Raw genomic sequence first — 57,671 nt, forward strand, 5'->3', positions numbered from 1 at the left:
ACCCTTGCATACGGAATTTTTTTAGATTTTAAAAAAGAAGCAAGCTCAGCAAAATCACCAAAAGGAGGTGTTAGCACAATGCCATCTAATCGAGAAGTTTGTAGTAATTGCTCAATATTATTTATAAGTGCTTCACCACGAAACTCACAAGGGTGTATCAATAAATTATAGTTGTTTTCTTTACACGCTTCTAAGGCGCCCGTTTGCACTCGGGTAATATAACTTTTACTTGGGTTATCGTATAAACAGCCAATAATAAAGCTACGATTTTGAGCAAGACCTCGTGCAATTGGATTTGGGGTGTAATCAAGCTCTTTAAATACCGCAAGCACCTTTTCTCGGGTGGCGGCACTTACGTTAGGCTCATTATTTAAAACACGCGAAACGGTTTTTTTAGAAACCCCAGCATGGCTTGCTACACTATTTATGGTTACTTTTTTCATCTATCCATTATCCAAATACAACCTGTAAGACCAAAGCCCTATTTGCTATTGTGTAAACACGCAGCAGCGCCAATAAGCGGTATGTTATCTTGTGTTACGAGTGTTACAGGGATTTGCCCTGCGTACTGCGACATAATACCCTTTTGCGAAAATCGTTCAACAAAACGGCTCTCAAGAAGTCTTGCTTGCATACGAGGTAGTATTCCACCGCCGATAAATAATCCACCTAAGGCGCCATAAACAACGGCTAGATCGCCAGCAACACTGCCAATCCAATCACAAAACTGGTTTAAGGTTGCATCACACACGTCACATTCACCACTATTCGCTAGGCTGCTAATTTGTGCGGCATCTAAATTTTTAGCTGTTACACCCTTAACCGCAGACATTGCTTTGTATAAATGCGTTATGCCAGGACCTGAAAATACTGTTTCGATAGAAACATGGGGATGATCTTTACGTAACTCATTTAATAATAAAGTATCGAGTTCATTAACAGGTGCAAGTGATATATGCCCCCCTTCTGAACTCAACACTGCGGTAGATTGGGACGTTCTAACTAAGCACGCGGCACCAAAACCAGTACCTGGACCTATAACACCAATGTTTGCGTTATCATCAGCTTGACCTGATTTAACAATGACGTTTTGTTTAGGATCTAAGTAAGGTGCAGCGTAAGCAAAGGCAGCAAAATCATTAATGACTTCAAGTTGCTGTAAATCGAAATGAGTTTTAAATTCACTGACGCTAAAATGCCAACCTAGATTGGTTAAATGCACTTGCCCAGCTTTTATTGGCCCTGCAACGGCTAAACATGCGCGTTTAGGTGAAATATGCGGGACTGTTTGTAAGTATTGCTCAAGCGCACTTTCAAGAGAACCAAAATTGGCACTAGGAAAAATATTAATGTGCTCTATTATAAATTGGTTAGTATGTTCATTAAAAGCAGTTATTAAAGCAAAGCGGGCATTAGTGCCGCCGACATCAGCAACTAAGATGGGATCAAATTGGGCAGAAGCGTTTGGGCTCATAGTATTATCTCTTTTGTTAAGCGACTCATGCTTATTATTTTACAATGGTGTACCATTGTTATTTATACTTTGAGCTATCACCTCAAAGTAGCTATCACAGTAAAAAATGCTGCCTATAAAGATATAGACAGCGAATACGTTTTGACAACAAAATGATAAAACACTGACATTATGACACCGGTGTCAGGAATTTATCAATAAAAATATACGTTAATTCACAAAAAGCTTGAAATTATTCATCAATAAACGAAAATGACACAATTATTTATCAAATTAATTAAGTTGTAACAATGAAAGGTAAAGCCACCTCATTTGATATTGCCCACTATGCAGGGGTATCTCAATCAACTGTATCTCGCGCTTTACGTAACAGCCATCTTGTTAATGAAGAAACACGTAAGCGTGTTTTCGATATAGCCAAAAAGCTTAATTATAAAGTTGATAAAAATGCGAGTAACCTTCGCACCCAACAAAGCAGCACGCTTGCATTATTGTTGTTTGAAGATCCCACTTCTGACGAGTCCCAAATAAATCCTTTCTTTTTAGCCATGCTTGGCAGTATTACCCGTGCTTGCGCTAAAGAAGGTTACGATTTATTAGTTTCATTTCAATCGGCCAGTGCTGATTGGCAAGCAGACTACGAAGACAGCCACAGAGCTGATGGCATTATTTTACTCGGGTATGGCGATTACATTGATTACCAACCAAAATTTAACACCTTACTTGAACAAAACACTAAGTTTGTTTGCTGGGGTGCAACGGTAGATAACCGTCCCGATTTAACTGTTTGTTGTGATAACTACGGTGGCGGTAAGCTCGCCGCTGAGCACTTTATTGCGCATAGCAGAACTGATTGCGCTTTTATTGGTGATGCTTCTGATCACAGCCCCGAATTTTTTAGTCGTTTTCAGGGTTTTAAAGATGAGCTATTGGCTAACAACGTTAAAATAAATGAACGTAAAATGGCTAATGCTATATCTACTGAAGAATCAGGTTATCACGCCACACGCTCACTAATTGCTAATAATATTAAATTTAACGCCTTATTTGCTGCAAGTGACTTAATTGCTATAGGGGCTATACGCGCACTTAAAGAAGCAAATATTAACGTGCCGAAAGATGTTGCGGTAGTCGGCTTTGATAATATAGCCATTGCAAGTTATGTAAACCCACCACTAACTACAATAGAGCAAAACACCACTATTGCTGGGCAAATGTTAGTAGAGAACCTATTAAAACTGATACGTGGTGAAGAAGTTCAAAGCACCCTGTTGCCTCCTATTCTCATTCCTAGAAAGTCAAGCTGAGCCTTCTCTTTCCATGTATATGCCGACTACATCCATTCACATTCGTTTACAAATAAGAAAACCATTTAAAAACAGACAATTAAAAAAAATTAGCGAAAAAAAATCACTTTTAAGGCCCAAAACTGACTGTTTCAGCACCTATTGCGTAGTTACTCACCATTAACCGCATTTACTATTTAGTTTCAATAATGTAAATTTATTGTGATGCTATATTTCACTTTGTTTAATTTATGATTTATAGCTTAAATAACAATAATATCTCAGGGATTTACATATGTTTAAAACTAAAGCACTATCAAATGCAATAAGATATTCTTTATTGCTAGGATCTGTAGCCTTAGCGCCTAACGCGCTAGCCCAGGAAAATGACTTAAACTCAGACGTTGAACTAGAAGAAGAAGCGCCAGAGCGAATTGTTGTAACAGGTTCGCGTATAAGAAAAGCTGAATTTTCAAATGCATCGCCAATTCAAATTATCAACGGTGACTTATCTCGTGAAATGGGTTTATTCGATGCAGGTTCAATGCTCCAGTCAACCAGCCAAGCGGCTGGTGCTCAAATAGATAATACATTTGGTGGTTTTGTACTAGATAACGGTCCAGGTGCTGCAACAATCGGATTTCGTGGTTTAGGTGCTGAGCGTACTCTTGTACTTATCAACGGTCGAAGAATGGCTCCCGCAGGTGTAGGTGGTGCGCCAACTTCACCTGATTTGAACTTGATACCAGGTGTAATGATTGAGCGTGTAGAGAATTTATTTGATGGCGCATCAACCGTTTATGGTTCTGATGCGGTAGCGGGTGTAGCTAACGTAATATTAAAAAAAGATGTTGAAGGCTTTATTTTTGATGCATCTTACCGTCAACCTAAAGGTGAAGGCGGTGAAGAAACTGTACTTTCGGGTATGTGGGGCAAAACCATGGATAATGGTTTTATCACCGTTGGTGTTGAATATTCAGAACAGAAATCTCAATCTTTAGCTGGCAACCCTTTTGTTAAAGGGTGTGAAGAGCGTATTTGGGAAGCTGAAGATGGCAGTATCGTAACCCGAAACAGTGGCTATGGTCCTGTAGCAAGCGGTGAAGATTCATGTGACATTTTCCCTCTAACAAACCGTATTAGCGTACCATCTTTCTTTGGTAGTGTTTATTATACACCTGACTTTACAAACACTGGTATTCCAAACTTCAGTGAATCAACTGTACCATCAAGTCTTGAAGGATTTTTACCTTCATGGGTAGCGGGCGATTTTGATGGCGATGGTATCAACGATGGTGTATTTGTAGATGGTAACGGTGATGGTTTCCGTGACGTTGATTTCCAAGACCCTCTATACGCTTTCCAACAATCTGATTACTACAAAAGCGGTGATTACAGAAGTAAAAATGAACGTATTTCACTAATGCTTAATGGTGAATATAACTTCCAAGATGATAACGATACAACTTTCTACTACGAAGGTTTATACGCTAGTCGTAAATCACCAATTTTTAGCCCAGGTGCACAGATATTCCAACAAGTAGCGGCATCAAACCCATATAACCCTTGTGGAACAAACGGTATTGACTGTTTTGGCGTGTTAGGTGTGGGCCCTGGTGGACCAGAAGCCGTTCAGCCAATCATCAATATTCGTGGTGACCGTGATCAAACTGAGGTTGAAGTTTCACAATATCGTTTAGTTACTGGTGTTACTGGTAATCTTGGTATGTTTGAAAACATCGGTTTAGACAATTGGTACTACGACGCATCTGTATCGTACAGCGCATCAAAGGGTACTGACCACCGAGTTGGTATTGATGAAGAGCGCTTAATTAACTCATTAGAAACCGCTGTTCTTAATGATGATGGTACTGTTACCTGTGGTACCGGTTCTGATGGATGTGTTCCTGTTAATTTATTTGCAGATAGTATTTATCAAGAAGGTGGCGGTACGCTTTCACCTGAAGAAGCTGCTTATTTATTTATCGACCGCGACATCGAAACTAAAGTAAACCAGTTTGTTTTCAATGCATTCATGGGTGGTGATTTCTTCGCATTACCATGGAACAACGAAACTGTTGCAGGTATCGTTGGGGTTGAATATCGTCGTGATGAAATTGAATCAAATCCAAATGCTGCTGCATCTCAAGGCCTACTATGGGGTTACTTTGCTGACCAAGGCGCTGATGGCTCACGTAACTTAAAGGAAGTATTCACAGAAGTTGAATTCCCTTTACTTAAAGGTGTTAAAGGCGCTGAAGAACTTACATTTACAGCTTCTGGCCGTGTTTCTGAAGAATCTTTCTACGATGCAGAATCAACTTATAGTCTTAAAACAATTTACCGTCCTGTTGAGTGGTTTACTCTACGTGCAACAAAAGGTACTTCGTACAGAGCACCTAACCTACGCGAGCGTTTCTTAAACGGTACGTCTGGTTTTAATACAGTTGCCGATCCATGTGTTGTTCCAGAAGATGCTCGTAATATCGACCCATTGAACCCAGGTTCAGCAGCTACATATAATGCAGCTGAAGAAACACGTGATACAGCTGTACTAAACGCTTGTCAAGCATCAGGTATTGATCCAACTACTCTTGGTTTAGGTCAAAATGGAACTGACTCATACACTGCAGCTTACAGCGCTGAGATTGAAACTGGCGGTACAACTGAGCTTAGTCCTGAAACATCAGTGGCTAAAACATATGGTTTTATCTTTGAACAACCGTTCACTGATGCATTTGATTTAACAATGTCATTAACTCGTTTTGATATTGAAGTAACGAATAGTATTGCAGAACCAAGCGCTGGTTACAGTATTGGTCAGTGTTATTCTGCTGATGGTAATGATGCTTTCTGTAGCCGTATCGGGCGTGATGAAAATGGTCAAATTGATTTAGTTGATGCTAGCTTTATCAATATTGGTTTAATCTCATCTAAAGGTTTTGATTACAATATCTACTTTGAAACAGATACAGTAATTGCAGAAGAAAACCTAGGTATTACACTAGATCTTCAAGCTACTCGCATGACAGAGCAAGTTTTTGACGTGCTTGGTACTATTGATGACAATATGGGCGAGCCAGATTCTCCAGAATGGCGTGGTACCGCTCGCTTACAACTTAAATACTCTGATTTTAGATTTAACTGGGAAACGCGTTTCATCGGTAAAGGTCGTGAAGATGAGGATGATTTAGGTGAATTTGAAGAAGGCACTGCAGGTTGTCGTGGTTTAACTGACGCTAACGGTGAAGCACTTAAATGTCGCCCAGTTGGCTTCACCGATGACTACTTTGTACATAACATCGGTATGACTTGGTCTAACGATGCTTATAAAGTGAACTTTGGTGTTCGTAACGTGTTTAATGAAGCTCCTCCTAAAGTAGATCCAAGTGGTTCTTTTTCAAACACTAATATCCCTCTAGGTGTTGGTTATGACACTTCAGGTCGTAGCCCATACATCAGTTTTACAGCTTCTTTTTAATTAGAATTGGCTGAGTAAATATTCAATCCAGATGGCCTAAAATTTTAGGCCATTTTTTTTGAGGGAATAAAAATGAAATTTAAAAAAAGAATATTAGTAGGATTAACCCTACTAGGCCTATCTTCTTTTGCTAATAGCGAAACTGAAGATGCGGCACAAGTAAGCAGTATTGATGCTTTCTCAATGTCATCTGCTATACGCAGTGTTGTAGCATCACCTGATGGTAAGAAGCTTGCTATTTTAAGAGCGACTACTAAAAATGGTGACTATATAATTGAGATAAGAGATCCAAATAACCTAGATGCAGAGCCTGTAAGATTAGGCGCTGATAAAATGCTGATATCTTCAATCGTCTGGTTAAACGATGAAAAACTTGGCGTTATGTTTAGGCAAATATTAGAAGATGGAAGTCGCAAATACTGGGTTAATAAGTTTGCAATAACCGATGCAGATGGTAAAGGCGACTGGCTATTACCATTTAAGAAAAAACGAAATGTTCAATTTAATATAATAAATATACTTCCTGACAAAAAAGATGAAGTATTAGTAGAGGTTGATATTAATAATAACTACATTCCAGATGTAGTGCGCTTTAATATTAATACTGGACGAAGCGTTACTGTAATGCGCGGAAATGAAAAAGTATCGGGCTCATTCGTTTCTGACTACGACGGTGAAATAAGAATAGCCCAAGGTTGGAATAAGTCTGATAACGCAATCGATTATTATGCCCGAGATAAAGGTAATGATGATTGGAAAGTAATTAAGCAAGTTAGTCCTAAAAAGCGTGAAAACTTTGAGATTTTAGGGTTTGCGAAAGGTAACCCTAACGAAGTTTATGTTAATGCCAACTTAGGCGAAAATACGACTGGCATTTATATTTATAATATTAAAACAGGTCAGTATTCTGAACGTCAATTTGGTCTTAAGTCTGTAGATACCGATGGTGTAATACTTGATACCGACGGCACCTTACAAGGCTTTCGCTATACAACTAAGCAACCTAAGTTTTATTTCACAGATCCTAACCTACAAGCACTTAACGAATCTGTTGCGTCTTTATTTAAAGGTAAATTTGTACAAATCATCAGTAGCTCTGATAACGATAATGTATTAGTAGTGAGAGTATCTGCTGACGATAACCCTGGCAGCTATTACATTGTTACTAATAAACAGAAGTTAACTAAGATTGGTGATCGCCTTCCGTTTATTGATAAAAGCAAATTGGGATCCGTTAAATATATCTCCTATAAAGCAAGAGATGGACGTAAAATAAAAGCCTACGTAACTATTCCTGCAACTAAAGGTCCTTACCCCGCAATAGTACTCCCTCACGGTGGTCCTTGGGTTCGTGACTCTGTTGTATTTGATGACTGGGCACAGTTACTCGCCTATCATGGTTACGTAGTTATTCAACCAAACTACCGAGGTTCTACAGGTTACGGTTTGGAGCATTGGGTAGCCGGTGATAATAACTGGGGCTTGAAAAAACAAGATGATTTAGACGACGCCGCACAATATTTAATAGATAAAGGTTTAGCAACAAAAGATAAGCTTGCTTTATTTGGTTGGAGTTATGGTGGTTATGCTGCATTTGCTGCATCTATGCGTGAAAACAACATATATAAATGTGTTGTTGCCGGTGCGGGTGTAAGTGATTTGAGTCGTATCAATGCAACTCTTAACGAAAATCGCTTTTTAAGTATCTTACAACGCCCTACTATTACTGGTGTCTCTCCTGTAGAGCAAGTAAATAAAGTAAATATTCCTATACTGGTTGTACATGGCGATATCGACAGTCGTGTTCCAGTAAAACACAGTAGAGACTTTGTATCTGAGCTTGAAAAGTACAAAAAAGACTTTAAATATATTGAGCTAGAAGATGCTGATCACTTTTCTGATACGCTTTTCTACGATCATAAAAAAGAGTTTTATACAGAGTTGTTATCTTGGTTTGATAATAAATGTGGCCTCAAATAATGTAATAAAAGGGTGGCATTCATTTCATATGAAGAGCACCCTTCATATCAAATCGCCTAATTAGGTGATCTATTTTGAGGTAAGAAAATCGTACTGATAACAAGATAAAAATTTCGTTATCTAGTTATTACCAACAAATAATTAAGTATTATTGCTGATTCATGTTAGTTTAAATACAGAATAACTGAATAGTAAAAAAGGCTTCTAAATAAATTTAGAAGCCTTTTTAATAACTGCAGCTTGCTTTATATTAGTCTTTAAGTGACTCGCCAACCACTGGATAATAATCCCATACTTTTTTATCACTGAGTGAGCGTACAAGCTTAATGTATTCTGCATGTGTCCATGCAAGTGGCGTTGCTGAGTTTGTGCCCTCGCCTAACGCATAACCAGCTTTATTTACACCTACACCATCCCATACTTGCTCTGGTAGCATTAGCCCTTTATTGGCAAATTGCTCCAAACCTTTAACATAACTATTTTTAATTTGCGCTTGTTTAGCATCATCAAAGGCGTTGTTTGCGTTAGCTGCTGCTATTTCATAGTGGCCACGTTCACCTGTGAAAAATGGCCATACACGACCACGTTGGCCTGGTGTATTACTGCCACCCTCGGCATAGTTTGTGCCCGTTACTTCATCTTCGCCGTAGCCATCATTACCATAGCGGCGGTAGCCTGCAAATGTGCCGCTGCCGTCGTCAAAGCTAAAGCTGTATTTAACTTGTAGGTTATCTTCTAGTGTTTCGTCATCGTACTCAGGTAGTGTTTTAACGATGCTTTCATCATTTGCACCGCGTACGCCATAGCGTACTAGCTCTAAAAAACCGCCATCTAAAATTTGCTTTTTATTAAACCCTTCGCGGCCATTATTAGCGTTAATTTTAGTGTTTGAGTTTGCATCGGTATCTTGGCCTATACGAATAAAGTATTCGCCATCGCTATTCTCGCCTTTTAAGTTACCTTTAGTGGTAAACATTTGCGATTCAATATCGCTGCTGTATTTTTTAGCTGTATCTAAGTAGCGCTTTGCGTTTGTATCATCGCCACTTAGTGTTGCAATATTACTGGCTGTAATAAGGCCAGCTACTATTGCTGCAGTAGTCGAAGGCGAATAACCGCTTTGCTCTTCCCAACGCTCTTGTTGGGTTGCCGGTGGTGTAATTTGCGTGTCGTTCCATAAAATTTTAGCAAGGCCGCCATCAACCAAAAAATCAGCCGCGGGTTTTAACATTTTTCCGTACCAGCTTTTTAGCTCTTCATCACTAAGTACATTGGCTTTATGTAACTTCCAGGCAAGCATGATAGGCATAGCTGTTTGGTCAAGCTGTACGCCGACCCATTCAAGCTCACCATCGACGTGTGTTTTTTGTAAAAACCAGCCTGTATCGCCTTTATTACCTGGTGTTTTGCTGTTTACTTGCACTTTTTCAAGGTATTCAAACGCTGTTTTTGCTGTGGCTGTATCACCGAGCGCCATAAATGCCATGGCTACTTGATAAAAGTCGCGCACCCATACTGCTTTATAGCCAGTAGAGCCCTCTTTAGCCGAAACCGTTTCGCCCCATGGATTAGATAGAGAAGCAATTAATGCCCCTGCGTGTGTTTTATCTTCTTGTGCTTTTAAAACCATGGCGCTTGTGTATAAAAGCTTACCGTTATCGGCTGTTTGTTCAATCATTTTATTGAGCGGTTTGAGACTTTGTAGGTAATCTTCCCAGCCTAGCGCTTCACCTTTACCGTTATAGTGATCAAGCACCGCTTGGTACCCTTTTGCTAAGCTTTTTTCGCCTTGCTTTATACTTTGCTGCTGCGTTTTACCAAAACTAAGTGCTAAATCAAAGGTGGTATTCGCGCTTATATCGCCAAGCTCTGCAAGCATGCTTACATTACCGGCTGTATCGCCGGTATTTGTGTATTGTGTATTTATAGATTGCGTAGTTTTAAGTGCGTTAATACCATCGCTTTCACCGGTAAAGCCCACTGTTTTATCTTTAAATGAGGTCGCTGATTGAAGTGATAAATAGTTATCGTCTTCCCATGCGACAAGGCCTTGCTCAGTCGTTTTAGCGAAGTCACCTAGCCCGTTATTATTAATATACGGATTAACAGACACATATGCTTTTAGCCCTTCAAGCTCAGTGTTAAATACACTGCGTACAAATAATGTTTGCCCATCTGGGTCAGTAAAAATGTGTTTTTCTAGGCTAAAGCGCCCTTGTTTATCAGTGCTAGTTACTTTGTAGGCAAGCGATAACGGGCGACCTTGTGCATCTTTATGTAAGTAATCAATGGTGACATCTAAATCATCAGCTTCACTAACGGTAAAGTCTTTACCTGTTACTATAAATTGCATGTCTTTTATTTGAGCTTGGTGAATAAGCCCAAACATGGTTTCGGTGATCATACCTTTAGCAATTGAAAACCACACCTTAGATACATCGCCCGTTGCAGCTGAATCACTGTATTGGCCGTTTTGGTATTGCTCGTATGACGTGCCAATACCTGTTTTACCCGCATAAGCCCAAAAAGGCTCTGTGCCTGGGGCGCCTGGTGCTGATGTAACCTGTGCTGTGGTACTTTCGTTAGTTGTGCTTGTGTTTTGAGCGCCGCAAGCGGTTAAACCTAACGTTAAAAGTGAGGCGGTTATAAGGTTATATTTTTTCATTGTGTGTCCTTAATGTGAATTTTTAACGCGCATTACCGCAACGGCAGCGACAACGAACGAGGCTGCACCAATTAACAATGCGTAAATAGGCTGATTAGAAAATACGTGGCGTAAAATGAGCCCTAAAATGCTGGCGGCAAGTAACTGAGGTATAACTATAAAAAAATTAAAAATACCCATGTAAACGCCCATTTTATTACTTGGCAGTGCGTTACTTAGCATGGCGTAAGGCAGCGATAAAATAGACGCCCACGCAAACCCCACCCCAATCATAGGTATAAGTAACATCTTAGGGTCTTGAATAAACATAAAGCTGCCAAGGCCTAATGCGCCCAGCAATAAATTAAAACAATGCGCGCCTTTTAAGCCCATTTTTTTAACTAAAAATGGAATACACATAGCGGCAATAGCTGCAAAGCCATTGTAGGCGGCAAATAAAATACCCACCCAGTCTGCACCATCGTTAAATGCTTTAGAGGTTGCATCGCTACTACCATAATGAAAGCTTGTTACTGCTGCGGTGGTATAAATCCACATGGCAAATAAAGTAAACCAGCTAAAAAACTGCACCCATGCAAGCTGCTTCATGGCTTCTGGCATTGTAAATACATCTTGTACTACTAGGTAAAAACCACCTTGAGTTTTGTTAGCACTTTTAAGCGCTGCTGCAATCCACTGCACAATACCAAACGCTAATAAACCACCAGCTAATAGGTATAATTCTTTTTCAAGCGATAAGCCCATGACTAATGCAAGGGTTGCTAAACCCAGCACTACAAAAATAATGGCGCCTTTATTAAAGTTAATATCAACCAGTTTGCTTGTAGTAGGTTGAGCGCTTTGCTTTTCAAAAGCCGCTAATTGCTCTGGGCTGTACTCTTTTGTACGTGCAACGGTCCAAAGCACAGCAACAAGTAGCACCACCCCACCCCAATAAAATGAGTATTTAACAGACTCTGGAATTTGCCCAGGCCCTGCGGTATTGCTTACATCAAACCAATTGGTCATCATCCATGGTAGTGCTGAGGCTAGTACCGCACCAATACCAATAAAAAAGCTTTGTAACCCGTAACCTGTAGCGCGTTGTTTTTCTGGCAAGTTATCGCCAACAAGTGCTCTAAACGGTTCCATGGTTACATTGATTGACGCATCCATTATCCATAACATACCAGCGGCAATCCAAAGCGTAGGAGAATGCGGCATAATAAATAATGAAAGCGTTGTTAACACTGCGCCTATAAAAAAGAACGGACGGCGGCGACCAAAGCGCCCCCACGTTTTATCGCTCCAGTAACCAATAATAGGCTGTACGATTAAGCCAGTAAGAGGGGCTGCAACCCATAGAATGGGAATATCATCAACTTGTGCGCCTAGAGTTTGAAAAATACGGCTCACATTGCCGTTTTGTAGTGCAAAGCCAAATTGAATACCTAAAAAACCAAAGCACATATTCCATATTTGCCAAAAACTCAGGTTTGGTTTGTTGCTGTCATAATTATTATTTTGATTATTCATGATTAGCCTTATTAGTTAAAACTGCGCTGCTAAATGCATCGAGTGTGAGTGTGAAGCTTGCGCCTTGAGACCCTGATGTGATCTCGGTGCTGTGCTGCTCAAGTAAGTCATGCAATTGAGTGTGTTCGCTAAGTACCGCTAATTGCACTTTTGATAAATTAACCGTAATTGTTTGAGGTTGTTCACTAAAGTTACTTAATACGTACAGCGCTTGTTGGCCAAGTTTGCGCGTAAAACCTACAACTCGCTCACTTCCTGTAACGCTAAGCTCAGTCATTTCACCGCCTACTACAGCAGGTAAACTATTAAGTGACATAACCGCTTTGTAGTAATCACGAAGTGCTACTTGCTCTGAGGTTAAATTAGCACCGTCAAACTTGCCATTATTCATCCACGCTTGGTGCGCTGGCACGCCAATGTAATCAAAAATACTGGTGCGTGTAGCTGTGCCAAATCCTGCGTTTTCTGAGCCATCTTCCCCCACATCTTGGCCAAAATATAATAACGTGGGTGCGCGACTAATTAGATTAGAAACTACTAAAGCAGGTTTACCCCACTGGGCATTACCTGCAAAGTCTGGACTTGCGATACGTTGTTCATCATGATTTTCTAAAAAGTGCAGCATGTGTGCTTCAATATCAGTAACTTGGCTTTGGGCTGCAAAAATAGTATTAGCAGCTACTTTACCCTGCATAATGGCTTTTAATGTGTCGTAAAAACCGACTTTGTCATACAAGTAATCCATTTTCCCTTGGTGAATATACGCACGGTACATTAGCGGGTTATACACTTCGGCTAATAAAAAGGCGTCGCTTTTTTGCATTTTTATCGACGAATTTAAAAAACTCCAAAATTCTACAGGCACCATTTCGGCCATGTCGTATCTAAAGCCATCAACGCCTTTATCTAACCAAAATAGCGCTATGTCTCTAAATTTGTACCAGCTATTAGGGAGCTCTTTATCTTGCCAAAACTCGTAGTGAGCACGGTAATCCTTGTCTTTATAGTCGTTTGGCAGCTGAGCAAAATCGTAGCTGCCATCAGGCTTTACACCGTAATTCACTTTTACAGTTTCGTACCAATCGTTAATGTCGGGTTTTGGTGCACGGGCACCGTTACCTGTCCATTTAGCAGGTGTTTCATCAAAAAAGCCATCAGCAAGTGGGTGAGCTTTTCCACCTAATACGTTATAGGTTGTAGAAGTAGGCACTTGAAATGACTGCCCAGGCACATAATAAAAGTTGTTATTTTTATCGTACGTTTTACTAGTGTCGTCTTGTTCGCCAAAGTCTTTAACGCCTTTAGGCTTTCCAAGTGATTGATAATTGCGGGCAACATGGTTAGGCACTATATCAATAATGACTTTCATACCGTGGTTATGTGTACGTTCAATAAGCTGGCTAAACTCTCCCATGCGGTTCGTCACATTAACGGCTAAGTCGGGGTTAACATCGTAGTAATCCTTAATTGCGTACGGTGAACCTGCACGGCCCTTTACTACATCGGGGTCATCTTGCGAAATGCCGTAGTCGGTATAATCGCCTACTAACGCATGGTGTAACACACCGGTATACCAAACGTGCGTGGTACCTAGCTCTTTAATGCCTTTTAGGGCTGCATCGTTAAAGTCGGCAAATTTACCTACACCATTTTGCTCTTTAGTGCCCCATGGCACATTGGCAGTTTCGGTATTACCAAACAAACGGGTAAATACTTGATATACAACCGGCTTGGTAAGCTCATTTTGTGTGTGTGCGGGTGTTTGCTGTTGTTCAGGTTTGTTATTTTCTGAACACCCTGTAGCAATAAGTGCACTACAAAGTACTGCGGGTACATAAACTGATTTTTTCATTGTGTGTCTTTTTTGTCAGTATTGTTATTAACTTTATACTAAAGATTACTGCAGCAACCATACAGTTGCTGCATACGTATTCAGGTAAACTATTGAGAGGTATTTATAATTAATACCGTTGCACTCATTGCCGGTAAAGCAACTGTATTACCCAACACCTGTGTTTTGTGGGTGAATAAGTTAAGTGCTTTGGTATTTTTTGGTATTACTTCCTGCATATACTCAATATTCTTAGTTAGCTCTTTTGTGTTTTTATTCATAAATACCAACACAGTTTGCTCGTCGCTAATACGCGCGTAACTATACACGCCTTGTTGAGGCGTAAAGTGCACAAGTTTTCCTTTATCAAGTGCTGGGCTGCTTTTTCTAAAATTAAGCAAGGTACTAATTGTTTTGTGCATGTCTTTTTGCTGTTTTGTTAGCCCCTCGCCCGTAAAGGCGTTCCGAGTTTGGCCTTTAAATCCACCCGGGAAGTCTATTCTAATATCGCCATGATCTTTACTTGGGGTGTTATCTAATAGCACTTCCGTACCGTAATACATTTGCGCTATACCACGTGTGGTTAAAAATAACGTCATCGCCATTTTTGTTTTGGCTACATCTTGGCCAAGCTCGGTGTATACACGGCTCATATCATGATTATCTGCAAATACCATAATGTTATTAGTATCAGGGTATAAAAAGTCATTAGCTAACGATTCATATACTTTAACCCAGCCCGTGTTCCAGCTTTCTTCTTCATTTAGCGCTTGAATTACCGACTCTTGCAAAGAAAAGTCCATCACGCTTGGTAGGCTTGATGTATATCCATCTTGATTATTTTTTCCACGTTGCCAATAAGAGGCAATAGCAGGGTTAGAGGTCCACTCTTCTCCTACAATATTAAAGTCTGGGTATTCTTGCATAATGGCTTTTGTCCAATCACTCAAAAATGCTTTATCTGAGTAAGAGTAGGTATCAACACGAATACCGCTTAAATCAGCGTACTCAATCCACCAAATAGCGTTTTGAATTAAATACTCGCTTAACAGTGGTTGGCGCTGATTTAAATCAGGCATGGTTTCTACAAACCAACCATCGTTAAACTGGCGTTTGTCGTACTCACTCGCGTGTGGGTCTTGTATAGTTTGGCGAGCATGGCTTGTAGCGTTTTTACCTTTTTTAAACTCACCATTAAAGTTAATCCAATCTTTGGTAGGTTTTTCTTTAACCCATGTATGCTCTGAGCCAAAATGGTTTAGTACCATATCCATTACAAGGCCTATGCCTTGCTCTTTTGCTTTTACCGAGAGCGTTTTATATAACTGATTTGAGCCCATACGTGGGTCAACTTTATAAAAGTCAGTAATTGCATAACCATGATAAGAGTAATCTGGCATGTTGTTTTCAAGTACTGGGGTTAGCCAAAGCTGTGTTACGCCTAAATCGTTTAAATATGGAAGTGCGTTTATAACACCTTGTATATCACCACCGTGGCGCCCACCATTAGTACTAGGATCAGCGGCTTCTAACATGCTAGGAACGCTATCGTTTTGTTTATCACCATTAGCAAAGCGATCGGGGTTAATTAAATAAAGAGTATCGGATGATGTAAACCCTTGGCGCTTTGCGCTGTTTTTATCACGTGCAAGTAGTGGAAATTCGAAACTTTTGCTCGCTTCGCTGCTATTAAATTCAAGCGTTCCTGCTTTAGCGGTATCAGTAATAGTAATATTTAAAAATACATAATTTGGGTTATCTGTACGGGTTACTTTATTTAACTTAACACCATTGTATTTAGCTAATTTAATTTGCTCGTTTGCAATATTTTGCTCATGCACCATGATGGTTATGGTGTTTTTGTTCATGCCAACCCACCAATTAGCAGGCTCAACGTTAAGTGCGTAGCTAATGGTTGGTAAAGTACAGGCACTTACAAGTAAAAGTGTGTTTAAAAATCGCATCATTAGGCCTTTTTAATTTTTGCTAAAAAATCTTTATGAGTGGGTAATTGATCTACTGTTGAGGTAATAAGCGTTTTTAATGTAGAAAATAAGTCGTTTAGTTGTTCACTGCTTAATGAGTCAACAATACTGTTGTAATCATCGGGGATGAGGCCTTGGCCAATAAATACCTGTTGCCAAGCAACTTCGGCAAATAGTTCATCGTTTTCGCGCACTACTTTGCCAGTTTCCTTAAATAATTTGAGCTTGTGGGCCAATGAGTGAGGAATGTCCATTTGCTTGCATTGTCGCCAAAAAGCAGAATCTTCTCGCGCTGTCAGTTTGTAATGCAAAATAATAAAATCGCGTATGTGCTCTATTTCTATCACGCTTTGCTTATTAAATTCAGTAACTAAAGTTTCGCTTATGCCATGATGTGGAAACAGCTTTATTAAACGGGTTACGGCACTTTGTATTAAATGAATACTGGTTGACTCTAACGGCTCTAAAAAGCCACTAGCAAGACCAACCGACACCACATTTTTATGCCACTGCTTTAAGCGCCGTCCTGTTTTAAATTTTATAACACGTGGCGCCGTAATGGGCTCAGCGGGTAAATTATTTAATAATAACTGCGTTGCTGCATCGTCAGGTAAGTAACGGCTACAGTACACCAAGCCATTACCTATTCGGCTTTGCAGCGGTATTTGCCACTGCCAGCCTGCGCTGTGCGCAATTGAACGCGTATAAGGTTTTAGCGAATCAGTACCTTGAGATTGCACCGCAACGGCGCTGTCGCATGGTAAATAATGAGACCAATCTACAAAACCTGTGTTAAGGGTTTGCTCTATAAGTAAGGCGCGCTGCCCTGTAGCGTCAATAAAAAGATCGCCATTTATCTGCTGTGTGTTATCAAGGGTTAATGATTTTATATTCCCTGATAGAGGGCATTGTTCAACCTGCTCTATTTTGGCATCAATATGCTCAACACCGCGTGATGTTGCGAGCTTTTTTAAAAACTCAGCATATAGCGTTGCGTCAAAGTGGTACGCATAACTTACGCCAGGTAATTGCGTGTTAGGTATAGTATTTAATGGTGCAAATTTATGCTGTTTAGCTGCTTGGTAATTTAATGAAAAATCCCATAGGCTATCTTCACAACCTGTAATTTTTCCTTTTACCCAAAAATTGTAAAAATCGCAAAAAGGGAAGTCTTTTCCAAATGAGCCAAAAGCATGCATGTAGCTATGAGAGGTGGTTTTCCAATTTTCGAACTCAATTCCTAGTTTTATAGATGCATTAGTAGCGTTTATAAACTCTTGCTCGTTTATACCCAGCGCGTTGTTAAGTTGAATAATAGGCGGAATTGTTGCTTCACCCACGCCTATAGTGCCAATAGTACTTGACTCAATAAGGGTTATTTTGATTACTTTACCTAACACTTTATTAAGCAAGGCGGCTGTTACCCACCCTGCTGTGCCCCCGCCTGCGATTACGACGTGTTTTATTGGTTTCATATTATTGTCCACGTTTACAGTTTAAAGCTTTGTTAAGTTTGATAAAGTAGCTATAAAAAAGCCCTTGTAAAACAAATTACAAGGGCTCCTACACACAACCTTTATTATAGCTGGTAGCTAAAGCCTAACAAGTAAGTGCGACCGTAATCTTGGTAGTCGCGAACTTGTAGCGCGTTATCGCCAGAAAGCGATGTGAACGGCTCTTCTGTTAAGTTTTGAACTTGGAACTGAATTGATAAACCTTCAAGGCTCTCAACCCCAGCTTCAGAGAAGTCATAACCTGCCTGAATATCCCAAATTGTTTCGCCGATAATATTCACTTGCTCTGTATTAAAGCCTAATCCGTAAACATCACCTTTGAAGTCACTACGCTTACGCATGCTGGTTCGTAATTGCATGCCATTCATCTCGTAGTAAACCGTTAAGCTTTGAATTTTATCTGATAGACCCGGTAGTTCGTACTCATTGCCATTTCCATCTTCAATATCAGATTCAATACCTGTATGGCTTGCAATTAAGCCAAAACCTTCAAGAGACGGGTGGAAAATTTTAAATGGTAACGCTAGAGATAGCTCGTAACCGTATAGGTCACCGCCGCCGCCATTTACTTTACCACTGCCAGTACCTTCTGACGTAGCTGGGACTTCACCTGTTGATGGGTCCGCAACACCCGACATATCAATCGCGTAAGTACCGTCAAAAATCCACTGAGTTAAGTCTTTATAGAAAAATGCAGCAGAGAAGTAACCTTCATCACTAAAGTAGTTTTCATAAGATAAATCGTAGCCTGTTGCTTCTTTAGGTTCTAGATTAGGGTTACCACCCGATACAGACCAAAAGTTACCGTTTTCATCCGGTGTATCATTATATGATGCATTAACAGAGGCGTTCATTTCATCTATACGCGCACGTGAGATTGTTTTAGCTGCGCCAAAACGTATTGTTTGCTGCTCATCAATCGCAAGTGATAAATTTAAGCTTGGTAAAACGTGAGAATAATCGTGACCAATATCTGTAGGTGAAGTAATGACTAGACCAGTATTCCCATCTACACCAAAAGCATTACCTTGAGAGGATTGATCTGTATGAACATAGCGCACCCCAACATTACCAGTTAATGGAAGACCACTTACTTCTGCATTAATATTAGCTTGTGCAAATGCTGAGGTGATTTCTTCTTTTACTGTCCACGACTTAGTTGCATGAGTTGAGCTAGTTAAACTTTCGTCAAGGGTTTCATAGTAACCATCATTAACTAAACCATTTACATCGTAGGCTATCATGTCGCCTAGACCAATGAAGTCAAGGCCAACACTGCCTAAACGGTATTGCTCAGGTACACTAAGCATTCCTGGGTTTTCAAGAGAAAAATCAGTTAAAGTCAAGAAGTAACCTTGCGAAGATTTAGACTTTTCACGCTCTTTATAACCTAAGCCAAATTCAATTGAACTAATGTATTCGTTTTCTAGTACTTTAGACGCTGCAAGTTTTAATGTAACTAATTCATCTTCAATAGTTGGAGCATTAATAAAACCGTCTTGAGCTTGGTTTTCATACTCTGTGCCAGTTAATCCATATGCATCATTTAGTGCAGAGCTTGCACCCCACGAAAGCGGCCCACCTAATTGAATTAGATCATAATCGCTGTAATCTAAGTCATGTGAAAAAGTAGCGCCAGTATTGCCACCATTAAAAGCATAACCTAAGTTATCTGCAACACCGCGAGAATCACCACGCCCTGTACCTGAGTAGCTTTCTATACTCCAAATTTTACGGTCAACTTGCGAGTAGCTTGCGTCAAATTCTACTGACCATGAATCATCAATATCGTATTTAGTGTTAAAGCCAAATGCAGTTAGTTCAGCATCACGCTCTTGGTAATCGTTACGCACAACAACACGTTGGCCTTGTGTTACAGCACTTGTTATAAATCCACTTTCTGCATCTACAGTAGCACTACTTGCATCAATACTACCTTGACCCCAAGCAAAAGGAACTTCAATGCCGCGTAAAATTTGCTCATCTGTAAAGTCTACATACAACGCATCAAACGTCATATTTAGTTTATCTGTAGGCGCTGCTTCTAGAACAAGCATTGCTGAATCACGTTCAAGTGTTGATGAACGAACATATGGTTTAGCACCGCCTAAAATTGAATACGAGTTACCATCTTCAGCAGTAAATTCAGGGTAGCCCCATGAATTCCAACGTTTTTCTTGGTTTGGCGAGCTCATGGTGTTTAGTGCAAATGCAATACCAATGGTGTCATCAGCAAACTGGTCGATGTATGAGAAAGTGCCACGGTAACCGTCGTCGTTGCCGTCAGGGTTTAATTTATCAAAGCTTGTTTGCTCATACTGTCCATTTACTTGAACAACACGTTCACCTTTACTTAGTGGGCGAACTGTTTGCATGTTAATTATGCCCGCAATACCTTCTGCATCTAAATTTGCACTAGGTGTTTTATAAACAGTTACACCGCTCATAATTTCTGATGGGTAAAGGTCAAATTCTACGCCGCGGTTATCACTAATAGATACTTGCTCGCGGCCATTAAATGTGGTGCCACTTTCGTTTTCACCAAAGCCACGAATTGATACTCTACTTGCGCGACCATCTAGGCGTTGCGCCGTTAAACCTGGTAAGCGTGCAATAGACTCAGCAATAGATGAATCAGGTAGCTTACCTATATCTTCTGCTGAAATTGACTCAACGACTTGAGTAGAAAAACGCTTTGTGTTGATTGATTCTACAACACTGCCACGAAAGCCTTTTACTTCGATAACCTCAACGTCATCATTTTTTACTGTATCTTCTTGTGCTGCTACAGAGGCAAAGCTTGCTAATCCTGCAGTAGCCATTGCCAACGTAAATATACTTGGTTTGAACATAGACATGATGTTTTCCCGTTACCCATATTGTGATACTCGCTTCTTTATTTGAGTGATAGTCAAACAGGCGAGCTAATTTTGTTGTCAGGATGAATATTAACGCCAGCTTTATTTTATTAACAACTTTATGCATACGTATTCAACAGTTATAGCACGACTTCAGATTAATAAAAACCTTGCCAAGAAAACATTAAACAATTGATTTTGCTATAAATAAAATCATTTAAAATGACGCAATCAACATTACATGTAAAATCTACTGTATCAAAAACTAAAAGTTAACAGTTAACAGTTAACAGTGCGCAATGTAAACAAAGTGAAACTAATTAGTATCGCTATTCAAAATAAGAAATATTAGACACAATTCAAATGTTTAATTGGTCAGACCATTAAATTGAAAACATAAAATATATTTTCTCTTGTATGACAAACCGTTATGTTTAATAAAAGTCAGAAAGTAAGTGAGCACCATAATTGGTAAAAACCCAACACATAAATAAAACACCTTTAAACTAGCTATAAGTACTTATTTTTAATAATTTAATTGCGTTAATTTTAGTGCATACGTATGCAGGCTTTTTACAGTGTACAAGGCTTCACGTATGCTTTTTGCAAATAACGTGATTAATCGTAATCACAAATAAAAATAGTCTAAATACTGTGTGGAATGACGGAGAAAAGCATGACCCAAAAGCAGTGGTATAAAGGTGCGGTTATTTATCAAGTTTATCCGCGTAGCTTTCAAGATAGCAACAACGATGGCATTGGTGATTTAAGAGGGATTATTAATCGTATTGATTACATTAAAAGCTTAGGCGTTGATGCTATTTGGATTTCACCTTTTTTCAAATCGCCAATGAAAGACTTTGGCTATGATATTAGCGACTATCGTGACATTGACCCGCTTTTTGGTGACCTAAATGATTTTGATGAGCTAATAAGCGAAGCCCACACTCGTAATATTAAAATAATTATTGATCAGGTGTTAAGCCATACATCAGATCAACACCAATGGTTTACTGATAGCCGTGAAAATCAAAATAACAGTAAAGCCGACTGGTATGTTTGGGCTGACGCAAAAGATGATGGGACAGCCCCAAACAACTGGCTATCTATTTTTGGTGGTGGTGCTTGGCAGTGGGAGCCTCGTCGCGGGCAATACTACCTACATAATTTTTTAACCGAACAACCGGATCTTAACTTTCATAACCCAGATGTTCGAAAAGCTGTGCTTGATAATGTTGAGTTTTGGCTTAAAAAAGGCGTTGACGGTTTTAGGCTTGATGCAATTAATTTTTGCTATCACGACGCGCAATTACGTGATAATCCGGCTAAACCAAAAGATAAGCGCCAGGGGCGTGGTTTTAGTGAAGATAATCCGTATGCATTTCAGTATCATTACTACAATAATACTCAGCCTGAAAATATTGAGTTTATGCAAGATATTCGCACATTACTTAATGAATACCCAGGTACTGTATCGCTTGGCGAAATCTCATCAGAAGATTCATTAGCTACAATGGCGCAGTACACCCAAGGTGGCGACAAACTGCACATGGGTTATAGCTTTGAACTATTAACAAATGATTACTCAAGTGAATATATTAGAACTACGGTTGAAACTCTAGAACAACGTATGACTGAAGGCTGGCCATGCTGGGCATTTAGTAATCATGATGTAGAGCGCGTAGCGAGCCGCTGGAGCGAAAATGGCGAAGTAAACCCTCAACAATGTAAAATGCTAACCGCCCTATTAGCTTCTCTTCGTGGCAGCGTGTGTATGTATCAAGGTGAAGAGCTAGGTCTGGGTGAAGCAAGTGTGGCATTTGAAGATTTACAAGACCCATACGGCATTACATTTTGGCCTAATTTTAAAGGGCGTGATGGCTGTAGAACACCAATGCCTTGGGATCTAGCTGATTCATCTCATGCAGGTTTTAGTGAAGTAAAACCTTGGCTACCCGTTGATGATGCACATAAGCAGCAATCAGTAGCTATACAAACAGATGATAACAACTCAGTTTTAAATGCCTACCGTGAGTTTATGGCATGGCGAAAAGGTCAAACAGTTTTACTTGAGGGTGATATTGAATTTATTGAAACGCCAGAGCCTGTGCTTGCTTTTTATAGAACGCTTGGAAAGCAAAGAATGCTTTGTATGTTCAATCTCAGCGCTAAGCAAACAAGTATTGATATGCCAACATCAATCGTTAAAGAATACACCGAGCTTAGCCACCACAGCGCAAAGTTAGACCAAGGCACCACAACGCTTGAGCCTTACGCATGTTTTTACGCTCAGTGTTAATGAGTCAAAAGTTGCGCTTAATGTTTACCTAAGTGCGTTACACACGAAAAGCCCAAGCTATTCACTTGGGCTTTTTTGTATTTAACGCATTCTAGTGACTTTTAGTTTCACCATTTAGACATTCAGTTAAAGCAAATAATACGGCTGATATTACAAACTTAAAATATCCTCATAGTAGAAATAAACAATGACGCTTATGCATTTCATTTTTGAACCTAAGAAATCAATTTTCCCTAAAACAATCTAAATGTTATTAATATAAAGCGTAGAATCAGGTTTTCGTAGCTACTAAATATATTACTCCAGCTAATAATGCTGTACTTACTAAAGTTAAAAAACTGACAAGTAAATTACTCATCCTCACGATAAAAAAATTTCGTTATCTTTTATTTCAATTTCGATTAAAAATCAGTATACCAACAGAGTTGTTCTGGATTGGGCACTACTGATTTATACCTAACTTTAAACTGGATAAATCAGTCATCACACCATTTTTTTAGGAATAAACGAATGAAAAAAGCATTGCTAGCATTAATCGTAGCACCACTATTTGCAGTATCTGCGACTTACGCGGTTGCAGACGATGCGCCAACAGCTTCAGCCGAAATGATAAAAGAATACACAGAAATGTGTGTTAACTGGGCTAAAGATGATGACGTAAGCAATGAAGAGCTAAATGCCTACGTATTAAAATGCGTAAATGATGAGCTTGAATCTGAAGGCTATAAAAAAGTATCTTCTGTTAAGATTTAATTATACCAATTACATTTAATTAGTGATCAATTATAGCGCTAAGAATATAGCTCAATAGCTAAGCGAAAAAGCATGACATATATTTGTTCTCGGCAGCTGCTCCCTGCAATGCCTACTTTCTGCATCTACGCAGTCATATATGAATAGCTTTTAACGCAGTAACTGAGTTATTTAATACGCTAAAATGACCAGGTTTTTAATCAAATTGGTAACACGCTTAGGTGAATGTACTGCTAATAAAGCCGTTGCGAAAGCATTCAACTAGGCACAAAAAAACCGGAATAGACACAAGCTGTGCATTCCGGTTTTTTTATGATTTTTTAAATCTACAAAAACTATGAATAAGCAATAACGTGCTTATTCATCTTCTTTTTTAGCTTTCGCTTTAGGCTTAGCTTTAGCTGGTGCCTTTTTTGCAACTGCTTTCTTTTTAGGCGCTGCTTTTTTCTTCGCTTCTTCTGTCCATTTACCTGCTTCATAATGAGCAGTCCAGCCAGTAGCTTTACCGTCAACTTCAGTCATAACATACTGAGATTTATTTTTACGGCTATAGCGTACAACAGCAAGATTACCATCAGGATCTTTAGCTGGTGCATCTGCTAAATAATAAAACTTAGGCGAAATGCGGTCTCTAAAGCGTTTTAGTTCTTCGACCTTAGGTGCACGTGTTTCACGTGACTTAGGAAAAGTATTTGCGGCTAAAAATATACCCGCAGCGCCATCACGTAAAACAAAATACGCATCTGACTTTTCACACTCTAATTCAGTAATGTGAACAGGATCTTCTTTTGGTGGAGCAGCCTCGCCATTTTTAAGTAACTTACGTGTGTTCTTACACTCTTCGTTGTTACAGCCAAAGTACTTACCAAAGCGACCCGATTTAAGCTCCATGTCTGAACCGCATTTATCACATTCGATAATTGGTCCGTCGTAGCCTTTAATTTTAAAGGTACCTTCTTCAACTATATGCCCTTTACATGCTGGGTTATTACCACACACATGTAGTTTACGGGTTTCGTCAATTAGGTATGAGTCCATTGCAGTTTCACAAATAGGACAACGCTTCATCTGCATTAATTTTTCGGTTTCTACGTCTTCGACATCAGCAGCAACCGCTTCATCGCCCGACACTAAGTTCATTGTTGTTGTACAACGCTCTTTTGGCGGAAGGCTGTAACCAGTACACCCTAAGAAAACACCGGTTGAAGCCGTACGTATGCCCATTTTGCGGCTACATGTAGGACATTCTATATCGGTTTCAACCATCTCATTAAGACGCATGCCGCCATTCTCTGGCTCGTCTTTAGCGACATTTAATTGCGTTGAAAAATCAGCATAAAACTTATCTAAAACTTGAGTCCATACACGCTCGCCTTCAGCAATGTCATCTAAACGACCTTCCATTTTGGCTGTAAAATCAAAGTTCATTAAATCAGTGAAGTTTTCAACTAAGCGGTCAGTGACAATTTCACCCATTTTTTCAGCAAAGAAACGGCGATTTTCTACACGTACATAACCACGATCTTGAATTGTTGATATAATCGACGCATAAGTAGATGGACGACCAATACCACGCTTTTCAAGCTCTTTTACTAAACTAGCTTCACTAAAGCGAGCTGGCGGCTTAGTAAAATGCTGCTTAGGATCAAGTTCTATTAAAGTAAGTATTTCACCTTCTTTAACAGCTGGCAGTGATTGATCTTCTTCGTTCTTTTTACGCACCGCAGGTTGTACTTTTGTCCAACCATCAAAGCGAAGCACGCGGCCTTTTGCTTTGAGCTGGAAATCGTTAGCTGCAACAGTCAGTGTTGTTAAGTCGTATTCAGCAGGTACCATTTGACACGCTACAAACTGACGCCAAATTAGCTCATACAGCTTTTTAGCATCGGCATCTACGCCTTCGATATGACCAGACAACACTGTAACGCTTGAAGGACGAATTGCCTCATGCGCTTCTTGTGCATTGCCTTTAGAGCTATAGTTAATTGGATCTTTTGGTAAATATTTAGCACCAAACTCGTTCGTTACATACTCACGACACATTTCAACCGCATCTTTTGAAAGATTGGTTGAATCGGTACGCATATAAGTAATATAACCGCCTTCATACAAACGCTGAGCGAGCATCATAGTCTTTTTAACGCCATAACCTAGGCGTGTACTTGCCGCTTGTTGCATGGTTGAAGTAATTAATGGCGCACTTGGGCGACTTTTACTTGGCTTTTCTTCAACGCTAATTACTTTATATTCTGCATTCTCAAGGCTTTTAACAGCTGCGCTAGCCTGAGCTTCATTTACAGGCTTAAATGCCTTTCCTGCTTGTTTGGTTACTTCTAAACGTAACTCAGACTCAGTATTCTTAACATCAGCGTGAATATCCCAAAACTCTTCAGGGATAAATGCCTTAATTTCACGTTCACGCTCAACTAATAAGCGTACCGCCACAGACTGAACTCGTCCTGCAGATAGACCACGTGCCACTTTAGCCCACAACAACGGTGACACCATAAAGCCTACAACACGGTCTAAAAAGCGTCGTGTTTGCTGAGCGTAAACCATGTCTGTATTAAGCTCACCTGGCGTTTCGAAGGCTTGTTGTATTGCGTTTTTGGTAATCTCGTTAAAAACTACGCGCTTATACTTTTCAGGTTCACCGCCAATGATTTCTTGAAGGTGCCAAGCAATTGCTTCCCCTTCTCTATCCAAATCCGTTGCGAGGTATATTTGATCTGCATTTTCAGCCAGCTTTTGTAATTCTTGAACAACTTTCTCTTTACCTGGCAGGATTTCATAATGCGGCTCCCAACCTTGCTCAGGATCAATACCCATACGCGCGACCAGGTTAGTATAATCTCGTTGCTTTTTATACGCTGCTTTCTCTTCAGGTTCCATTTTGCGAACTTCTGCTGGCGTTTTAGTTGCCGGCACTTTAGCTTTGCTCGAACCTGAAGTAGGTAAATCACGTACATGCCCAATACTGGACTTTACGATGAAGTCATTACCTAAATATTTATTAATTGTTTTAGCCTTAGCAGGTGACTCTACAATTACTAGCGATTTGCCCATAGTTGCCTATTTCTAACCAAATATTAAAAATGTGTTTTGCCGACATAAGCGGCGCGAATATTTATAGGTATATCTACAAACACTAGTTGTTACAAGCTTTTAATACAAACTTTTCAGTATTTACTGAATAAACGAACAATTTTTGTCGTTAAATTAAACAAACAGGTGTTTTTAGATTAATTGATGTGGAATATATAGAACAGAAACAAAAATGCCAACCTAAAGGTTGGCATTTTTAAATAAAGCCTTATTTACTATCGTAAATTTCGATTCCTTTGGAGACTGTTTTAGTCCCACCAGCCTGAGTAGTAAACTCAAATGTTATTGAAAGTACCCCATCAAATTTATCATTACCATCCGCTTCACGAGAAATACGAACATCTGAATACATTGGTTTATCCGTATTCGTACTTGGAATGATAGCGTTATTTTCGATAATAGATAAGTCGCCATTTGTAGATGATATTGACACTGTTGTACCTGCAGGTAACGGATTGCCAAACTCATCTGTATAGTGAATACGAATAGTAATACCAGCTAAACCAACTTCTAATTGTTCAGGATCAGTTTCATCAGGGTCAGTTTCATCATACGCAGGATTATCAGCAAGCACATTTGATAGATCAACTGCTGATATATCACAACGTTCAGATACATCGGATGGCTCAAGTACTGCTACAACTGAAACAGAGCAATCTGCAGGAACATAAACAGGGTACGGCGCATCAAGAATATCCGTTGTTTTCAGCACAGAAAAACGAACATATGGATTATCTCCAGACATAACCAATTCAATTTGTTTACGCACTTCAATTAACTCACGAGAACACTCACCTGCATTTTCAGCGGCTTCGCTACATAATAAACCATTATATTTACCATCAGCAAAGTCATAAATACCGTCATTATCTAGGTCTCGCCATGTTTCATTATGACCACCTCGTGAAATTAACTCAGAACATTCATCCGTAGACGGGTCATAATTTGAAGCATCTGCATCACTACAGTTTGCTTTATCAAAGGCAGCATTTTCATTGTGATCTATAAATGCTTCAGGTAAATCGTAACTAGTATAATATTCACCAATATCAAACAAGCCATTGGTACGTTTAACATCATCAGTGGTTTGCTCATCTACAAAGTTTTCTTGCCCTTTAGTGACAGCGAGAATACTTACACGCCCTCCCATAACAACACCATCAGCACTATTTTTAGCGCGTGTGATACCATTTATACAAGGAGCTGCAATACCAAAATATGGGTCACAATTTATAATACCTGTTTTTGGATTAATACCTTCAGTAGTTGTTACGTCCCCATCAATATCGCCAATTCGGTTACCCCATTTGTAATCATAAAATGGACGGTCTCCCTGAGAGCGCCAGGTTACAACACAGGTAGCATCGTCAGTTTTACACGTAACTTCATTGCTAGATGAGCCAATGACACCCGCTTCAGCTAAAATAGTTGCTTCTACACCGTCACCGTTATAATTATTAAATTGGTCACCAAAATATACCGTAATATCATTTAAAACACCGTTATAATTAAGTGAGTTAGTATTAAACGTATTTGGGCTTGCATCAAAACTGTTTTGGTCTGTTACGCCCGAAGCCAGTGTTAATTGAGCCGATACAGAACTTATCTGCTCGCTCAATGGTACTAAAGTAAGTGTTCCGTCTGGACAAATTTCATTGTTAGGTTCTGATGCACACAGTTCTACATCATCAACCCAACATGTTAAGTCATCACCTTCAGGTAAGTTATTAACATCTTCTTTAGAAATAAAACACGCTTTTACAACTAATGGACCAGGCACTATGCCAGATTCAACCGTTGTTTGAACAAAGCCTTCATTATTTGTATCACTTGTTCTAAGTGACAGTTTAGCTGCGCCCACTGAATCTGTTAACTTAAAATCTATACGTTGTTGCGTGGATGCAAGGCCATCTGCATCTATTAGCTTAAATCTAACGATCGATTGAGTCGGGGCGCCGCCTTCACCTGGTGGTAATGCAATAAATGTCTCACTCACATCAACAAACTGTATTGATTGTACCGCTGATGTTTCCACAGGAATAATCGAAGTAGCAGTAAAGTTTTTACCACCTGTCTCAACCGTGATATTAATGTCATCGTCAATACTACAACCTGTAGCTCGGTATGTTGATGTTGCGATACCACTTGATGATTTTACTGATGCATCAATTACTGAGTCGCCACTAATTACACAAGTTGAGCTGAATTCAACATCTGTTGGAGTTAAGTATAAATTACCGTCTTCATCTAAAAGTGTTACTTCAATAACGGTACTACCACCTGCTTTTAAAGGAATAACATTTCCTGAAGTACCTTTATTAAGCCCGTTATCAACCTCTAGGGTTAAATCAGCAATACCTACAGCAAAATTAGTTGAATTAGTTTCACCTACAGACGTTACAGTCACAGTACCTGCGCCACCAGTATTTCCAGGCTGTAATTTTAGTAAAGCAATACCAAAGTTATCGGTAAGAGCTGTCCCAGATGAAGGAAGAACAGAACCTAAATTTGTTGAAATATTAACAAGCGAATTTTTACTACCTTCACCACTTTGCTCATCAATGACTTCAACAAATAATTCACCTAGTTCTGATGAAGAGATAGTATTAGCTACCGTACAACCCGATGATGCTTGTGTAGGGTCAAGTTTTACACTTGAACGATTATCGTCCCAGCCTGCATTACAACCGGTTAAAAGCTTTACTGATATAGAGAATTGTGCCAAATCAACTGGTGCAGAATCACCTGATGAATAAAATACAGCCGTATTACTCACTTCTGTTGAGTTCGTAGGATTATAAGTTGCAACCACTTGACCTGCGCCTTTGAAACTACCACTAGAGAGGGTTACTTTTGCCTCACCCGCTGAGTTTGTAATTGCAGTTCCTAAGTCTGGCGTTATTTTACCTGTGAAGTTTGTAGTAAAAGTAACAAGCTGCTCGCTAAGTGCAACTCCATCATTTTTTAAAATTGCTGTTACCGTGCCTAAATTGTCAGTTGTAACCGGGTTTGTATCTGAATACTTAGCACCATTTTCATCTACAATATTTACTGTTAGAGTTGTTGACCCACTAACACCAGTATCATCACCCTGCCCACCGCTTGACTGAAAAGCAAAAGTACTTGTATAAGATTCACCATCGACCGTATAAGTAGCGGTTACTTCTCCAGCACCGGCTTGAGCACCTGCTGTAAGCTCAACAGTTGCAATGCCATCGTTCTGGGTTAATGCACTCGATGGAGACAGTTCACCAATATCGTCTTCTAATGTAAACGTGATGCGCTTACCAGCAACAATTTCGCCATCTTGAGTAAGAATTGCGCGTAAATCTAAAGAGGAGGTAGCTGTGACAGAATTTGACTCTGTTGCGTCTGTTTGAGAATACCCCTTTAATGAAACCGAGTATGTAGCAGCCTCTGTAGTGGAATCACCATCACTAATAGAGCCGTCTTTTTCAAGTGACCCACCGCCACCACAGGCTGTGAGTAAAAAACTTAGCAATGAAATGCCGAGCAGTCGCATTAAAGGCATGAACCTCTCCCTAGCGTTGTTATTATAATCAAAATTAATTTTCACTTAATATTAACCTATAACTTAGTCTAAAATCTCAGTTTTTTATTACTTTTTTGCGCAAAATAATTTTAAATAAATACCAATTTTTTCTGTAGTAAATATTTCCTTGCTGGTAGTCTATGGCAAATTTATAAAATGTAGATCAGGGAATATGTCAAAAATCCGTTCAATGAGTTTAACCACTCGCATCATGATTGGTATGGCGCTTGGGGTTGCAGTAGGTTTTATATTTCAGGCTATATTAGCTGGTGAAGACGATTATCTAATACCACTTGGGTTATTCTCTTTGCCAATTAAAGCCTTTTTTGTTGATGGTATTTTCCATGTTGGTGGCCAAATATTTATTGCCAGCTTAAAAATGTTAGTTGTGCCTCTTGTTTTTGTATCGCTCGTTTGTGGTACCTGTAGCTTAAGCGACCCTAAAAAACTAGGCCGCCTAGGTGGTAAATCTATTGGTTTATATTTATTAACTACAGCTATTGCTATAACAGTGGCGATTACACTTGCCTTATTATTTAGCCCTGGTGAAGGCATCAGCCTACCATCTAATGCAACTTATGATGCTAAAGAAGCGCCTACCCTTGCACGTGTAATTATAGATATGTTTCCTACTAACCCATTTGAAGCAATGGCCAAGGGTAATATGCTTCAGGTTATAGTGTTTGCACTATTATTTGGTGTAGCAATGGCATTAAGTGGTAAAACAGGCAAACGCGTAGCAAGTGTTTTTGAAGATTTAAACACAGTAATCTTAAAACTAGTTACGCTGTTAATGAACATTGCACCTTATGGCGTGTTCTTTTTAATGGCAAAACTATTTACAACAATTGAGCTTAACTTAATTGTTAGCCTAGCCAAATACTTTGGCGTTGTAGTGCTTGCACTGTTATTACATGCTTTCGTAAACTACACATTGCTTTTAAAAATATTAACGGGCTTAAACCCGCTTATTTTCTTAGCAAAAATGAAGCACACATGCTTATTTGCATTTAGTACCTCGAGCTCAAGCGCAACTATGCCGATTACACTTGAAACTGCTACTAAAAAACTAGGTGCTAATAACTCGGTTGCCTCATTTACTATCCCACTGGGTGCTACCATTAACATGGATGGCACTGCTATCATGCAAGGTGTGGCTACCGTATTCATTGCACAAGTGTTTAGTGTCGATTTGACAATTTCTGATTACCTAATGGTTATATTAACAGCAACACTTGCCTCTGTAGGTACAGCAGGCGTACCTGGTGTTGGTTTAATAATGTTGGCCATGGTACTTAACCAAGTTGGCTTACCTGTAGAAGGGATTGCAATTATTATCGGTGTAGATAGATTACTTGATATGACACGTACAGCAGTTAATGTTACCGGCGATTGTATGGTTACCTGTGTTGTTGCCAAGTCTGAAGGTGAACTAGATGAGAGCATCTTTAACGACCCTAATGCAGCTAAAGACTTAGAAGATTATCATAAATCTATTGATTCATAATCTAAGGTTATTGAGTTATAAAAAACCTTGATGTTTTGCATCAAGGTTTTTTTTCGAGTAAAAATAATTAAACTGAATCCTGAAAAAGATTCTAATCTAAGGATTTAACGACTTAAACTTAGAAAGTAAGTTTATTCCCACTTTATTTACACCACTACTCAAGCCAAGAGCTAGCTTATCGCTCAACCCTTTTTTTACTTTGTATTTAATCTTATAAATTTGGCGCTCATGTTGCTGCTCTAGCAATGCATCATCACTTGTCTTTATAACATCTACCAAACCTTTATCAATCGCTTGAGTTGCAAACCAATGCTCGCCTGTCGCAACTAAGTTTATATCTAAGCTTGGACGTTGAGTGCTTACAAACGTTTTAAATAAATCATGTGTTTGTTCAATTTCTTCACGAAATTTTTCACGGGCCTTATCTGTGTTTTCACCAAATAAAGTAAGCGTACGTTTAAACTCACCTGCAGTTATTTGCTCAAATTCAACATCATTTTTCTTTAATATTTTATTAAAGTTTGGTATTTGAGCTATCACACCAATAGATCCAACTATGGCAAAAGGGGCTGCCAGTATCTCATCGGCTACACACGCCATCATGTAACCACCGCTCGCTGCTACTTTATCGATTGCAACACTCAAAGGAATACCGGCATTTTTAATACGCTGTAGCTGAGATGCAGCAAGTCCGTAGCCATGCACTACTCCGCCGCCACTTTCTAAACGAATAAGTACTTTGTCTTTACTTGGGTTAGCAATAGAGATAATGGCTGTTATTTCTTCTCGTAAGCTTTCTACTTCGTGAGCGTCCATACTACCTACAAAGTCAATTACATATAAACGAGGTTTAGGCTCATCTTTATCTGCTTTTTTACTTTGCGATTTAAGCTGTTTTTGGTGCGCTTTAAACTCTTTTTTACCCAGCGTATTTTGTAGAAAACTTTCTTTAAGATCGACTAATTGCTCTGATATGTCGTCAATTTGTATTTCACCTTTTTTGGCTTTAGGCTTAACTGCAGCGCCAACTATTAGCATTAGAATAACTGCTATAGCGATAACAAAAGTAATTGTTTTAGCAAAAAACAAACCGTATTCGTATAAAAATTCCAACTGGTTTCTCCATTTATAAATTTCAGCTAATTTAGCATGCTTTAAAGCAAAAAAAAGCCACTTTTCAGTGGCTTTTAAAGGTTAATTATTTTACTGGTTATTAATTAGTCACAACCTCAGGGTTGGAAACTAATAACATTCGACCGCGAGCAGCTAAGTAAGTAGCTACTTGCAACTGCATTTCTGTATTAGCGGCAGCACTGCCTTCAACAGTTGCGGCCTGTGCAGCATCTTGAGCTGGCGTTAATATAGAACCATGATGCCCTTTAGTAAATTTAACTAAGTAGCTTGTTGGTGTTTCACTCAATGCTTGTGAAGTACTTACTGTTTCAAGACCCATCAAGTTAGCTAATGGAATTGTGCCAGAAATAGGATTATTAGCTGCCATTGGTGGTATCACTTGGTCAGGCTTGTTATCAACACCATCGCCCACAACAACATTAGTATAAACAGGAGTGCCTAATGCTTTCACAGTGGCTGCGTAATTAGTTGGATCGCCACTATCAAGTGCTGTTTGCGCCGCAAATGCAAATTGAGTAAACACTCCTTGAATATTAGTTAGCTTACTTGTTTCACCAGCTGTAGTTAACGAAGCTACATACTCGTTATAACCACAGGTTAAATATGCTTCCATATCTGGCAATACTGCACCACAGTTAGACACTGCATCAACTTGTAAATACGCGTTGAACTCATCAGCTTCTGTTGTACCTGCTTGTGAAAGTACTGAACCTTGAATAAATGGACCAAATGCAGCTGATTCTAGTAAGAAGCTAGCTATACCGCCGCCGCCACTTGCAAGTGCTACTGTGTTTACATTAAATAATGGGTCGACAGTTGGCGCTAATGGGTTATTAGCTTGTGCAATAAATGCAGGGGCTACAATAGAGCCTAATGAATGACCAATGTAAGTTACATCTTGCGCATTAATCGTTGCATCATTAATAAAGTTTAGACCTAAACGTAAACCTAATAAATCAGCCGCTGATTGACGTAAGCTATCACGCGCAACAAGTAATGAACTTAAATTCATGTAACTAAGCACAGAACCCGTTGTTGCATTAAAGTCGTCTGTTCCATCACCATCAACATCTATTCCACGCTCACCATGTCTTGGATGGTCAATAGCAACTGTTGCAAAGCCTTGAATAGAAAGCTGCGCCGTTAAAGCAAGCATACTTTCTTTTTGTGTTGTAATACCGTGTTGCATAATAACAACTGGCCATCCGCTATCAGGCATTGCGATAGGATCTAATTGTAACTGCGCACGTACACCATTAATTATTGGTAAAATAGGCTTAGTAACTTGCACTGGCACATTTGCCATGCTTTGTACTTTTGGAATGGAGTTATATTTTGTTAAATGACGTGTGCTATCTAGTCCTAAGTCACGTAATTGCCCGTCACTTAATGCAGAACATAAACCATCATTTTCACTAATAGGATCTGTCGGAAATGCATCACCAGCAACGGCCTTGTAACCGATTATTGCCACCGCGTTATCACACATACCTTGCCAATATGTATCACTTAAATCACTAATATCAGTACCCGTTGGTGTACCTAAATACATCGGTAGCATAATGCTACCTTTTTGATATTGCACACCAGAGAAAGCAGCAGACACTTCTACACCCTGAGAAGCAAATACCTGTTGTACATTTACCATCGGTTGTTCAGGAACTTGAAGCGCAGGCGTTGGCATCGCAGGCTGTTGCAAACTTGCAGCTAGCAATTTTTTAATTGTCCCAAGTACTGGCCCCGCAGACTGAATAGTCATTGCGCTAGAAAAAATAATATCTTCTTTTGTTATATTTCCTGAACTTACAACTACATTTTCGTAACTGTTAACAGCGCCCTGCAAACCAAGTTGGGCTTCTGTAATTAATGGCGCTTCTTGCTTAACCAGTCCATAAGTAGAAGAAGGCTCGATAGAGCGTCCTAATGAATCTTTAAGACCAGTAGTTAGTACATTGATGTATGAGCTACCTGCCGTAAATGGTTTTAAAGGAATAATTGCAACGGCATCACCAGAAGCTTGAGTAACAAAATCAACCCCAAAAGTAAGCTCACCGACCAATTTACAAGCTGTACCTGCAGCTACAACTGAACATTCTGCGTCAGTTAAACTTGCACCCATTACTACTTCAAAAATACGGACTGTACCTGGTGTCCCAGCAGACGTTTCATCTAAGCTAACATTTGGCGGAAATGTTAAATCGATTTTATAAGGAACCTGAGAAGACCAACCGTCAAGTGCGCCTAGAGCAAGCTGAGGGTCAGCATAAGCTGCACGAGAAATAGACACATTGTCGTCATCTAATTCTCCAGGAATATTAAGTGTACCGTCTTGGGTTCCACTCATTAATAAATCATTAGGTACCGATAAGATACCTGCAGCAGGGTCAAATGTAACCGTTGCTGTTGGAATAACGGTTGCTGTGTCGTTTTTAACATCTTCTAACGTTTCTCCGCCGCCACAACCTGCCAAAGCAGCTGTAACAGAGAGTGAAAGTAGCATTTTTTTCATATTGTTGGCTCCGCACATATTTTATTTTTATAGTGTGTTTAATCAGTGTATTAAGTTAAAACAATGTAATCAGGTTATTAATGAGACATTAGACCAGTTAAACTTAACGTAAAGTTTCTATTTTCGCCACCTAATTTTACAATAAATTCGATTACTTCACGTTTCGCTATGTTAAAATCAAAAAAAATAGATGGATGGGTACTTTTATGCACACATATCAAGCGGCTGAAAACGCACTTAAAGATAAAATTATTTTAATAACAGGCGCCGGTGATGGTATTGGCCGAGTAGCAGCAATTACGTATGCAAAATACGGCGCTACAGTTATCTTATTAGGAAAAACAACTAATAAACTTGAATGTGTTTACGATGAAATTGTTAATGCAGGTTACCCTAAACCTGCAATTGTGCCCATGGACTTAAAAGGTGCAACTAAACAAAACTATCGTGACCTTGCTGCAACAATAGAATATCAATTTGGCCGCCTTGATGGCTTGCTCAATAATGCCGGTATTTTAGGGTCACTTGGTCCACTTGAACATTTTTGCTCATCTACGTTCGAAAACATAATGAAAGTAAACGTGACCGCGCAAGCGATGATCACTAAAGCGCTTTTTCCTGTTCTTCGTAAGTCTGATAATGCATCGATAGTATTTACGTCATCAGGTGTAGGCCGTAAAGGCCGTGAGTTTTGGGGGCCATACGCCATCTCAAAATTTGCAGTAGAAGGCATGATGCAAACATGGGCATGTGAAGTAGGCAAAACGAATATTCGTATAAACTGTATTAATCCAGGCGCTACTCGCACTTCTATGCGCGCTGCTGCATACCCAGGAGAAGATAGAGAAGCGCTTGCTACACCAGAAGATTTAATGCCAACCTACTTATACTTGATGAGCGATGATTCTAGTAAAGTGAATGGCGAATCGTTAGATGCTCAAGTAAAAAAGTAATTTAGAGTTTAAAAAATTTAAACAACACATTAAAAAAGCCGCAATTAGCGGCTTTTTTGTGTGCAATAAATAACTAATTTATTATTTACGTTTGGTAAGCTTAACACGTTGATTGTGTTTTTTAACTGCTTTGCGGATCTGGTTGATTTTAGCGCGTTTATCTTTGCGTTTTTCAGGCATAACAGAAAGCTTAGTTTGTGTCTCGCGCCCTAATTTAACGGTTTTGCGTAAGTAGTTTACTGTTTCTAAATCATACTCCATCCAACCACCTTGTGGCACGCGCTTATCAAGCTCTAGTTTACCATAACGAATACGAATAAGACGAGATACTTCCGCATCTTGAGACTGCCATAAACGACGTACTTCACGGTTACGTCCTTCATTTAACGTTACGTTAAACCAGCGGTTAACGCCTTCGCCACCCATAGGGGTTACAGTCGTGAATTTGGCTGGACCATCTTCAAGCTCAACACCACGTAGTAAGTTTTTAACCGTTTCATTGGTTACTTCACCAAATACACGCGCAGAGTATTCACGCTCTACTTCATAGCTCGGGTGCATCAAGCGGTTAGCTAATTCACCATCATTAGTAAAGAGCATCAAACCCGAAGTATTAACGTCTAATCGGCCAACCGCAATCCAACGCTCACCATCAATACGAGGAAGTCGGTCAAATACTGTACGACGCCCTTCTGGATCTTTACGTGTGCTTAACTCACCTTCGGGTTTGTTATACATAATCACACGACAGATTCTATCTGCTTTTTCTTCAATCTTTACAGTGTGCCCGTCAACACGAATCAAATCGGTTTCTTCAACACGGTCACCTAACTTTGCCACTTTACCGTTTACACTAACGCGGTTAGCATCAATGTATTTTTCCATTTCACGGCGTGAGCCTACGCCTGCACGGGCTAAGACTTTTTGTAACTTTTCACCTTGTATACTCATTCGGATGGTTCTCTCACAGAAGGATCGCTCAATAACTGGTTAATTTTACTTTGCTGCTCTGTTGGCAGCGCAGGTAAGTTTTCAAGCCCAGTTAACGAAAAATAATCTAAAAATTGTTTAGTAGTTGCATATAAAGCCGGCTTACCCGGAACCTCTTTATGCCCTACCACTTTAACCCACTCTCTTTCCAGTAGGGTTTTAATAATATTCGAACCCGTAGTAACACCTCTTACTTGCTCAATTTCGCCGCGTGTAATAGGCTGCCTGTATGCAATAAGTGATAATGTTTCCAGTAAAGCACGCGAGTATTTTGGTGCGCGTTCTTGCCATAAATTATTTAACCAAGGGCTTAAACTACTGCATGCCTGAAACCGATACCCACTACCCACTTCAACTAAGCGAATACCACGAGTTTGAAAATGTTCTTGTATTGTATCTATTGCGTCGTTTATTCGCGCCATAGAAATAGCTAAATCTATTAATACAGTGTCTTTAAGGTGGCGTTTACTAACAGGCTTATCTGCAACAAAAATAGCTGCTTCAATGATCTCAACTAGTTGTTCATCACTAATTCGCCGACCCGCCATACACACTCTTAACAAATAAAAATACACAGCCATCTATTATGACAGAACAACGCCAAACTAGGAAAATATATCTACTAAATAACTAAATTTTAAACGCGAAAAAGCCAGTGATTATCACTGGCTTTTAATTTACTCTTTAAAACAACAAATATTAGCTGTGTTTAATGGCTTCTAGTGCATCATCTTCAGCTACTGCGTTACCGTATTTTTTAATGTAACCCATAAACTCGCTTTTGCTAATGCGCTTATCTTGGTTTTTATCCATGTAACCAAAGTGATTTGAAATATCATCATCGTTACCTTCAACTACCGAGATATATCCATTACTGTCGTTATCTAAGCTTGAAAAGCTGCTTTCAATTTTATCAAATTTAGCGATTTCAGCTTTAAATGCCGACTCACTTACTTCAGAATCAGTGGCTACTTTACCATTGTTTAACTTCATGTAAGTGTTGAATTCTTTGCGGCTAATTTCATTATCCATATTGGTATCAATATTTGAAAAATGGCCCCAAATGCTATCGTCATCAGCTTCAACTTTTGAGATGTAGCCATCGCTGTCATTATCTAAACTTGCAAAGTCACTGTCTATTCTTTCAAGACCTTGATTAGATGAACAAGCCGCTAGGCTTAATGATGCTAAAATAGTGGCTGCTAATGTTAACTTTTTCATAAGACGTATCCTTCGTAATTAATTAAATGTCACTTTAACTAATACAAATCCAATGCCAATAATAGTTAACTTATAAGAATCAACAACTTAATCTTGATTAGTGCATTTATTGAACAGTTTCAATAAGTTAAGCTTGCAAGCTTTGCAAACAACCTTGTAATTTTTGCAAAAAAATACCCGGTAAAAAACCAGGTATCTCAATTTTAGTTATATAGTTCAGCTAATAATTAGATTGCTGCGTTTTGGTAGCGTTTAACAAACTCAGTAACGTTTTGACCATTACATTTTAATGAGTTTAAGTTACCAATTTTTTGACGAACAGGTGCTAAACCTTGTTTTAAAGCCGTCATACATAATTGAGTTTCTTGTTGAGCATCTTTTGCAAATACTTCTACTTTCTCAACTGATGCGTTGCTTAATGTCGTTTTTTTAGCAATATCGCGAATATCTTCACCATTACATAAAATGCTTTTAGAAAAACGAGATAAGTAAACACCGTGCTGAGCAGCTTCTTTACGAGCAACACTAAAGCCTTCGTTTGCGCTTAGTACACATAACTTAGACTCAATTTTATTATCTTGACTGAAGTAAGTATTGCTTTGTGCTGAAGCAGTTGCAGATGCTAATAAAGCAGTAGCTAAAAGTAGTTGTGTTTTCATGAGAGATCCTATTTGAACGAGCTAAATAAGTGAATTTCGCGCATTATATATTCAATAAAGTTAAGTTCAATTGAATTTTTTATTTATTTAAAAAATTAATACTGCATTTACAATGTTTAAACTTTACCCACCAATTGATCAACATTTGTGCAGCTATTTTCTCATTTCAGTCATGTTATGTACGCGTATTTACTGATACAATTTAATTCATTAAATAGATCCAATTTTAAGGTAAATTTTATGAAAGTGATTTCTTTCAATATCAATGGTCTGCGTGCTCGTCTTCATCAATTACAAGCTATTATCGACAAACATCAACCAGACGTTATTGGCTTGCAAGAGATTAAAGTTCACGACGAAGCATTCCCACTAGAAGATGTACAAAAAATGGGATATCACGTCTACTTTCATGGCCAAAAAGCCCATTATGGCGTAGCTATGTTATGCAAAAAAGAGCCTAAATCGGTCTTAAAAGGCTTTGCTACCGATACAGAGGAATCGCAAAAACGCATGATAAGCGTCACTGTTGAACAAGATAACGGTCGCGACCTTACAGTCATGAATGGCTATTTCCCACAAGGTGATAATATTAATCACGAAACTAAATTCCCTTATAAACGACAATTTTATAAAGATTTAATGACACACCTTGAAACCAACCACACCCCTGATCAAGACGTCATTGTTATGGGCGATATCAACATATCACCCACCGATTTAGATATTGGTATTGGCGAAGTTAATGCAAAGCGTTGGTTAAAAACGGGTAAATGTTCTTTCCAACCGGTAGAGCGTGAATGGCTTGCAACATTACTTAATTGGGGCTTTAAAGACACCTTTAGAGAACAAAACCCAGAAACAGACGATCAATATTCGTGGTTTGACTATCGCTCTAAAGGGTTTGTAGATAACCGAGGGCTTCGAATAGATGTAGTACTTGCAACTAATGAGCTTGCAGCACGCTGTATAGATACTGGTATTGACTACGAACTGCGCGGTATTGAAAAACCCTCAGATCATGCCCCTATATGGTCAACCTTTAAGTAATTACTATGCTCAGCATAACAATACAAGGGCTACTTTGGGCCCTTGTAATTATTATTGCCCTACTAAGCTTTGATAAAAAAACATATAAAACATTGCTTAATACGCCAGCCCGTCAAACTGGAGTTCTTGCATGTGCGTTAGTGTTTGCAGTGCTTTGGCGAATAAAGGCTGGCATTTTAACTGGCCTTGATTTACACATCCTAGGTGTTACGGCTGCTACATTAATTTTAGGCTGGCGATTGACTATTTTAAGTAGCCTACTTGCCACAGCGCTACTCGCTGCCTTTGGTCAAATTGAACTTGAGCTGTTACCAGTACAACTGTTTATTGGTGCGTTTATTCCTATTTTATTGAGCTATCTTGGCTTTATAATTAGTTACCAATATTTACCTCGTCATTTTTTTGTTTATATATTTGTTTGTGCGTTTATAACCGCAGGATTTATAGCCTGTATAAAAATAGGCCTAGGTGCTTTATTTTACTTAGCTATAGGGCAATACAATTGGCAAGAACTTGCAGATAACTACGTTTATTTAAGTGCCATAATTTGGTTTCCTGAAGCAATGCTCAACGGCATGGCTATAACAATTATGATCACCTATCGCCCGCATTGGGTAAAAACTTTTTACGATAAGGACTACCTAGACTCATGAGTCTACAATATCAATGCCCGCTATGTAACCTCGCACTTTTGAAAGCTGATTCAACACTTCGTTGTGCTAATAACCACAGCTTTGATTTTGCCAAAGAAGGGTATGTTAATTTACTGCCAGTACAACAAAAAAATTCAAAACAACCGGGTGACTCCCTTGAAATGGTACAAGCTAGACGCGCATTTTTAGAGCGTGGATACTACCGCTTTTTACAACAAAATCTTAGCGATTTAGTCGGTCGAATAAGTGCGAATACGGTTATAGATTTAGGATGCGGTGAAGGGTTTTATACCCAAGCAATAGCAAGTAAAACAGACGCAGTTGTATACGGTGTCGATATTTCAAAATCTGCCGTGAAATATGCGGCAAAGCGCTACCCTAATTGCCATTTTAGTGTTGCATCAATTAGCCAAGCGCCTTTTAAAAGTCAATTTGCTGATGTACTTATTAGCGTATTTGCACCTTTGTTTGAGGAAGAGATTGAACGTCTTGCTAATAAAAACGCAACATTAGTGGTAGCAAGCCCAGGCCCTTATCATTTAAAAGAGCTAAAATCGTATATATATTCAGTAGTAAACGAACATACTGAAATAGCCACGCCAAAAGGGTTTCAAAAATCAGAACAGGCTCTTTTAACAGAGCATGTAGCGCTTAGCTTTACTGATATTAAAAACTTAATAATGATGACGCCATTTGCATGGAAATTTAGACCCGAGCACTGGACAGCACTCGAAGAAAAAGGTGAACACAATGTCACCTTATCATTTTATATTACTCAGTTTACCAAAATAGATGATGGTATAACCCGCTAAAACTGCTCTTTAGTAAATGCTCTATCCATTTTTTCAAACATATCTTTAAGTAAGTTAGCAAGCTCCATATAACGGGGCTTGTTCTCACTTAACTGCGTTTGATATCCATTAGCCGCCATTTTAGTGTACAGCTCGTTGTACCATTTTTGCATCGCAGGATCTAAAGGCGTTTGCGCTCGTTTGCCTAACCAAAATAAACCTTGTAAAGGTAACGATATAAAAAACAATGCACTCGCAATAGCTTGAGGTAAAAAATCAGATCCTAAGTAATTAAGCTGAAAAAACAACGTTAGCATAGCCAAGATTGGCATTACTGTAATGGCAAGTTCTGTCGCTCTAATCACTCTAAACTCTAAAAACAAAGGCGCAAGCTCTTTACGCATTGGCCATCTTTTACCATACAAACGGCCTGTTTGTAGTTGTGACATCACACTTTTTTGCATCATGACTCCTCACAGATACTGCTTTTAAATACAATAGAAAACGAGCTATACCCAAAGTGTAACACAAAATGAGGGAGTTACACTTTCTCAGTAAAAGAGCTTAAATTTCCCCTTTAATGGCGAACAATCCTAACTTAAACATCATAAATAAGGTAAAATATTTAACATTTAGTTAACCACTTTGCAGTTGAACATTTAATTGTTTTAGCTTTATTTAATACCGTAAGTGTAACTATCACGTATTAACGTTCACTTACTAAATTTGTTTATGGAAATTGAATCTATGCCAACAACCTCCCCTGAATCCCAACATGTTTTAGTTTTAAACTGTGGTAGCTCTAGTTTAAAGTTTGCCATTATTGATGCAAACGACGGTCACGAAATTATATCAGGCCTTGCTGAACGCTTGGGCGCCAAAGCCCCCTCCATTAAATACAAATTTAATGGAACTAAGACGGTTATCGACTTAGCGGCTAATCAAGCACATGCTGAGGCTATAAATACGCTTGTAAGCTTAATAAAGGATCATAACCTTGATGAGCACCTTATTGCTGTTGGGCACCGTGTTGTTCATGGCGGAGAGCATTTCACAAAGTCAGTCTTAATTGATGAAGATGTAATTAACGGTATTACTAAAGCCTCTTCTTTAGCGCCGCTACATGGTCATGCGAACTTGTTAGGTATTTCATCTGCACAAGCTTCATTTATAGGTTTACCGCAAGTAGCAGTATTTGACACAGCATTTCATCAAACTATGGATGAAGTTGCCTACCTTTACGCCCTACCCTATAAGCTTTATACAGACTACGGTGTAAGACGCTATGGTATGCATGGCACAAGTCATTACTATGTAGCAGGACAAACTGCTAAATTATTAAATCAGCCTATAGAGAAGAGTAATTTCATTAGTGCTCATTTAGGTAATGGCTGCTCTGTTACTGCAATAAAAAATGGTAAAAGTGTTGATACTAGTATGGGTTTAACGCCATTGGCAGGTATTGTTATGGGTACTCGCAGTGGAGATATTGACCCCGGTTTATTTAATTTTTTAACCACACAGCTTAGTTACAACGCTCAGCAAATAGATAATTTATTAAACCAAGAAAGCGGCCTACTAGGTATTAGCGAACTCTCTAACGATTGCCGAACGATTGAAGAAGCCGCTGTTGCCGGACATAAACAAGCACGTTTAGCGCTGGATATTTTTTGCTACCGACTAGCCAAACAAATTGCAGCTTACATGGTACCATTACAACGTTTAGATGCACTTATATTTACTGGCGGCATTGGCGAAAACTCCGATATCATACGTGAAAATGTCATTAATCAATTAGCTTTCCTAGGATTCAGTTGTGACCAGAAGAGCAATCTTGATGCACGTTTTGGTAATCAAGGTATTATTAGTTCAGCCAATACTTCACCCAAAGTGGTAGTAATGCCGACCAACGAAGAGTGGGTTATTGCACTTGATGCCGCTAACATCGTAAAGGAGCTTTAATATGGCACGTCGTATTATGTTAATTCCTGTGTCTACCGGTGTGGGTTTAACGTCGGTATCAGTTGGTTTAGTTCGCGCTCTTGAGCAAAAAACAGTTAAAGTTAACTTTTTTAAACCCATCGCTCAGCCTCGTTCAGGCGAAACAGGTCCTGAAAAATCAACACAAATAGTCACTCAAGGTTCACCTATTAACCCACCCACCCCTTTTGCTCTTGATTATGCTGAGCAAATGATTGGTGACGGTAAAGGTGATGATCTACTAGAGGAAATTGTTGAACGCTTTGAAAGTAAAATAAACGACGATGAAGTAGCTATTATTGAAGGTATGGTGCCTACTCGTCGCCAACCTTATGCTGGGCGTGTAAACCGCGAAATTGCGCAAACACTCGGCGCTGAAATTGTATTTGTACTTACCCCTGGTAATTACACCATTACTCAAATAGAAGACCGCCTAGAAATTGCAGCAGGTAATTACGGTGGAATCGATCATCCTCGTGTACTGGGCTGTATTTTTAATAAAGTAAATGCGCCACTTGATGAAGAAGGCCGTGCACGCGCCGATTTAGTCGACGCTTACAAACCCGAAGAGCTTGAAAACGAGTTAAATCGTTTAGCGTCTTTACCTATTTTTAAAAAAAATCCGTTTATGTTGCTTGGCGCAATCCCGTGGGATTTTGACTTAGTAGCGCCACGCGTAAAAGACTTAAGCGCGTATTTAAAAGCAACAATAATTAACGAAGGCGATATGCTTCATCGTCGCCTGCGTCGTATTACTTTTTGTGCTCGTACGGTTTCTAATATTTTAAATTATTTTACGCCAGGGGCTTTATTAGTAACACCGGGCGATCGCTCAGACATACTTGTTGCTGCGTGTTTATCTGCTATGAACGGCACTAAACTTGGCGCTATATTACTCACCGGTGGCTTTGAGCCAGAGCCACGCATTATGGCTTTGTGTGAACAAGCCATGCAAACCGGTTTACCAATACTCGCAACCGATGCCGACACATGGCGCACATCACTATTACTGCATAACTTTAATATGGAAGTACCAAATGATGATGACCAACGCATTGAAAAAGTAAAAGATCACAATGCAGAGCATATCAATTCAAGCTGGCTCGATACTCTAGCTCAAAGTGTAGGCAAAACGCGTAAGTTATCACCACCTGCATTTCGTTATTTATTAACCGATAAAGCACGTAAAGCAGATAAAACCGTAGTATTACCAGAAGGGAATGAACCTCGTACAATTAAAGCGGCTGCTATTTGTGGTCATCGTGGCATTGCTAAAACTATATTGCTTGGCGATCGCGAAGAAATAATGCGTATTGCACAGCAGCAAGGTATTGAGCTAAACGAACATGTAAGTATCATCGAGCCAAAAAGTATTATAAATGATTATATTGCGCCTATGGTCGAAATTCGTAAAAGCAAAGGCCTAACTGCCGTTGTAGCACAAGAGCAACTACAAGATAACGTCGTACTTGGCACAATGATGCTTGAGCAAGGTAAAGTAGATGGTTTAGTATCGGGCGCGGTAAATACCACTGCCAATACAATTCGCCCGCCCCTGCAGCTAATTAAAACAGCGCCAGGATCATCACTGGTATCTTCCGTATTTTTTATGCTGCTACCTGATCAAGTGTTAGTTTACGGTGACTGTGCAATTAACCCCGACCCTAATGCTGAACAACTTGCTGACATAGCGATTCAATCTGCCGACTCTGCAGCTGCATTTGGCATAGAGCCACGTGTAGCCATGATAAGCTACAGCACGGGTACGTCAGGTACGGGTGCCGATGTTGAAAAGGTACGTGAAGCCACAAAAATAGCAAAGCAAAAACGTCCTGATTTAATTATCGACGGCCCACTACAATACGATGCCGCTATAATGGAAAATGTAGCACTTAAAAAAGCACCTAACAGCCCTGTAGCTGGTAAAGCGACTGTATTTATATTCCCAGATTTAAATACAGGTAATACAACATATAAAGCAGTACAACGCAGTGCCGACTTAATAAGTATCGGCCCTATGCTTCAAGGTATGCGCAAACCCGTAAACGACTTGAGCCGTGGTGCATTGGTCGATGATATTGTGTATACAATCGCTTTAACTGCAATTCAGGCAGCCCAAGCAGAAGCGCTAATAGCACATTAAACACAACGTGTGCTTTTTATAGCCTAGCTATTATTTATTTAATAATTAAGTAGTTAGGCTATTTATACCCTGCAACCCCCATACTTATCCACAGAAATTGTGGGTAAGTTTTTAATCTCTATTAAAACCCACTTCCAAATGCTCATTTTAGTCACGCTTACACCTTTAACTTAAAGGCAATAATCTATACTATAAAGCTATCAATAATGCTGTATCGCAGGCGTTTAATGTCAAAACAAACATTACAATTACACAGCACGGTTTTATCTATTCACAGTTTAGATGTTGACGCCGATATACCTGCGGCGCTACTAAAGCTTCCTTTATTTTTTATATCTAAAACTCAGGATGAACTATCTATTGTTTGCCCTAGTAGCTTTGAAATAGAGAGTTTAGATACCGAATCTGATTGGCAAGCACTTGAGGTGGTTGGCCCACTTGGTTTTTCGCTGACCGGAATAATGGCTAATATATCTGGTGTATTAGCACGCGCTAAAATTTCTATTTTTTCAATCTCAACCTACGATACCGATTATATTTTAGTAAAAAAGCAAACAGCCTCACTAGCACTTAATGCCTTAAAAAAAGATGGTTACAACGTGGTGGCCCAATAGCATATGAAAGCACAAACAATTGAATATCTAGCACTCAATAAAACGCCCCGCAGTGCCATCCTTATTACAAGCCCATTTACAGGTAAAGTAATACCGCTTCAAGAACACCCCGAACCTATTTTTAAGTTTGGTATTCTCGGTCCTGGTATTACTGTAAAGCTCAGTAGCCACAAAATTTTAGCGCCGTTTGATGGCACGTTATTACAAGTAAAAAACGCAGGTACTGAGTTTATTTTACAGGCTAAAAATGGTTTAAAAGTTTTAATCAACTTAACTATTACCGGTTCGCAATCAATTACACATACCCATATTGCACAATTAAATGGTAGTGAAATAAGTAAAGGCCAACGCCTCGCTTATTTTGATTTACGTGAACTAGAAACGCCTATGCTGGCCAGTTTAATCTTACTTAACGGCCATAATCTCGGCACATTTCATTACTCACATTCGCATGTAAATGCGGATGTAGATACCTTATTAACTATTATTAAGAAGAACTAAATTTATGATCACTCTATACGGTATTAGCAATTGCGACACGATAAAAAAAGCAAAAAAATACTTAGCCGACAACAACATCGAATTTACGTTTCATGATTACCGCAAAGATGGCGTAAATGAGCAAATGGTAAGTGATTTTGCAGATAAACTCGATTGGGAGCAACTCGTTAATAAACGTGGCACAACTTATCGCGCATTAACTGATGAGCAAAAACAGAGTTTGACTAAAGAAAGTGCTATCCCATTGTTAGTTGAACAACCTGCAATGATCAAACGCCCAGTACTTATTAACAATGGCAGTTACCATTTAGGTTTTAAAGCAGCTCAATACGATGAGATATTTAAATCATGAAAGATGATGTAATTAAACTCGCTCAAGCACTAATACAACGTGAGTCAGTAACGCCCGAGGATGCTGGCTGCCAACAGATGATGAACGATCGCCTTGCTGCGGTTGGTTTTAATATTGAGTCATTATTTTTTACCGACACATTAAATACATGGGCTCGAAAAGGCACACAATCACCGCACTTTTGTTTTGCAGGCCACACTGATGTTGTGCCAACAGGCCCTGAAAAAAATTGGCAACACCCGCCGTTTTCAGGATTAATAAAAGACGGTTTATTACATGGGCGCGGCGCTGCCGATATGAAAGGCTCGTTAGCTGCAATGCTTGTTGCAACCGAGCGTTTTGTTACTAAGCACCCAGATCATAAAGGTTCGATTTCATTTTTAATTACCTCCGACGAAGAAGGCCCGTTTATAAACGGGACTACCCGTGTAATTGATACGCTAGAGGCGCGCGGTGAAAAAATTGATATGTGCCTAGTAGGCGAGCCTTCATCACGAGATGTATTAGGTGATGTTGTTAAAAATGGCCGAAGAGGTTCACTTACCGCTTTTTTAACCGTTAAGGGTGTACAAGGGCATGTCGCCTATCCACATTTAGCACAAAACCCAATTCACCTAGCAACCCCTGCCCTTACAGAGCTTAGCAAAACGGTGTGGGATAACGGAAATGAATACTTCCCTGCTACCAGCTTTCAAATTTCAAATATTAATGGCGGCACAGGTGCAGGTAATGTGATCCCGGGTGAGCTAGAAGTACAGTTTAACTTTAGATTTAGCACGCAAGTAACACATGAGCAATTACAACAACGTGTAAATGACATACTGCAAAAGCATAACTTAAATTATGAATTAAGCTGGATAGTAAATGGCTTGCCTTTTATTACCGAGCACGGCCCACTTGTTGATGCCACAGTAAAAGCGATTAAATCAGTAACCGGTTTAACCACAAACCTAGAAACTACCGGCGGCACATCAGATGGTCGCTTTATTGCACAAACAGGTGCTAAAGTAATTGAACTTGGCCCACGTAACGAAACTATTCATAAAGTAGATGAATGCGTAAGTACCGATGATTTAATAGCCCTTACCGACATTTACGAGCAAATACTAGAGCAACTTTTAGCATAATGGATGTAACTAAACCAACATCGATAATGTGTATCACAGGGCAAAGTGATACACATTTAACTGATATACAAAATCATCGTTTGCATAGCAACATTATTAGCGACTTTTTAGCGTTACAAAGTGCAGCAAAAAATGCGGGATTTGATCTTACTATTGCCTCAAGTTTTCGCGACTTTAAACGCCAGTCAATTATTTGGAATAATAAGTTTTTAGGTATTCGACCTGTTTATAATAAACAGCAAAAGGTTGTAGATTTAACTAAATTAAATGATGTAGATAAATGCATAGCAATAATGCTCTACTCTGCACTACCTGGCGCAAGCAGGCACCATTTAGGGACTGACTTAGATGTGTTTGATAAAGCTGCGGTGAATGATGATTATAAGCTACAGCTAACACCTGATGAATACTTGCAAGGTGGGCCGTTTGCACCTTTAAGTAATTGGCTTGATACTAACTTAGTTAAATTTGGTTTTTATCGTCCTTACCAGCATGATTTAGGTGGCGTAGCACCTGAGCTTTGGCATATAAGCCATATTAAGCAATCACAATTATTAGTGAATAAACTTAGCGAGCAAGTACTTTATGAATGCATAAAAAACAGTGAGCTACAGGGTAAGCAGGCAATACTTGATAACTTACCGGCTATTTATAAACGCTTTGTAACAAACGTGAGCCCACACCTAAAAGAAGGTTAGGTTATATTAAGCCTTCTTTTTATTTAAAATAAACACCAGCACGGCCCCTAATATTAACGAGCTTGCTACTATAAACTCCATTGTTACCTGCTCTGATAAAAACAAAACACCAGCAATGGCAGCAAGTACCGGCACACAAAGTTGCACAACCGCAGCTTGGGTACTTTTAAGTAGTGGCATTGCTACATACCAAACACTATAACCAACTCCAGACGCTATTGCCCCCGAGGCACACGCAAGTAATACCCCTTCAATACTCATATTTTTTAAATAACTCATACCTACAAGTAATAAAACAGGGATAGCAACTAAGCTTCTTATAAAGTTAAACCCAGTAGTACGCAGTGGCGATACGCACACTTTACCGCGAATACTGTAAATACCCCATGCCACACCACTGAGTGCCATAAGTGATGCACCTAATAATGAAGGCACCGCTGCAGATGGCAGCATTAAATATACAAAACCAGATAACGCCACTATAAATGCACACCACTGGAGTACGCTTAATTGCTCTTTTTGATAAATACCCCAGCCAATCATAGTAAGTTGCACAGCAGAAAATAAAATTAGTGCACCGGTACCGGTATCTAGCTCTAAGTAGGCAATCGAAAAACAAAGCGCGTAAACAAGCAGGCTAATACTGCTTCGCCAGCTTCCTCTGTCACTTAAAATAGCGGGATTGAATGTGCCTTTACGTTTTAAATTATGGGTATAAATTGCCATTATAATGCCCAAACATGCAGCTCCGCTAAGCAAGCGAATAACAGTAAAGTTCCAAGCATCTATATAACCTTCTGCTAAGGCCATTCTGCAAAAAAGAGAATTTGCGGCAAACGCAATTAAAGCAATTAATGTGTATATGGTGGCTTTCAAAAAAATTCCTTCGCAACGAAAAATAATTATATTGTTTAAACCTACTCGCTAATTAACCAACCACGTTCAAGCCATTGATTAATTTTAGTAATTAAAAACCCAGCGATTTTCTCACCCGGGAGTTCATTTAAACAGGATTGACATAACTGTGCAAAGGGTGTGTTTTGTTTTAATAAACTCAGTAAGCGGTATTCTTGTGCATCAACGCTTAAATATTGTGTACGCCTTTGAGCATCACGTGCTACAACCCAAAAGCGAGGCTCTGACACTCTTGCCTCTGGCGGTGTTTGTTTTTGTTTTATTGCCTGCCAACTTTCAACCGCCATAGTATTAAACACAACTAACTGTACACTTGGATGTAATTTTAATAGTAAAGTTGGCCATTGCTGAGGTTCAATACTTTCAAGCTCTGATACATTAAGTAATGTTTTATCGCTTGCATCAAAAGTACTTAGTAATAGTCGCTCAAATTTGGCTATATCTGCAAGTATGGGGTAATCACTAAAAGGAGTATTAGCGGCTAAATAATCTGGTAGTTTCTCTGCAAAAATTCGTAGTGACGTATGAGTTGAAGGATATAAAGCTAAATAACCATCAACCATCATCTCAAATAAATCATCACCTAAGTAAATGCCCAACTGTTCGTGATCTTGCTCAATCACGGCTCTTAAGCGAATTTTATAAGCGCTTTGATAAATAGAGAGTCGCTGTTGTGTATTTAACTGCCCTTGCTGCGCAATTTGCTCGCTAATATCCGAACTTTCTCCTTGCAGTAAATTCATAAACTGTTGTTGCAGCTTTGCTAAATCACTCATGATCTTATATCCCAAAACGGTTTCACTAGCGTTTTAGCATGCTCAAGCTCAGTAATTAAATCATCAAGGGAGCCAATATTATCATCGCGTTCAATCATGGTACTTACCGGATTTAATGTTTTTGCATACTGAGCATATAAGTCCCATACCGCATCGGGAACATCTTCATCGTGAGTATCTATAATATGCGTACCAAAGTCTTGATGTCCTGCTAAGTGTATTTGTGCAATAGCTGTACTCGGAATAGCTGATAAATAATCCATTGCATTAAAGTCGTGATTTCGTGCACTTACATAAACATTATTTACATCCATTAAAAACTTACAGCCTGTTTGCTTATGTAATTGCGCTAAGAATTCCCACTCACTCATTTGTGAATCGTTATAGGTTAAATAGCTCGATACATTTTCGAAAATCATTTCGCGCCCCAGGTAATCTTGAACTTGTGAAATTTTATTTGCTAAATGATCAAGTGCCTCTGAGGTGTAAGGCATTGGTAGTAAATCGTGACTATTAACACCGCCCACTTGGGTGAAACATAAATGATCAGACACCCACTGCGGCTCAACCCTCGCAATTGTGTTTTTTAACTGATTTAAGTAGTCCTTATTAATAGGGTCAATACTACCAATCGACATTGATACCCCATGCATAACAATCGGATAATCTGCTCTTATTTTATTTAAATAATGCCAAGGTTTTCCACCGGCTACAAAATAGTTTTCTGAGATAATTTCAAACCAGTCTACAGCTGGTTTCTCTGCAATAATTTGCTCAAAATGCGGGGATCTCAGTCCTAAACCAAAACCTAAAAAACGATTTGTCATAAACTTCCTTAATAAGCCTGAATAAGAAAACACATCGTTCAGGCTTATTTTATGCGTTCGATAAATTGGTATTAGCTACCTACAGAACCACCAATATCACCACATGCTTTTGCAGGCATTGATACAAAACCGGTGCCTTTACATGATGCATGTCCAGCACAAGCATTATTAGCAGTCTTACAATCGTTATGACCGCCACACACATTTACATCGTTACAATGTACTAAATCTGCTTTAGCTACACTGCCAACCCATTTATCTTTTACTGTACCGCCAACGTCAGCACATGATTTTGCAGGCATTGCTACAAAACCAGTCCCTTTACATGACGCTTGACCTGCACATGCATTCTCAGCTGTTTTACAATCGTTATGGCCACCACATACATTCGCATCATAACAATGAACTAAATCAGTTGTTGCGCCATTATTAGCAACTGCACTTGATGTTGACGTTTCTGCCTCTGTTGCATTACAACCAACTAAACCTGCTACCATTACAGCCATTGCTGCACCTGTGAACTTTTTCATTTTTTTATTCCTCTGAGTGATATAACTCTTAGCAAGACCGCTAAAGCGAAAATACTATTTCAGTGGAGTTGATAATAAACCAAAAAAAATTCACACTTTGTTCACCAATGTCATTTTATATTTCTTTATTAGCAGGCAGTTTTACTCTACGATTTTTTACAATATTTCACACATTTAGCTAAAAATAGTATGTTAATGTATACAGGTAAATTAAGAGGAGTGCTCAGTGCGCCGCAGTATAATTTTAAGCTTTTGTTTTATTTTAAGTGGGTGTAGCACAATGGGTTTTAATGACCTATTTAATGACTATGCCACGCAAATGACACCAATAAGAAATGCGATCGAGAAAAACAACATCGAAGAAGCGCAATCCCTTATTGCTAATAATAGCACCCTGCACAGCAGCTACTTACTCAACCAACTTGAGCAAGCTCGTTTAAACGACTTAGCAAATACGCCAGATGATGCACAAAGTAAATTTGAGAACGTGTATACACAAATGCAAAAAAAGCGTGAAGCCGCCAAAATACAAGTTAGTGCGGGCCTTGAACAAAGTAACGCTTTATTTACCAACGACTCAGCAATAACTTATGTGCCACCCGCTTACGAAATGAGCATGCTTCATAGTTATAAAGCACTTAACTACGTGTATAAAAATGATGTTGAAGGCGCATTGGTCGAAATTCGCCGAGCTAATAAAGTACAAGTTGATGCGCTTAGCGAGAATGAAGCAGAAGTAGACTCAACCGTTAAAGAAGCTCAGCAACACTACCCAAGCATGAGCAATGTAACCAGAGACATAAAAAATGGCTTTCAAAATGCCTACACATTTTACTTATCTGCTTTGCTTTACCAAAGTGCTAAACAATACGACGACGCCTATATCGATTATAAAAAAGCACTGGCTATACAACCTAACAATATTTATTTACAGCAAGATGTAATGCGCCTTGCTAAAAAACAAGGGTTTGACCAAGATCTAAATGAATTTAAAAAACGCTTTGGCGATACGCCCACTATTTCTTCATCACAGGGCGAAGTAATTGTTTTATTTGAACAAGGATTAGTACCAAAACAAGATGAATTTAAACTGCGCTTGCCAATTTATTCATCACGTGGCGATGCACGCTTTTACAGCTTGGCGATGCCGGTATATAAAGATAATGCCTATGTGCGCCGCCTTAACAATATAAATATAGATGCACAAAGCTTGGCGCTTAGCCCACTGGTACACATTGAGGCACTTGCAGCTAAAACTCTAGAAGATCAAATCCCTGCAAAAGTCGCTCGCCAAGTACTTAGATTAGTAGCTAAAGAGAAAGTGCGGGCAGAACTTGCTCGCAGTGCCGGTGATGTAGGTAACATACTTGCTAATATTTATAATTTGGCGTCTGAGCAAGCTGATACACGCAGCTGGCTTACACTTCCAAATCAAATAAGTGTCGCAAGGCAAAGCCTAAATACAGGTGAGCATTCTGTGCACATAGGCACACAAGCACCTATAAATTTTACCATTAGTAAGCAAGGGTTAACGTTAATTTACTTAACCTCTATTAATAACTACTTTAATTACCACGTAGTTCAACTTTAGGAGCCATCATGAAATACATAGCGCCATTATTAGCAGCCTTAATGCTCAGTGCATGTTCCAGCCAACCGGTTACATCGGGTATTTCTGTTGAACAAAATAAAAACCAGTTTAATGAGCAATTACGTGTAGATAACCCAGAGCTTGGTAAAAAGCTTGCCATTACTGATGTGAAAACACGTCAAACCAACCAGTTAACCGATGTAGTAGTGACACTTTCGAGCCAGTATAAAAAATCACAATATTTGCAGTATCAGTTTAATTGGTTTGATAAAGACGGCTTTGTAATTAAAGGCAACCATTCACCTTGGCAAGCACTCACCTTATTTGGTTTTGCAAAAACACAATTACCGGGCTTAGCACCGAGCTCTGATGCGGTTACCTTTTCTTTAGCAGTAAGAGAAGTGTCTACCGAATCACAAGAATTTAAAGATTAAAGGAAACAACCATGATCATCAGTAACAAATTTAAAACAGTATCAACTTACGCTTTAGTTGGCCTCAGCGCTTTAGTATTAAGTGGCTGTGCTAATAAAGCCGTAGTAAGTTATGGCGATGCACAAGCAGTAGAAACAACCGATATTAATTTTGGCTCTACCGATTTACAAAAAGTAGCGAGCCAAATGACCGATTCATTACTCAGCTCACCCGTTGTTGGCACAATGACCGCTAATAAACGCCCTGTAGTATTTGTTGAGCGTATTAAAAACAAAACTAGTGAGCACATTGATACTGAATCAATCACCGATTCAATCTCAACGCAAATGCTACGCAGTGGTAAGTTCCGTTTTGTAGATATGACGCGTGTTGAGTCAGTACGTGAGCAATTAACATTTCAAAACGAAGATGCCCTTGTTAACCCTGCAACAGCCGTTGCATTTGGTAAACAAATTGGCGCGCAATATATGTTATACGGAAATTTATCGAGCATAGTTAAATCAAATGCCGACAAATCAGACGTATACTATAAATTTACGATGCGTTTAATGGATATGGAAAGCGGCCTAGTTGAATGGGCTGACGAAACTGAAATTCGTAAAACTAAAGAAAAATCGACATTTGGTTGGTAGTTACTAAGCCTTTACGGGCTAATAAGCCCATAAAGGCTACCAATAGGAGATTATTATGAAAGCTATAATATTAATAATGTGTGCCCTACTTAGTGTGAGCGCGCCAACTTTTGCTCAATATGAGCGCAATAAAGCAGTCCCTGTGCAGCAAGTTTTATTTGGTGACGTAAAATCGGTACGCAATATTACCGAACAAGAAATCATTCAAGACAAAAACAACGGCTGGGAAACCTTCGGCGGTGCATTACTCGGTGGTGTTGTAGGCAACCAGTTTGGTGGCGGTAGCGGCCGCACAGTAGCAACAATATTAGGCTCAGTAATTGGCGGCAGTGTTGCACATAATAGGCAGCAGCAAAGTCATTATCAGCAAAATCATTTTGTAGAGTTATTAATACAAGTTGAAAACGGCGACCAGTTTATGGTTGTTCAAGATCAAGACCAATCAATGCGCTTTAGCAAAGGCGATAACGTAAGATTAGTGTACTTGAACGACAACACGGTGCGTGTAGATAAAGCGTACTAGCCAATATATTCATGAATAATGTAAAAAACGAGCCAAATTTGGCTCGTTTTTTTATTTTTTAAATAACTATACTTGGCGATAGTCTTTAAAAAAACGCTTCATTTTTAACATCGCATCCGATAAATCATCTTTGCTTGGTAAAAATACCAATCTAAAATGATCCGGCTCGGGCCAATTAAACGCCCTGCCATGTACAAGTAATATTTTTTCGGCTTTTAGCAAATCGTACATCATCTTTTCATCATCTTTAACGTTAAAAAGTGCTGTATCTACTTTGGCAAACGCATAGAGCGCGCCTTTAGGTTTTTTACAACTAATGCCTTCAATAGCGTTCAACCCGCGCCATGCTATATCGCGCTGCTCGTATAAGCGCCCACCTGGGTTAATTAAATTATCAATTGATTGCACGCCGCCCAACGCTTGTTGAATTGCATATTGCGCAGGTACATTGGCGCACAAACGCATAGATGAAAGTATTTCAAGGCCTTTGCGTAAATCATCCATTACCGAGGTACGACCGCTTAGAACCATCCACCCCATTCTTAGCCCCGCTGCACGGTAGGTTTTTGCTAAACCATTGAAAGTAATGATTGGTACATCATCACACAGTGAGCCGATTGAAGTATGCGTTATACCATCGTATAAAATCTTTTCGTAAATCTCATCGCTCAATAACAGCAGTTTATGTTCACGCGCTATATCAATTAATTGCATTAACAAATCGTCACTGTAAACCGCACCTGTCGGATTATTAGGATTAATTAATACCAAAGCTTTAGTTTTAGACGTTATTTTGCTTTTTATATCTGCAATATCCGGAAACCAATCTTGCTCTTCATCACATAAATAATGCACCGGATTACCACCCGATAATGTAACTGAAGCAGTCCAAAGTGGATAATCTGGAGCTGGAATAAGCACTTCATCGCCATTATTTAATAGCGCTTGGGTGATCATCTGAATAAGTTCGCTTACGCCATTACCAATATAGATACTATCTACATCTAAATTATGTAATCCACGTTGTTGGTAGTGCTGATAAATAGCCACGCGGGCTGAATAGAGGCCTTTAGAGTCACAGTAACCTTGGGCTGAATATAAGTTGCGGATAATATCGCGGTGCATATCTTCTGGCATATCAAAACCAAAAGCAGCTGGATTACCTATATTCAATTTTAATACTTTTTGACCTTCGTCTTCCATTTTTTTAGCTTGTGCTAAAACCGGCCCACGAATGTCATAACATACACCTTCTAATTTGTGACTCTTTTTAATATCAGACATTTTTACCTCGACTAGTGAACCTTTAGACTAACCTAGTAAAGGCGTAAAATGCCAGTCAATTTAGGTGCTTAATACTGAAATAAATTCACGTTTCAGCTTCAATAATTAACGAGATGCTAACCATTCATTTAGCTTAGCTTGAGAGCCTATTACTTGAGCCATTAAGCTATTAGATGCGTCGATAGCTTCAGCTAAGTTATCTAGGTTTAAATTTTGTTCAATAACACGCGATACTTCAGCAAGGCTTGAAGCTCCAAACTGCGCCGCATTCGATTTTAAGCTATGGGAGTGGCGAATAGCTGCTTCTTTATCTTTACCAATGGTTGCTAACACTTCTGAGCCCAAACGTTCAAACTCTGAGCAGCAAAAATCAAGTGTATCAGCAAACTGCTCACCCAATAACGATTCCATACTCTCTAATGCTGATGTATCAATATTTATTTCTGTCATATTTTAAGCCCTTAAAACAATCCATGTAAGTTACAGTTTAATAGTACTACTTTATATTGATGCGTAAAAAAAACCAACTTAATTACCTTATAAATGTATAATTGCGAGGATCATACTGGCAACAAAAAGTTTATTAAATGGCACGCACACTTTGTAAACATTGTAACTTTTCAATAAACACCTGTATTTGCAGCGCAATTACAAATATAAACAACAAAGTTACGGTTATTATTCTACAGCACCCGAGTGAAGAAAAAATAGCAAAAAATACCGCTAAACTACTCAATTTATGCCTAACTGATTGCCAAATAATCAAAGGCGAAAATAATGATGACTTTTCCATACTAAAAACACTGCCAGTAAGCTCAACTGTTTTACTCTACCCTAACGAACACGCTGTAAATTTAGACGATAACACTGAGCAGCCAAGTGTAAAAAGCATCACTCATTTAATCGTGGTTGATGGTACATGGAAAAAAGCCTACAAAATTTTGCAACTCACCACATTACTAAATAAATTTAAAACGGTCA

At 39.2% G+C, this 57,671-nt stretch carries 45 protein-coding genes (2 of these 45 cut by a window edge); 22 read left to right on the forward strand and 23 right to left on the reverse strand.

The genetic code is table 11. From position 1 onward, the window contains the following. Both H5120_RS09540 and glk read right to left on the reverse strand, forming a co-directional pair. Positions 1-443, reverse strand: the 5' end (the start) of a protein-coding gene (locus H5120_RS09540) for a LacI family DNA-binding transcriptional regulator (protein WP_182674200.1). It extends 571 nt beyond the left edge of the window; the window shows 443 of its 1,014 coding nt (coding positions 1-443); it begins with the start codon at positions 441-443; its stop codon lies beyond the left edge, outside the window. 38 nt (positions 444-481) lie between these two features. Further along, complete coding sequence (gene glk, locus H5120_RS09545; protein ID WP_182674201.1) at positions 482-1,474, reverse strand: glucokinase; 993 nt, start codon at positions 1,472-1,474, stop codon at positions 482-484. 290 nt (positions 1,475-1,764) lie between these two features. Here glk and H5120_RS09550 point away from each other — a divergent pair, with 290 nt between their 5' ends. The 3 genes from H5120_RS09550 to H5120_RS09560 all read left to right on the forward strand — a co-directional run bounded on the left by H5120_RS09550 (position 1,765) and on the right by H5120_RS09560 (position 8,221). Continuing rightward, entirely contained in the window at positions 1,765-2,781 is a 1,017-nt protein-coding gene (locus H5120_RS09550; protein WP_024596123.1) for a LacI family DNA-binding transcriptional regulator, read from the forward strand. A 274-nt stretch (positions 2,782-3,055) separates the two neighbouring features. Then, positions 3,056-6,241, forward strand: a complete 3,186-nt coding sequence (locus tag H5120_RS09555) for a TonB-dependent receptor (RefSeq protein ID WP_182672684.1) — start codon at positions 3,056-3,058, stop codon at positions 6,239-6,241. 72 nt (positions 6,242-6,313) lie between these two features. Continuing rightward, positions 6,314-8,221: a S9 family peptidase gene (locus tag H5120_RS09560; protein WP_182672685.1), complete on the forward strand. Its 1,908-nt coding sequence runs from the start codon at positions 6,314-6,316 to the stop codon at positions 8,219-8,221. A gap of 250 nt (positions 8,222-8,471) precedes the next feature. Here the strand turns inward: H5120_RS09560 and H5120_RS09565 are convergent, their stop codons facing one another. From H5120_RS09565 to H5120_RS09590, 6 genes are all read right to left on the reverse strand, one after another. Then, positions 8,472-10,886 carry a glycoside hydrolase family 15 protein gene (locus H5120_RS09565; RefSeq protein ID WP_182674202.1) on the reverse strand — a complete coding sequence of 805 codons (2,415 nt, stop codon included), beginning with the start codon at positions 10,884-10,886 and terminating at the stop codon, positions 8,472-8,474. Between the two features lie 9 nt (positions 10,887-10,895). Beyond that, a complete protein-coding gene (locus H5120_RS09570; protein WP_182674203.1) occupies positions 10,896-12,401 on the reverse strand; it encodes an MFS transporter in 1,506 nt (501 codons plus the stop codon). Continuing rightward, positions 12,394-14,253 carry an alpha-amylase family protein gene (locus H5120_RS09575; protein ID WP_182674204.1) on the reverse strand — a complete coding sequence of 620 codons (1,860 nt, stop codon included), beginning with the start codon at positions 14,251-14,253 and terminating at the stop codon, positions 12,394-12,396. Before H5120_RS09575 ends, H5120_RS09570 begins: the two co-directional genes overlap by 8 nt. An 89-nt stretch (positions 14,254-14,342) precedes the next feature. Continuing rightward, entirely contained in the window at positions 14,343-16,199 is a 1,857-nt protein-coding gene (locus H5120_RS09580) for a glycoside hydrolase family 13 protein (RefSeq protein WP_182674205.1), read from the reverse strand. After that, positions 16,199-17,692 carry a tryptophan halogenase family protein gene (locus H5120_RS09585; RefSeq protein WP_182674206.1) on the reverse strand — a complete coding sequence of 498 codons (1,494 nt, stop codon included), beginning with the start codon at positions 17,690-17,692 and terminating at the stop codon, positions 16,199-16,201. The genes H5120_RS09580 and H5120_RS09585 overlap by 1 nt, the downstream gene beginning before the upstream one ends. A gap of 104 nt (positions 17,693-17,796) precedes the next feature. Continuing rightward, entirely contained in the window at positions 17,797-20,589 is a 2,793-nt protein-coding gene (locus H5120_RS09590; protein WP_182674207.1) for a TonB-dependent receptor, read from the reverse strand. Between the two features lie 676 nt (positions 20,590-21,265). On the opposite strand from H5120_RS09590, the gene H5120_RS09595 reads away from it, so the two are divergent. After that, complete coding sequence (locus tag H5120_RS09595) at positions 21,266-22,888, forward strand: alpha-glucosidase family protein (RefSeq protein ID WP_182674208.1); 1,623 nt, start codon at positions 21,266-21,268, stop codon at positions 22,886-22,888. Positions 22,889-23,398: 510 nt separating this feature from the next. After that, the gene (locus tag H5120_RS09600; protein ID WP_002959734.1) at positions 23,399-23,641 is read left to right on the forward strand and encodes a hypothetical protein; all 243 of its coding nucleotides are present in this window, start codon (positions 23,399-23,401) and stop codon (positions 23,639-23,641) included. Positions 23,642-23,998: 357 nt separating this feature from the next. Here H5120_RS09600 and topA read toward each other — a convergent pair whose 3' ends face one another. Further along, on the reverse strand, positions 23,999-26,707 hold the full coding sequence (gene topA, locus H5120_RS09605) for a type I DNA topoisomerase (protein ID WP_182672225.1): 2,709 nt from the start codon (positions 26,705-26,707) through the stop codon (positions 23,999-24,001). Between the two features lie 247 nt (positions 26,708-26,954). Then, on the reverse strand, positions 26,955-30,278 hold the full coding sequence (locus H5120_RS09610) for a hypothetical protein (protein ID WP_182674209.1): 3,324 nt from the start codon (positions 30,276-30,278) through the stop codon (positions 26,955-26,957). Between the two features lie 193 nt (positions 30,279-30,471). On the opposite strand from H5120_RS09610, the gene H5120_RS09615 reads away from it, so the two are divergent. After that, a complete protein-coding gene (locus H5120_RS09615) occupies positions 30,472-31,806 on the forward strand; it encodes a dicarboxylate/amino acid:cation symporter (protein WP_024606768.1) in 1,335 nt (444 codons plus the stop codon). Between the two features lie 96 nt (positions 31,807-31,902). On the opposite strand, the gene sohB is transcribed toward H5120_RS09615, so the two are convergent. Together sohB and H5120_RS09625 are read right to left on the reverse strand one after the other, a co-directional pair. After that, on the reverse strand, positions 31,903-32,919 hold the full coding sequence (sohB, locus tag H5120_RS09620) for a protease SohB (RefSeq protein ID WP_182674210.1): 1,017 nt from the start codon (positions 32,917-32,919) through the stop codon (positions 31,903-31,905). A 100-nt stretch (positions 32,920-33,019) separates the two neighbouring features. Continuing rightward, positions 33,020-35,449 (reverse strand): VolA/Pla-1 family phospholipase, encoded by a 2,430-nt coding sequence (locus tag H5120_RS09625; protein WP_182674211.1) that lies wholly within the window; start codon positions 35,447-35,449, stop codon positions 33,020-33,022. 206 nt (positions 35,450-35,655) lie between these two features. Here H5120_RS09625 and H5120_RS09630 point away from each other — a divergent pair, with 206 nt between their 5' ends. Beyond that, positions 35,656-36,402 carry a YciK family oxidoreductase gene (locus H5120_RS09630; protein WP_182674212.1) on the forward strand — a complete coding sequence of 249 codons (747 nt, stop codon included), beginning with the start codon at positions 35,656-35,658 and terminating at the stop codon, positions 36,400-36,402. 81 nt (positions 36,403-36,483) lie between these two features. Here H5120_RS09630 and rluB read toward each other — a convergent pair whose 3' ends face one another. From rluB to H5120_RS09650, 4 genes are all read right to left on the reverse strand, one after another. After that, a complete protein-coding gene (gene rluB / locus H5120_RS09635) occupies positions 36,484-37,353 on the reverse strand; it encodes a 23S rRNA pseudouridine(2605) synthase RluB (RefSeq protein WP_182674213.1) in 870 nt (289 codons plus the stop codon). Further along, positions 37,350-37,940 (reverse strand): SMC-Scp complex subunit ScpB, encoded by a 591-nt coding sequence (gene scpB, locus H5120_RS09640; RefSeq protein WP_002959713.1) that lies wholly within the window; start codon positions 37,938-37,940, stop codon positions 37,350-37,352. Before scpB ends, rluB begins: the two co-directional genes overlap by 4 nt. A gap of 151 nt (positions 37,941-38,091) precedes the next feature. Beyond that, positions 38,092-38,613, reverse strand: a complete 522-nt coding sequence (locus tag H5120_RS09645; protein WP_002959711.1) for an EF-hand domain-containing protein — start codon at positions 38,611-38,613, stop codon at positions 38,092-38,094. Positions 38,614-38,840: 227 nt separating this feature from the next. Then, positions 38,841-39,272, reverse strand: coding sequence for a hypothetical protein (locus H5120_RS09650; RefSeq protein ID WP_007582577.1), 432 nt, complete (start codon positions 39,270-39,272; stop codon positions 38,841-38,843). Positions 39,273-39,512: 240 nt separating this feature from the next. Here H5120_RS09650 and xthA point away from each other — a divergent pair, with 240 nt between their 5' ends. The 3 genes from xthA to H5120_RS09665 are packed head-to-tail and all read left to right on the forward strand — an operon-like array spanning position 39,513 to position 41,784. Further along, positions 39,513-40,319, forward strand: a complete 807-nt coding sequence (gene xthA, locus H5120_RS09655) for an exodeoxyribonuclease III (protein ID WP_024596546.1) — start codon at positions 39,513-39,515, stop codon at positions 40,317-40,319. A gap of 5 nt (positions 40,320-40,324) precedes the next feature. Beyond that, the gene (locus tag H5120_RS09660) at positions 40,325-40,972 is read left to right on the forward strand and encodes an energy-coupling factor ABC transporter permease (protein ID WP_024596545.1); all 648 of its coding nucleotides are present in this window, start codon (positions 40,325-40,327) and stop codon (positions 40,970-40,972) included. Then, the gene (locus H5120_RS09665) at positions 40,969-41,784 is read left to right on the forward strand and encodes a putative RNA methyltransferase (RefSeq protein ID WP_182674214.1); all 816 of its coding nucleotides are present in this window, start codon (positions 40,969-40,971) and stop codon (positions 41,782-41,784) included. Before H5120_RS09660 ends, H5120_RS09665 begins: the two co-directional genes overlap by 4 nt. Here H5120_RS09665 and yfbV read toward each other — a convergent pair. Beyond that, on the reverse strand, positions 41,781-42,227 hold the full coding sequence (gene yfbV, locus H5120_RS09670) for a terminus macrodomain insulation protein YfbV (protein WP_182196931.1): 447 nt from the start codon (positions 42,225-42,227) through the stop codon (positions 41,781-41,783). The two genes, H5120_RS09665 and yfbV, sit on opposite strands and share 4 nt — an antisense overlap. 283 nt (positions 42,228-42,510) lie before the next feature. On the opposite strand from yfbV, the gene H5120_RS09675 reads away from it, so the two are divergent. From H5120_RS09675 to H5120_RS09705, 7 genes are all read left to right on the forward strand, one after another. Continuing rightward, the gene (locus tag H5120_RS09675) at positions 42,511-43,725 is read left to right on the forward strand and encodes an acetate kinase (RefSeq protein ID WP_182674215.1); all 1,215 of its coding nucleotides are present in this window, start codon (positions 42,511-42,513) and stop codon (positions 43,723-43,725) included. A 1-nt stretch (position 43,726) separates the two neighbouring features. Next, positions 43,727-45,886, forward strand: coding sequence for a phosphate acetyltransferase (gene pta / locus H5120_RS09680; RefSeq protein WP_182674216.1), 2,160 nt, complete (start codon positions 43,727-43,729; stop codon positions 45,884-45,886). Positions 45,887-46,113: 227 nt separating this feature from the next. Beyond that, a complete protein-coding gene (locus H5120_RS09685) occupies positions 46,114-46,500 on the forward strand; it encodes an ACT domain-containing protein (RefSeq protein ID WP_002959696.1) in 387 nt (128 codons plus the stop codon). 3 nt (positions 46,501-46,503) lie between these two features. Next, positions 46,504-47,001 carry a PTS glucose transporter subunit IIA gene (locus tag H5120_RS09690; RefSeq protein WP_182674217.1) on the forward strand — a complete coding sequence of 166 codons (498 nt, stop codon included), beginning with the start codon at positions 46,504-46,506 and terminating at the stop codon, positions 46,999-47,001. A gap of 4 nt (positions 47,002-47,005) precedes the next feature. Further along, positions 47,006-47,353, forward strand: a complete 348-nt coding sequence (locus H5120_RS09695) for an ArsC family reductase (RefSeq protein ID WP_002959693.1) — start codon at positions 47,006-47,008, stop codon at positions 47,351-47,353. Next, on the forward strand, positions 47,350-48,480 hold the full coding sequence (gene dapE / locus H5120_RS09700; RefSeq protein ID WP_182674218.1) for a succinyl-diaminopimelate desuccinylase: 1,131 nt from the start codon (positions 47,350-47,352) through the stop codon (positions 48,478-48,480). The genes H5120_RS09695 and dapE overlap by 4 nt, the downstream gene beginning before the upstream one ends. Beyond that, the gene (locus tag H5120_RS09705; protein ID WP_182674219.1) at positions 48,480-49,178 is read left to right on the forward strand and encodes a M15 family metallopeptidase; all 699 of its coding nucleotides are present in this window, start codon (positions 48,480-48,482) and stop codon (positions 49,176-49,178) included. Before dapE ends, H5120_RS09705 begins: the two co-directional genes overlap by 1 nt. Before the next feature lie 6 nt (positions 49,179-49,184). Here H5120_RS09705 and H5120_RS09710 read toward each other — a convergent pair whose 3' ends face one another. The 4 genes from H5120_RS09710 to H5120_RS09725 form a co-directional block, all read right to left on the reverse strand. Beyond that, a complete protein-coding gene (locus H5120_RS09710) occupies positions 49,185-50,054 on the reverse strand; it encodes a DMT family transporter (protein WP_182674220.1) in 870 nt (289 codons plus the stop codon). Between the two features lie 41 nt (positions 50,055-50,095). After that, complete coding sequence (locus H5120_RS09715; RefSeq protein ID WP_182674221.1) at positions 50,096-50,869, reverse strand: DNA-binding domain-containing protein; 774 nt, start codon at positions 50,867-50,869, stop codon at positions 50,096-50,098. Beyond that, positions 50,866-51,696, reverse strand: coding sequence for a DUF692 domain-containing protein (locus H5120_RS09720; RefSeq protein ID WP_182674222.1), 831 nt, complete (start codon positions 51,694-51,696; stop codon positions 50,866-50,868). Before H5120_RS09720 ends, H5120_RS09715 begins: the two co-directional genes overlap by 4 nt. Before the next feature lie 71 nt (positions 51,697-51,767). After that, on the reverse strand, positions 51,768-52,226 hold the full coding sequence (locus H5120_RS09725; RefSeq protein ID WP_182674223.1) for a hypothetical protein: 459 nt from the start codon (positions 52,224-52,226) through the stop codon (positions 51,768-51,770). 226 nt (positions 52,227-52,452) lie between these two features. On the opposite strand from H5120_RS09725, the gene H5120_RS09730 reads away from it, so the two are divergent. From H5120_RS09730 to H5120_RS09745, 4 genes are read left to right on the forward strand one after another with little or no spacing between them, the layout of a single operon-like run. After that, positions 52,453-53,817, forward strand: coding sequence for a COG3014 family protein (locus tag H5120_RS09730; RefSeq protein ID WP_182674224.1), 1,365 nt, complete (start codon positions 52,453-52,455; stop codon positions 53,815-53,817). Between the two features lie 8 nt (positions 53,818-53,825). After that, positions 53,826-54,251, forward strand: coding sequence for a YcfL family protein (locus H5120_RS09735; protein ID WP_002959678.1), 426 nt, complete (start codon positions 53,826-53,828; stop codon positions 54,249-54,251). A gap of 11 nt (positions 54,252-54,262) precedes the next feature. After that, on the forward strand, positions 54,263-54,883 hold the full coding sequence (lpoB, locus tag H5120_RS09740; protein WP_002959677.1) for a penicillin-binding protein activator LpoB: 621 nt from the start codon (positions 54,263-54,265) through the stop codon (positions 54,881-54,883). A gap of 55 nt (positions 54,884-54,938) precedes the next feature. Beyond that, positions 54,939-55,406, forward strand: coding sequence for a glycine zipper 2TM domain-containing protein (locus tag H5120_RS09745; RefSeq protein WP_182674225.1), 468 nt, complete (start codon positions 54,939-54,941; stop codon positions 55,404-55,406). Between the two features lie 66 nt (positions 55,407-55,472). Here H5120_RS09745 and H5120_RS09750 read toward each other — a convergent pair whose 3' ends face one another. After that, positions 55,473-56,690 carry a pyridoxal phosphate-dependent aminotransferase gene (locus tag H5120_RS09750; RefSeq protein ID WP_024597609.1) on the reverse strand — a complete coding sequence of 406 codons (1,218 nt, stop codon included), beginning with the start codon at positions 56,688-56,690 and terminating at the stop codon, positions 55,473-55,475. 105 nt (positions 56,691-56,795) lie between these two features. Then, positions 56,796-57,140, reverse strand: a complete 345-nt coding sequence (locus H5120_RS09755) for an Hpt domain-containing protein (RefSeq protein ID WP_182674226.1) — start codon at positions 57,138-57,140, stop codon at positions 56,796-56,798. A 137-nt stretch (positions 57,141-57,277) separates the two neighbouring features. On the opposite strand from H5120_RS09755, the gene H5120_RS09760 reads away from it, so the two are divergent. Further along, positions 57,278-57,671, forward strand: the 5' portion of a protein-coding gene (locus H5120_RS09760; protein WP_182674227.1) for a tRNA-uridine aminocarboxypropyltransferase. Its footprint extends 203 nt past the window's final position; the window shows 394 of its 597 coding nt (coding positions 1-394); its start codon is at positions 57,278-57,280; its stop codon lies off the right edge, out of view.

It is taken from the genome of Pseudoalteromonas sp. SR43-2 (assembly GCF_014163885.1).
GTDB lineage: Bacteria > Pseudomonadota > Gammaproteobacteria > Enterobacterales > Alteromonadaceae > Pseudoalteromonas > Pseudoalteromonas distincta.

What these genes read in the sequence shown, in the direction of transcription:
- glk (WP_182674201.1), bottom strand. Translation starts at nt 1,474, where the DNA reads ATGAGCCCAAACGCTTCTGCCCAATTTGATCCCATCTTAGTTGCTGAT.
- H5120_RS09550 (WP_024596123.1), top strand. Translation starts at nt 1,765, where the DNA reads ATGAAAGGTAAAGCCACCTCATTTGATATTGCCCACTATGCAGGGGTA.
- H5120_RS09555 (WP_182672684.1), top strand. Translation starts at nt 3,056, where the DNA reads ATGTTTAAAACTAAAGCACTATCAAATGCAATAAGATATTCTTTATTG.
- H5120_RS09560 (WP_182672685.1), top strand. Translation starts at nt 6,314, where the DNA reads ATGAAATTTAAAAAAAGAATATTAGTAGGATTAACCCTACTAGGCCTA.
- H5120_RS09565 (WP_182674202.1), bottom strand. Translation starts at nt 10,886, where the DNA reads ATGAAAAAATATAACCTTATAACCGCCTCACTTTTAACGTTAGGTTTA.
- H5120_RS09570 (WP_182674203.1), bottom strand. Translation starts at nt 12,401, where the DNA reads ATGAATAATCAAAATAATAATTATGACAGCAACAAACCAAACCTGAGT.
- H5120_RS09575 (WP_182674204.1), bottom strand. Translation starts at nt 14,253, where the DNA reads ATGAAAAAATCAGTTTATGTACCCGCAGTACTTTGTAGTGCACTTATT.
- H5120_RS09580 (WP_182674205.1), bottom strand. Translation starts at nt 16,199, where the DNA reads ATGATGCGATTTTTAAACACACTTTTACTTGTAAGTGCCTGTACTTTA.
- H5120_RS09585 (WP_182674206.1), bottom strand. Translation starts at nt 17,692, where the DNA reads ATGAAACCAATAAAACACGTCGTAATCGCAGGCGGGGGCACAGCAGGG.
- H5120_RS09590 (WP_182674207.1), bottom strand. Translation starts at nt 20,589, where the DNA reads ATGTCTATGTTCAAACCAAGTATATTTACGTTGGCAATGGCTACTGCA.
- H5120_RS09595 (WP_182674208.1), top strand. Translation starts at nt 21,266, where the DNA reads ATGACCCAAAAGCAGTGGTATAAAGGTGCGGTTATTTATCAAGTTTAT.
- H5120_RS09600 (WP_002959734.1), top strand. Translation starts at nt 23,399, where the DNA reads ATGAAAAAAGCATTGCTAGCATTAATCGTAGCACCACTATTTGCAGTA.
- topA (WP_182672225.1), bottom strand. Translation starts at nt 26,707, where the DNA reads ATGGGCAAATCGCTAGTAATTGTAGAGTCACCTGCTAAGGCTAAAACA.
- H5120_RS09610 (WP_182674209.1), bottom strand. Translation starts at nt 30,278, where the DNA reads ATGCCTTTAATGCGACTGCTCGGCATTTCATTGCTAAGTTTTTTACTC.
- H5120_RS09615 (WP_024606768.1), top strand. Translation starts at nt 30,472, where the DNA reads ATGTCAAAAATCCGTTCAATGAGTTTAACCACTCGCATCATGATTGGT.
- H5120_RS09625 (WP_182674211.1), bottom strand. Translation starts at nt 35,449, where the DNA reads ATGAAAAAAATGCTACTTTCACTCTCTGTTACAGCTGCTTTGGCAGGT.
- H5120_RS09630 (WP_182674212.1), top strand. Translation starts at nt 35,656, where the DNA reads ATGCACACATATCAAGCGGCTGAAAACGCACTTAAAGATAAAATTATT.
- rluB (WP_182674213.1), bottom strand. Translation starts at nt 37,353, where the DNA reads ATGAGTATACAAGGTGAAAAGTTACAAAAAGTCTTAGCCCGTGCAGGC.
- scpB (WP_002959713.1), bottom strand. Translation starts at nt 37,940, where the DNA reads ATGGCGGGTCGGCGAATTAGTGATGAACAACTAGTTGAGATCATTGAA.
- H5120_RS09645 (WP_002959711.1), bottom strand. Translation starts at nt 38,613, where the DNA reads ATGAAAAAGTTAACATTAGCAGCCACTATTTTAGCATCATTAAGCCTA.
- H5120_RS09650 (WP_007582577.1), bottom strand. Translation starts at nt 39,272, where the DNA reads ATGAAAACACAACTACTTTTAGCTACTGCTTTATTAGCATCTGCAACT.
- xthA (WP_024596546.1), top strand. Translation starts at nt 39,513, where the DNA reads ATGAAAGTGATTTCTTTCAATATCAATGGTCTGCGTGCTCGTCTTCAT.
- H5120_RS09660 (WP_024596545.1), top strand. Translation starts at nt 40,325, where the DNA reads ATGCTCAGCATAACAATACAAGGGCTACTTTGGGCCCTTGTAATTATT.
- H5120_RS09665 (WP_182674214.1), top strand. Translation starts at nt 40,969, where the DNA reads ATGAGTCTACAATATCAATGCCCGCTATGTAACCTCGCACTTTTGAAA.
- yfbV (WP_182196931.1), bottom strand. Translation starts at nt 42,227, where the DNA reads ATGCAAAAAAGTGTGATGTCACAACTACAAACAGGCCGTTTGTATGGT.
- H5120_RS09675 (WP_182674215.1), top strand. Translation starts at nt 42,511, where the DNA reads ATGCCAACAACCTCCCCTGAATCCCAACATGTTTTAGTTTTAAACTGT.
- pta (WP_182674216.1), top strand. Translation starts at nt 43,727, where the DNA reads ATGGCACGTCGTATTATGTTAATTCCTGTGTCTACCGGTGTGGGTTTA.
- H5120_RS09685 (WP_002959696.1), top strand. Translation starts at nt 46,114, where the DNA reads ATGTCAAAACAAACATTACAATTACACAGCACGGTTTTATCTATTCAC.
- H5120_RS09690 (WP_182674217.1), top strand. Translation starts at nt 46,504, where the DNA reads ATGAAAGCACAAACAATTGAATATCTAGCACTCAATAAAACGCCCCGC.
- H5120_RS09695 (WP_002959693.1), top strand. Translation starts at nt 47,006, where the DNA reads ATGATCACTCTATACGGTATTAGCAATTGCGACACGATAAAAAAAGCA.
- dapE (WP_182674218.1), top strand. Translation starts at nt 47,350, where the DNA reads ATGAAAGATGATGTAATTAAACTCGCTCAAGCACTAATACAACGTGAG.
- H5120_RS09705 (WP_182674219.1), top strand. Translation starts at nt 48,480, where the DNA reads ATGGATGTAACTAAACCAACATCGATAATGTGTATCACAGGGCAAAGT.
- H5120_RS09715 (WP_182674221.1), bottom strand. Translation starts at nt 50,869, where the DNA reads ATGAGTGATTTAGCAAAGCTGCAACAACAGTTTATGAATTTACTGCAA.
- H5120_RS09720 (WP_182674222.1), bottom strand. Translation starts at nt 51,696, where the DNA reads ATGACAAATCGTTTTTTAGGTTTTGGTTTAGGACTGAGATCCCCGCAT.
- H5120_RS09725 (WP_182674223.1), bottom strand. Translation starts at nt 52,226, where the DNA reads ATGAAAAAGTTCACAGGTGCAGCAATGGCTGTAATGGTAGCAGGTTTA.
- H5120_RS09735 (WP_002959678.1), top strand. Translation starts at nt 53,826, where the DNA reads ATGAAATACATAGCGCCATTATTAGCAGCCTTAATGCTCAGTGCATGT.
- lpoB (WP_002959677.1), top strand. Translation starts at nt 54,263, where the DNA reads ATGATCATCAGTAACAAATTTAAAACAGTATCAACTTACGCTTTAGTT.
- H5120_RS09745 (WP_182674225.1), top strand. Translation starts at nt 54,939, where the DNA reads ATGAAAGCTATAATATTAATAATGTGTGCCCTACTTAGTGTGAGCGCG.
- H5120_RS09750 (WP_024597609.1), bottom strand. Translation starts at nt 56,690, where the DNA reads ATGTCTGATATTAAAAAGAGTCACAAATTAGAAGGTGTATGTTATGAC.
- H5120_RS09755 (WP_182674226.1), bottom strand. Translation starts at nt 57,140, where the DNA reads ATGACAGAAATAAATATTGATACATCAGCATTAGAGAGTATGGAATCG.